Annotated in this window: 57 protein-coding genes (2 of these 57 cut by a window edge); 35 read left to right on the plus strand and 22 right to left on the minus strand. The window is 60.7% G+C overall.

The genetic code is table 11. The annotated features are described in order from the left end of the window. The 4 genes from CH292_RS21195 to CH292_RS21210 form a co-directional block, all read left to right on the plus strand. Positions 1-108: the 3' portion of an SDR family NAD(P)-dependent oxidoreductase gene (locus CH292_RS21195; protein WP_094655644.1), read on the plus strand. The gene continues 645 nt to the left of window position 1, outside the view; only the last 108 of its 753 coding nucleotides appear in the window; its start codon lies off the left edge, out of view; it ends in the stop codon at positions 106-108. A 227-nt stretch (positions 109-335) separates the two neighbouring features. Beyond that, a complete protein-coding gene (locus CH292_RS21200; RefSeq protein ID WP_306437487.1) occupies positions 336-1,037 on the plus strand; it encodes a 2-oxo acid dehydrogenase subunit E2 in 702 nt (233 codons plus the stop codon). A 78-nt stretch (positions 1,038-1,115) separates the two neighbouring features. Next, entirely contained in the window at positions 1,116-2,639 is a 1,524-nt protein-coding gene (locus CH292_RS21205) for a long-chain fatty acid--CoA ligase (protein ID WP_094655646.1), read from the plus strand. Next, positions 2,636-3,427 carry an SDR family NAD(P)-dependent oxidoreductase gene (locus tag CH292_RS21210; protein ID WP_094655647.1) on the plus strand — a complete coding sequence of 264 codons (792 nt, stop codon included), beginning with the start codon at positions 2,636-2,638 and terminating at the stop codon, positions 3,425-3,427. The genes CH292_RS21205 and CH292_RS21210 overlap by 4 nt, the downstream gene beginning before the upstream one ends. 135 nt (positions 3,428-3,562) lie before the next feature. Here CH292_RS21210 and CH292_RS21215 read toward each other — a convergent pair whose 3' ends face one another. Then, on the minus strand, positions 3,563-4,723 hold the full coding sequence (locus CH292_RS21215) for an acyl-CoA dehydrogenase family protein (RefSeq protein ID WP_094655648.1): 1,161 nt from the start codon (positions 4,721-4,723) through the stop codon (positions 3,563-3,565). Positions 4,724-4,860: 137 nt separating this feature from the next. Between CH292_RS21215 and CH292_RS21220 the strand changes: the two genes are divergently transcribed. The 11 genes from CH292_RS21220 (at position 4,861) to CH292_RS21270 (ending at position 15,516) form a co-directional block, all read left to right on the plus strand. Next, complete coding sequence (locus tag CH292_RS21220) at positions 4,861-6,882, plus strand: pyruvate dehydrogenase complex E1 component subunit beta (RefSeq protein WP_094655649.1); 2,022 nt, start codon at positions 4,861-4,863, stop codon at positions 6,880-6,882. 166 nt (positions 6,883-7,048) lie between these two features. Beyond that, the gene (locus CH292_RS21225; protein ID WP_094655650.1) at positions 7,049-8,689 is read left to right on the plus strand and encodes an NAD(P)/FAD-dependent oxidoreductase; all 1,641 of its coding nucleotides are present in this window, start codon (positions 7,049-7,051) and stop codon (positions 8,687-8,689) included. Positions 8,690-8,841: 152 nt separating this feature from the next. Then, entirely contained in the window at positions 8,842-9,894 is a 1,053-nt protein-coding gene (locus tag CH292_RS21230) for a cyclase family protein (protein WP_094655764.1), read from the plus strand. Positions 9,895-9,896: 2 nt separating this feature from the next. Beyond that, positions 9,897-10,817: an SDR family NAD(P)-dependent oxidoreductase gene (locus tag CH292_RS21235; protein WP_094655651.1), complete on the plus strand. Its 921-nt coding sequence runs from the start codon at positions 9,897-9,899 to the stop codon at positions 10,815-10,817. Between the two features lie 80 nt (positions 10,818-10,897). After that, the gene (locus CH292_RS21240; protein WP_094655652.1) at positions 10,898-11,296 is read left to right on the plus strand and encodes a nuclear transport factor 2 family protein; all 399 of its coding nucleotides are present in this window, start codon (positions 10,898-10,900) and stop codon (positions 11,294-11,296) included. Positions 11,297-11,368: 72 nt separating this feature from the next. Further along, positions 11,369-11,773 carry a nuclear transport factor 2 family protein gene (locus CH292_RS21245; RefSeq protein WP_094655653.1) on the plus strand — a complete coding sequence of 135 codons (405 nt, stop codon included), beginning with the start codon at positions 11,369-11,371 and terminating at the stop codon, positions 11,771-11,773. A 176-nt stretch (positions 11,774-11,949) separates the two neighbouring features. Then, entirely contained in the window at positions 11,950-12,348 is a 399-nt protein-coding gene (locus CH292_RS21250; protein ID WP_094655654.1) for a carboxymuconolactone decarboxylase family protein, read from the plus strand. 33 nt (positions 12,349-12,381) lie between these two features. Continuing rightward, on the plus strand, positions 12,382-13,122 hold the full coding sequence (locus CH292_RS21255; protein WP_094655655.1) for a 3-oxoacyl-ACP reductase family protein: 741 nt from the start codon (positions 12,382-12,384) through the stop codon (positions 13,120-13,122). 88 nt (positions 13,123-13,210) lie between these two features. Continuing rightward, on the plus strand, positions 13,211-14,398 hold the full coding sequence (locus tag CH292_RS21260; protein WP_094655656.1) for an NAD(P)/FAD-dependent oxidoreductase: 1,188 nt from the start codon (positions 13,211-13,213) through the stop codon (positions 14,396-14,398). A 21-nt stretch (positions 14,399-14,419) separates the two neighbouring features. Beyond that, positions 14,420-14,614, plus strand: a complete 195-nt coding sequence (locus tag CH292_RS21265; protein WP_094655657.1) for a ferredoxin — start codon at positions 14,420-14,422, stop codon at positions 14,612-14,614. 332 nt (positions 14,615-14,946) lie between these two features. Next, positions 14,947-15,516, plus strand: a complete 570-nt coding sequence (locus CH292_RS21270) for a hypothetical protein (RefSeq protein WP_143545786.1) — start codon at positions 14,947-14,949, stop codon at positions 15,514-15,516. On the opposite strand, the gene CH292_RS21275 is transcribed toward CH292_RS21270, so the two are convergent. Together CH292_RS21275 and CH292_RS21280 are read right to left on the minus strand one after the other, a co-directional pair. After that, positions 15,507-16,166, minus strand: coding sequence for a response regulator transcription factor (locus tag CH292_RS21275; RefSeq protein WP_094655659.1), 660 nt, complete (start codon positions 16,164-16,166; stop codon positions 15,507-15,509). The genes CH292_RS21270 and CH292_RS21275 overlap by 10 nt on opposite strands. After that, positions 16,163-17,347, minus strand: a complete 1,185-nt coding sequence (locus CH292_RS21280) for a sensor histidine kinase (RefSeq protein WP_143545787.1) — start codon at positions 17,345-17,347, stop codon at positions 16,163-16,165. Before CH292_RS21280 ends, CH292_RS21275 begins: the two co-directional genes overlap by 4 nt. A gap of 431 nt (positions 17,348-17,778) precedes the next feature. On the opposite strand from CH292_RS21280, the gene CH292_RS29435 reads away from it, so the two are divergent. The 3 genes from CH292_RS29435 (at position 17,779) to CH292_RS21295 (ending at position 19,453) form a co-directional block, all read left to right on the plus strand. Further along, positions 17,779-17,907, plus strand: a complete 129-nt coding sequence (locus tag CH292_RS29435; RefSeq protein WP_256978397.1) for a hypothetical protein — start codon at positions 17,779-17,781, stop codon at positions 17,905-17,907. A gap of 167 nt (positions 17,908-18,074) precedes the next feature. Further along, positions 18,075-18,557, plus strand: a complete 483-nt coding sequence (locus tag CH292_RS21290; RefSeq protein WP_256978400.1) for a VOC family protein — start codon at positions 18,075-18,077, stop codon at positions 18,555-18,557. A 47-nt stretch (positions 18,558-18,604) separates the two neighbouring features. After that, positions 18,605-19,453: a mycofactocin-coupled SDR family oxidoreductase gene (locus tag CH292_RS21295; RefSeq protein WP_094655662.1), complete on the plus strand. Its 849-nt coding sequence runs from the start codon at positions 18,605-18,607 to the stop codon at positions 19,451-19,453. Positions 19,454-19,548: 95 nt separating this feature from the next. Here CH292_RS21295 and CH292_RS21300 read toward each other — a convergent pair whose 3' ends face one another. Next, the gene (locus CH292_RS21300) at positions 19,549-20,343 is read right to left on the minus strand and encodes a FadR/GntR family transcriptional regulator (protein WP_094655663.1); all 795 of its coding nucleotides are present in this window, start codon (positions 20,341-20,343) and stop codon (positions 19,549-19,551) included. A 262-nt stretch (positions 20,344-20,605) separates the two neighbouring features. On the opposite strand from CH292_RS21300, the gene CH292_RS21305 reads away from it, so the two are divergent. Genes CH292_RS21305 through CH292_RS21320 form a run of 4 tightly spaced genes read left to right on the plus strand, consistent with a single transcriptional unit; the run spans position 20,606 to position 25,551 of the window. Beyond that, positions 20,606-21,604: a nitronate monooxygenase family protein gene (locus CH292_RS21305; RefSeq protein WP_179278037.1), complete on the plus strand. Its 999-nt coding sequence runs from the start codon at positions 20,606-20,608 to the stop codon at positions 21,602-21,604. A gap of 4 nt (positions 21,605-21,608) precedes the next feature. Further along, positions 21,609-22,397 carry an enoyl-CoA hydratase-related protein gene (locus CH292_RS21310; protein WP_094655767.1) on the plus strand — a complete coding sequence of 263 codons (789 nt, stop codon included), beginning with the start codon at positions 21,609-21,611 and terminating at the stop codon, positions 22,395-22,397. A 49-nt stretch (positions 22,398-22,446) separates the two neighbouring features. Further along, a complete protein-coding gene (locus CH292_RS21315) occupies positions 22,447-24,720 on the plus strand; it encodes an acyl-CoA dehydrogenase family protein (RefSeq protein WP_094655768.1) in 2,274 nt (757 codons plus the stop codon). A 51-nt stretch (positions 24,721-24,771) separates the two neighbouring features. Next, complete coding sequence (locus tag CH292_RS21320) at positions 24,772-25,551, plus strand: SDR family NAD(P)-dependent oxidoreductase (protein ID WP_094655664.1); 780 nt, start codon at positions 24,772-24,774, stop codon at positions 25,549-25,551. Positions 25,552-25,607: 56 nt separating this feature from the next. Here CH292_RS21320 and CH292_RS21325 read toward each other — a convergent pair whose 3' ends face one another. The 11 genes from CH292_RS21325 to CH292_RS21375 form a co-directional block, all read right to left on the minus strand. Then, entirely contained in the window at positions 25,608-26,582 is a 975-nt protein-coding gene (locus tag CH292_RS21325; RefSeq protein ID WP_094655665.1) for an NADPH:quinone oxidoreductase family protein, read from the minus strand. Between the two features lie 24 nt (positions 26,583-26,606). Beyond that, positions 26,607-27,338 (minus strand): tyrosine-protein phosphatase, encoded by a 732-nt coding sequence (locus tag CH292_RS21330; protein ID WP_094655666.1) that lies wholly within the window; start codon positions 27,336-27,338, stop codon positions 26,607-26,609. 31 nt (positions 27,339-27,369) lie between these two features. Then, positions 27,370-28,113 carry an SDR family NAD(P)-dependent oxidoreductase gene (locus CH292_RS21335; protein WP_094655667.1) on the minus strand — a complete coding sequence of 248 codons (744 nt, stop codon included), beginning with the start codon at positions 28,111-28,113 and terminating at the stop codon, positions 27,370-27,372. Further along, positions 28,110-29,414, minus strand: a complete 1,305-nt coding sequence (locus CH292_RS21340; RefSeq protein ID WP_094655668.1) for an acyl-CoA dehydrogenase family protein — start codon at positions 29,412-29,414, stop codon at positions 28,110-28,112. The genes CH292_RS21335 and CH292_RS21340 overlap by 4 nt, the downstream gene beginning before the upstream one ends. 53 nt (positions 29,415-29,467) lie before the next feature. After that, positions 29,468-30,124 carry a TetR/AcrR family transcriptional regulator gene (locus tag CH292_RS21345; protein ID WP_143545788.1) on the minus strand — a complete coding sequence of 219 codons (657 nt, stop codon included), beginning with the start codon at positions 30,122-30,124 and terminating at the stop codon, positions 29,468-29,470. 4 nt (positions 30,125-30,128) lie between these two features. Next, positions 30,129-30,650, minus strand: coding sequence for a DoxX family protein (locus tag CH292_RS21350; RefSeq protein WP_094655670.1), 522 nt, complete (start codon positions 30,648-30,650; stop codon positions 30,129-30,131). Between the two features lie 67 nt (positions 30,651-30,717). Continuing rightward, positions 30,718-31,761: a phosphotransferase family protein gene (locus tag CH292_RS21355; protein WP_094655671.1), complete on the minus strand. Its 1,044-nt coding sequence runs from the start codon at positions 31,759-31,761 to the stop codon at positions 30,718-30,720. A 152-nt stretch (positions 31,762-31,913) separates the two neighbouring features. Then, on the minus strand, positions 31,914-32,798 hold the full coding sequence (locus CH292_RS21360; protein ID WP_373454695.1) for an ABC transporter permease: 885 nt from the start codon (positions 32,796-32,798) through the stop codon (positions 31,914-31,916). 126 nt (positions 32,799-32,924) lie between these two features. Beyond that, positions 32,925-33,866: an ABC transporter permease gene (locus CH292_RS21365; protein ID WP_094655673.1), complete on the minus strand. Its 942-nt coding sequence runs from the start codon at positions 33,864-33,866 to the stop codon at positions 32,925-32,927. Then, on the minus strand, positions 33,863-34,714 hold the full coding sequence (locus CH292_RS21370; protein WP_094655674.1) for an ATP-binding cassette domain-containing protein: 852 nt from the start codon (positions 34,712-34,714) through the stop codon (positions 33,863-33,865). The genes CH292_RS21365 and CH292_RS21370 overlap by 4 nt, the downstream gene beginning before the upstream one ends. Then, the gene (locus tag CH292_RS21375; protein ID WP_094655675.1) at positions 34,711-35,742 is read right to left on the minus strand and encodes an ABC transporter ATP-binding protein; all 1,032 of its coding nucleotides are present in this window, start codon (positions 35,740-35,742) and stop codon (positions 34,711-34,713) included. Before CH292_RS21375 ends, CH292_RS21370 begins: the two co-directional genes overlap by 4 nt. A gap of 349 nt (positions 35,743-36,091) precedes the next feature. Here CH292_RS21375 and CH292_RS21380 point away from each other — a divergent pair, with 349 nt between their 5' ends. Together CH292_RS21380 and CH292_RS21385 are read left to right on the plus strand one after the other, a co-directional pair. Next, positions 36,092-37,672 (plus strand): ABC transporter substrate-binding protein, encoded by a 1,581-nt coding sequence (locus tag CH292_RS21380; protein ID WP_094655676.1) that lies wholly within the window; start codon positions 36,092-36,094, stop codon positions 37,670-37,672. 25 nt (positions 37,673-37,697) lie between these two features. Next, positions 37,698-38,486, plus strand: a complete 789-nt coding sequence (locus CH292_RS21385) for a sugar phosphate isomerase/epimerase (protein WP_179278038.1) — start codon at positions 37,698-37,700, stop codon at positions 38,484-38,486. Positions 38,487-38,561: 75 nt separating this feature from the next. Here CH292_RS21385 and CH292_RS21390 read toward each other — a convergent pair whose 3' ends face one another. From CH292_RS21390 to CH292_RS21420, 7 genes are read right to left on the minus strand one after another with little or no spacing between them, the layout of a single operon-like run. Continuing rightward, a complete protein-coding gene (locus CH292_RS21390) occupies positions 38,562-39,791 on the minus strand; it encodes a cytochrome P450 (protein WP_094655678.1) in 1,230 nt (409 codons plus the stop codon). 50 nt (positions 39,792-39,841) lie between these two features. Then, on the minus strand, positions 39,842-41,161 hold the full coding sequence (locus CH292_RS21395) for an FAD-dependent oxidoreductase (RefSeq protein ID WP_094655679.1): 1,320 nt from the start codon (positions 41,159-41,161) through the stop codon (positions 39,842-39,844). Between the two features lie 39 nt (positions 41,162-41,200). After that, complete coding sequence (locus CH292_RS21400; RefSeq protein ID WP_094655680.1) at positions 41,201-41,389, minus strand: ferredoxin; 189 nt, start codon at positions 41,387-41,389, stop codon at positions 41,201-41,203. Between the two features lie 58 nt (positions 41,390-41,447). Further along, complete coding sequence (locus CH292_RS21405) at positions 41,448-42,281, minus strand: NAD(P)-dependent oxidoreductase (RefSeq protein WP_256978412.1); 834 nt, start codon at positions 42,279-42,281, stop codon at positions 41,448-41,450. Beyond that, positions 42,278-42,568 (minus strand): ferredoxin, encoded by a 291-nt coding sequence (gene fdxA / locus CH292_RS21410; RefSeq protein ID WP_094655681.1) that lies wholly within the window; start codon positions 42,566-42,568, stop codon positions 42,278-42,280. Before fdxA ends, CH292_RS21405 begins: the two co-directional genes overlap by 4 nt. Before the next feature lie 53 nt (positions 42,569-42,621). Next, entirely contained in the window at positions 42,622-44,091 is a 1,470-nt protein-coding gene (locus CH292_RS21415; protein WP_094655682.1) for an aldehyde dehydrogenase family protein, read from the minus strand. 56 nt (positions 44,092-44,147) lie between these two features. Continuing rightward, the gene (locus CH292_RS21420; RefSeq protein ID WP_094655769.1) at positions 44,148-45,008 is read right to left on the minus strand and encodes a mycofactocin-coupled SDR family oxidoreductase; all 861 of its coding nucleotides are present in this window, start codon (positions 45,006-45,008) and stop codon (positions 44,148-44,150) included. A gap of 346 nt (positions 45,009-45,354) precedes the next feature. Between CH292_RS21420 and CH292_RS21425 the strand changes: the two genes are divergently transcribed. The 11 genes from CH292_RS21425 to CH292_RS21475 form a co-directional block, all read left to right on the plus strand. After that, the gene (locus CH292_RS21425) at positions 45,355-46,137 is read left to right on the plus strand and encodes a FadR/GntR family transcriptional regulator (RefSeq protein ID WP_256978449.1); all 783 of its coding nucleotides are present in this window, start codon (positions 45,355-45,357) and stop codon (positions 46,135-46,137) included. A gap of 168 nt (positions 46,138-46,305) precedes the next feature. After that, a complete protein-coding gene (locus CH292_RS21430; protein WP_094655684.1) occupies positions 46,306-47,490 on the plus strand; it encodes an amidohydrolase family protein in 1,185 nt (394 codons plus the stop codon). Between the two features lie 46 nt (positions 47,491-47,536). Next, positions 47,537-47,785: a hypothetical protein gene (locus CH292_RS21435; protein WP_094655770.1), complete on the plus strand. Its 249-nt coding sequence runs from the start codon at positions 47,537-47,539 to the stop codon at positions 47,783-47,785. A gap of 85 nt (positions 47,786-47,870) precedes the next feature. Beyond that, entirely contained in the window at positions 47,871-49,502 is a 1,632-nt protein-coding gene (locus CH292_RS21440; protein WP_094655771.1) for an OB-fold domain-containing protein, read from the plus strand. A 32-nt stretch (positions 49,503-49,534) separates the two neighbouring features. After that, positions 49,535-50,767 carry a CaiB/BaiF CoA-transferase family protein gene (locus CH292_RS21445; protein WP_094655685.1) on the plus strand — a complete coding sequence of 411 codons (1,233 nt, stop codon included), beginning with the start codon at positions 49,535-49,537 and terminating at the stop codon, positions 50,765-50,767. Between the two features lie 141 nt (positions 50,768-50,908). After that, positions 50,909-51,214 (plus strand): hypothetical protein, encoded by a 306-nt coding sequence (locus tag CH292_RS21450; RefSeq protein ID WP_218830196.1) that lies wholly within the window; start codon positions 50,909-50,911, stop codon positions 51,212-51,214. A 54-nt stretch (positions 51,215-51,268) separates the two neighbouring features. Continuing rightward, on the plus strand, positions 51,269-52,771 hold the full coding sequence (locus CH292_RS21455; RefSeq protein WP_094655687.1) for a class I adenylate-forming enzyme family protein: 1,503 nt from the start codon (positions 51,269-51,271) through the stop codon (positions 52,769-52,771). An 89-nt stretch (positions 52,772-52,860) separates the two neighbouring features. Beyond that, the gene (locus tag CH292_RS21460; protein WP_094655688.1) at positions 52,861-54,144 is read left to right on the plus strand and encodes a MaoC family dehydratase N-terminal domain-containing protein; all 1,284 of its coding nucleotides are present in this window, start codon (positions 52,861-52,863) and stop codon (positions 54,142-54,144) included. A gap of 47 nt (positions 54,145-54,191) precedes the next feature. Continuing rightward, positions 54,192-54,992, plus strand: a complete 801-nt coding sequence (locus CH292_RS21465) for an enoyl-CoA hydratase/isomerase family protein (protein ID WP_218830193.1) — start codon at positions 54,192-54,194, stop codon at positions 54,990-54,992. A 51-nt stretch (positions 54,993-55,043) separates the two neighbouring features. Further along, entirely contained in the window at positions 55,044-56,231 is a 1,188-nt protein-coding gene (locus CH292_RS21470; protein ID WP_094655689.1) for an acyl-CoA dehydrogenase family protein, read from the plus strand. 94 nt (positions 56,232-56,325) lie between these two features. Beyond that, positions 56,326-57,671, plus strand: the 5' portion of a protein-coding gene (locus tag CH292_RS21475; protein ID WP_094655690.1) for a class I adenylate-forming enzyme family protein. The gene runs 169 nt beyond the window's last position; 1,346 of the gene's 1,515 nt are visible here — the first part of the coding sequence; it begins with the start codon at positions 56,326-56,328; the stop codon falls past the right edge of the window.

A 57,671-nucleotide genomic window follows, 5' to 3' on the forward strand; every position in this document is an offset into this window, starting at 1 on the left:
GGAACACCGGACGACATTGCGGGTGCGATCGCGTACCTGGCAAGTGATGACTCCCGTTGGGTCACCGGTCATTCACTGGTCGTCGACGGCGGATATTCACTGCCGTGACGCCATCGCCTAGGGCTCTGGATCGAATATGGGCGACACCTGCTGCGCGCAGACGAGCTGCCGAAAAGGCTGTCGACCTGTCTATCATCAGTCCGCGCGGGGACGGCATCCGGCTACGCGATGTGCCTACCGCGACGCAGGGAGCACCTGCGGCTTCGACCATGCCGGCCACTTCCAGTGCCGCCGGCAATCCGACCGATGGCCGCACGGCGGGGTCCGTGCACAAAATGTCACGGATCCGCCGTCTCACCGCTGAAAGAACCGCCGCGTCGCTTCGTGAGTCGGCTCAGTTGACGCAGACCTTCGAAGTCGACATGACAGCTGTCGCGACCCTGCGTACCGAGGCGAAGGAGGTGTTCGCGCGGCGGTGGGGACTGAATCTGACATTTCTTCCGTTCGTAGCGAAAGCCGTAATCGACGCTCTTGCGTTGCACCCCAACATCAATGCAAGTATCGACGAAGCCGCACGGGCGATCACACATCACGCTCGTGTGTCACTCGGGATCGCCGTCGACACCCCGCGCGGACTATTTTCTCCGGTGATACCGCATGCCGACGCGCTCTCGCTCAGCGGGCTCGCACGGGAGATAGCCGCGCTTGCCGAGAGTGCACGGGCAGGCACCCTACCGGCCGACCGGTTGAGTGGTGGGACGTTCACGATCACCAATATCGGCAGTCAGGGCGCGCTGTTCGACACCCCGATCTTGATCAGCGGGCAAGCTGCGATGTTGGGTTTCGGTGCGATCGTGCGGCGGCCTGTCATCGTCACGAATCGGGACGGGCAGGAATCGATCGGAATCAGGTCGATGTGCTACCTGCCACTGACGTACGACCATCGACTCATCGACGGTGCCGACGCCGGACGCTTTCTGACTACTGTGAAAAAGCGTCTGGAGACAGGGCTCTTTCATGCTGATCTGGGTGTATGAAGATCCTGACATGCTTAGACTGATCGGTACATCAAACGAAATCAAGTCGAACATTCGCGAAGAAGGCGAGAAAACACGATGATCAATTTCGCGAGCGTGGTGGACAGAAACGCAGATCGATTTCCGGACGCTGTTGCGGTGTCCGAAACCGATCGCGAAGTCACCCACGCCGAACTTCGAACACGGGTCGACGCGCTATCGGTAGCTTTGCTCGAACTCGGGATCCAGCGTGGCGACATACTCGGTGTTCTTCTCTACAATCACATCGAGTTCATCGAAACAATGTTTGCAGCCAACAGAATCGGTGCTGCGGTAGTGCCGCTGAACTACCGGCTGTCCGACGCCGAGTGGTCGTTCATTCTCGATCACGCCAACGCAGTTGCGATCGTGACAGAGGCCGAGTTCGCGGACAAGATCGACGCCATTGCGCCCGGACTTCCGCTTCTGAAGCACAAGCTGACGCTCTCGGATACCCAAGACGACTCCTGGACGAAGTATTCCCATCTGGTCGACCGCCACCTCGGTGCACGTACCGAGTTGGTGGATGTGGAACCCTCGGACCTTCAGCGATTGATGTACACGTCGGGCACGACGGCGCGGCCCAAGGGCGTGATGATTTCTCACGAGAACCTGATCTACAAGAACCTGGCGCATATTCTCGAGTTCTCCTTGACCTCAGCGGATACCACCCTTGTGTGCGGTCCGCTCTATCACGTCGGCGGTATGGACCTTCCAGGCTTGGCCACCCTGCACGTCGGTGGACGGCTTCGGTTGCTGCGCAAGTTCGATCCGGTACTGGTCATCGACGCGATCGAAAATCTCAAGCCGACCAATATTTGGCTTGCGCCGTCGATGATGAACGCAATTCTCCAACTGCCCGACATTGCCGATCGAGACACCAGTTCCATTCGGTTCATCACCGGCGGCGGTGAGAAGATGCCGGTACCGCTACTCGACCGGATAGCAAGAACCTTCCCCGAGTCGTGGTTCGCCGACGCCTACGGACTCACCGAGACGGTCTCGGGTGACACGATCAACGACGCCGCACACATGCGATCCAAGGTGGGCTCGGTGGGAAGGCCGGTGGCGCACACTCAGATCGCGATTCTCGACGACTCCGGCAACTCCGTCTCCGCGGACACTCTGGGGGAGATCGCCGTGCGTGGACCCAAGGTGATGTCGGGGTATTGGCGCGACCCCGAGGCCACTGCAACCGCTCTGCGCGGAGGCTGGTTTCACACCGGTGACATCGGGAGACTCGACAGTGACGGCTTTTTGTACATCGAAGACCGCAAAAAGGACATGATTGTCTCCGGCGGCGAGAACATCGCGAGTCCCGAGGTCGAGAGGGTGCTCTACGAGAATCCAGATGTCATCGAGGCGGCAGTGATCGGCGTACCGGATGCCCGATGGGGTGAAGTTCCGAAGGCGTTCGTGGTGCTTCGCCCCGGAAGCACGATCGACGTCGAGGATCTCAAAGAGTTCTGTCGTGCACGTCTCGCCAAGTACAAGGTGCCGTCGAGCATCGTCTACATCGGCTCCCTTCCGCGCACACCCTCTGGAAAAGTGCTCAAACGTTCTCTGCGAGAGGTAACTCCATGACAGATGTCGCCGAAGAGATGCAAAAATCGATGTTCGACCTGACCGGAAAGGTGGCATGGGTCACCGGCGCGGGCAAGGGGCTCGGCTCGGCCATCGCGCAAGCCTTGTACGACGCAGGCGCCACCGTGGTGTTGACGTCGAAAACAGAGTCCGATCTCACACGAGTAGCGAAAGAACTGGATCCATCCGGCTCGACGGGCCGGACATCTGTGATCGCTGGCTCCGTGGATACACCGGGGTTCGCCGCAGATGCTGTGCGCCGGATCGTCGCCGATCACGGACAACTGAACGTACTTATCAACTGTGCCGGCATCAGTCCTAGCTTCACACGAAGTGAGCGAGTGACCGACGAGGGCTGGCAGCGAGTGATCAAGGTCAATCTCGACGGTGCATTCTTCTGTGCCCGTGAGGCCGGTGCCCAGATGCTCGCACAGGAGACGGGGAGCATCGTCAACATCACTTCGGTACACGCGGTCACCGGTTTCGAGAGGATCGCTGCATACGCAGCAAGCAAGGGCGGTCTCGATGCGCTGACCAAAACTCTCGCAGTCGAGTGGGCCCGCCGCGGCGTGCGCGTCAATTCCCTTGCTCCGGGTTACTTTCGAACCGATCTGTCATCGGGGCTGCTCGACAGCAAGTGGGGGGAAACCATCGTGGCTGCGACGCCGGTCGGTAGATTGGGAGTACCCTCCGAACTCGGCGGTGCCGCAGTTTTTCTGGCGAGTGACGCGAGTTCCTACGTCACCGGTACCACCGTCAACGTCGACGGTGGCTGGGTGGCCAGGTAGCGCGGACCGCTAGGTCTTCACAGCAACTCATCCCTCCATCAGATCGGTGATGGAGGGATGAGTGCTTTTACGGCGCAGGGAGCGCCGTGCGCCCGGTTAGAATCCGCGTGGGGATCCGAACCAGGCGTCGGGGGATCAGCGCCGTTTGGCGTTGATCACGTTTCGAGCGATGACGTTTCGCTGAATTTCATTGGTGCCCTCGCCGATCTCGAGGATTTTGGCGTCGGCGTAGAAGCGTGAGATCTTGGATTCGCGGATGTAGCCGTAGCCACCGTGAATTTGGAGGCTAGAGCTCGCGGCTCTGTTGGCAACTTCGGACGCGTAGACCTTGGCCATGGCGGCAGCTTGTCCGAACGGTTTCTTGTTGTCCGCCAACCATGCCGCTCGGTAGACCAAGCTCCGCGCAGCCTCGATCTCGGTCGCCATGTCGGCGATCTTGTGTTGCACAGCTTGGAACTTGGTGAGCGGGCTGCCGAACTGCTCACGATTGCGTGCATGATCGATCGCGAGTTCGAGAGCTGTTTGTGCGAGGGACAGCGCAAGTGCTGCGACGCTGATTCGGCCGCCGTCGAGGACGTCGAGGAACTGGCGTAGACCGTTGCCTTCTTCGCCGATGAGGTTCTCAGCAGGTATCCAGCAATTGTCGAACACGAGCTCTCGGGTGTCCATTGCGTGCCAGCCGAGCTTGTGGAGTGACTTACCTACGGTGTAACCCTCGGTTCCTGTTGGAACGAAGAAGGTGCCGTACCGCTTGCTTCCGTCGTCGTTCTTGCCTGTGACGGCCAGAATGGTCACACCGATGCTGATATCTGTGCCAGCGTTGGTGATGAACATTTTGCCGCCGTTGACAACCCATCCGCCACCATCTTCGCGTGCGGTTGTGCGAATGCCTGCGGCGTCGGAACCTGCGGTCGGCTCCGTCAATCCGAACGCGCCGATCTTGGCTCCCGTGGCAAGTGGGACCAGCCAGTCCTGCTTCTGCTTCTCGGTGCCGAAAGCCAGGAGGGGGAGCGAGCCGATTGTGGAGTGCGCATTCCATGCGGCTCCCAGCGACTGATCGGCACCGCCGATAGCCTCCATCGCCGCAACGTAGGACACGTAGCCCACGTCCATTCCGCCGTATTCCTCGGGAATCAGCAGGCCGTTGAGGTTCAGTTCGCCCATCTTGGTGAAGACCTCGGAGGGGAATCGCTCCTCTTCCGACCAGAAAGCCGCATGCGGCTCGATTTCCTTCTCCGCGAACGAACGGCACAACGCCTGAAGCTCGAGAGTCTCGGTAGGCAGCTCTAGATCCATGTCGAGTCCGTCCTTCGGCTAGGTCGTCCGGTGACGACTCTTGTTTTTTCGAACATACGGTATAATATTGATGGTCAGATGATCTTTAGTCAAGAGCGGGCCACGGCCTATGCGACAAATCGACTGACAGAGGGCTCATGACCACCATTGAAACCGCTCCGAAAACGACTCCGGCACTGGACGCACATGCGTTGGAACACCCGGACACGCTCGTTGAGCTCTACCGCCGCATGCGGCTCATTCGACAGTTCGAGGACCGCGCATCTCGGCTCTACAAGACGAACCAGATTCCAGGCTTTCTGCACTTGTCGATCGGTCAGGAAGCCTCGGCTGTAGGCGCGTGCTGGCCCCTCGACGACCGTGACGTAGTGACCTCGACGCACCGCGGGCACGGGCACTGCATTGCAAAGGGCCTCGACGTCGACGGCATGTTCGCCGAGCTCATGGGCAAAGAAACAGGCACATGCAAAGGCCGCGGGGGGTCCATGCATATCGCAGATCCCCGGAAAGGCATCTTCGGAGCCAACGGCATCGTCGGCGCCGGAATGCCGATCGCCGTCGGCGCGGGTACTGCCGCGCAGCTCAAAGCGGAGGGCGCAGTGGTCGTCGCCTTCTTCGGCGACGGTGCCGTCGCGCAGGGTGTCTTTCACGAATCCGTGAACCTGGCTGCCGTGTGGGATCTCCCGGTGATCTTCTTCTGCGAGAACAACGGCTATGCCGAATTCTCGTCGGCTGCCGATCAGCACCGGGCAACTCTGAAGGACCGAGCTGCCGGGTACGGGATCGAATTCCACAGTGTCGACGGAAACGACGTGACCGCCGTCGCGGCGCTACAGACCGAGCTGGTCGAACGCGTTCGCGCAGGTGCCGGACCGATGATCGTCGAAGCCGCCACCTACAGATGGCACGGCCACTACGAGGGTGATCCCCAGAGCTACCGGGTGGAAGACGAGCTGGCCGAATGGAAGCTACGCGATCCACTCGAGGTACTCGGCGCACGTATGCGCGCCGCCGGATTGGCCGAGCGCATCGAGGCAGTCCATGCCGATGTCGACGACACGATCGGTCAGGCCGTCCGATTGGCGAACGAGGCTGAGTACCCTGTTGCGGAGACGGCGGGGGACTACGTGATCTCCGAACGCACGTTCATCCCGGAACCACCGGTTCCCACCGAGGGCGTGTGGAAGACGATGCACTCCATCACCGCTGCATTGACCCGCGAACTGGATGACGATCCATCGGTCTTTCTCGCCGGAATCGACGTAGGCGAGGGTGGCAACGTTTTCGGCCTCACCCGAGGGCTGGCCGAGAAGTACCCAGGACGAGTAAGGGACACCCCGATCTCGGAGAGCGCGATCATGGGTACAGCGGTAGGGGCAGCGATGGCCGGGTACAAGCCGGTCGTCGAACTCATGTACTTCGATTTCATCGGCGTGTGCCTCGACCAGCTGATGAATCAGGCAGCCAAACTGCGCTTCATGACGGGCGGGGCGGCGTCGTTGCCGATGGTTGTCCGCACCCAGTTCGCGGCGGGGAAGTCCTCGGGAAGTCAGCATTCGCAGAGTCTCGAAGCCCTCCTGGCTCACATCCCCGGCCTCACCGTGGTGATGCCGTCGACGCCGTCCGACACGTATGGCCTCTTGCGCGCCGCAATTCAGGATCCGAACCCGGTTGTCTTCATCGAGAACCGTCTGCTGTACGGCATGAAGGGGCCCAAGCCGGCAGACGACCACATCGTTCCCATCGGAAAAGCGATCGTGAGGAGGCCAGGCGCGGACGTCACCGTCGTGTCGTACAGCGCAATGATGCAGGGATGTCTTGCCGTGGCCGATCGTCTGGCCGCCGAGGGGATCGATACCGAGGTGATCGATCTCCGTACCATCAGCCCGCTGGATTTCGACACGATCTTGACGTCGTTGAAAAAGACCAATCGCCTTGTGGTGGTGCACCAGGCGGTGGGTGAGTTCGGCGTCGGTGCCGAAATTGCGGCCAAGGCGGTACGCGAGGGATTCTGGTATCTCGATGCTCCGGTGGTCCGCGTCACCGCCGCACAATCCCCCGCACCGTATTCGCCGGTGCTGGAGAAGGTGTGGCTACCGGACGAGGAAGCAATCGAGGCCGCGATCCGCGAGGTTCTCGACCCAGACCCGTCGAAGTAGTTCGCAAAAACCATCCGCCGAGTCCGAATTGTCTTGGAAACGAGGGTGACTCGTTTCCGCTCCGGAAAGTTCCGTCGAGCAATTTTGTCGTTTCCGTATATTCGACTGATCGTTCGAAATATAGTGGTCGCACCGAGCAGGCGGCCGATCCGACAGTGGAGGAAAAGTGAGCGAAGCAGTGAGTGATCAAAGCGCGGTTGACGCCGATGTCGTGGTGATCGGAACAGGTGTCACCGGGATCTACCAGACGTACCGAGCCCTCGAAGAGGGGTTCACCGTAAAAGTTCTCGAAGCCGGAGCAGGTGTCGGTGGAACCTGGTTCTGGAACCGTTACCCGGAAGCCCGTTTCGACTCGGAGAGCTATACCTACGGCTACCTCTTTTCCAAGGACTTGTGGGACGAGTGGGAGTGGTCCGAGCGATTCGCCGGTCAGCCCGAGATCGAACGCTACTTCAACTACGTAGTCGACAAATTCGACCTCCGTCAGCACATTCGGTTCGATTCGAAGGTCGATTCGTCGACTTTCGACGAGGACTCGGGCGTGTGGACCACCACGACCGAAGATGGCTTCTCGGTTCGCAGTCGGTTCCTCGTAGCGGCCACCGGCGTGCTGTCGGTGCCCTTCTATCCGAACGTCGAGGGTCGCGAGGATTTCCAGGGCGAGAGCTACCACACCGGTCGGTGGCCGTCGACTCCCGTCGACTTCACAGGTAAGAAGGTAGCGGTGATCGGAACCGGATCGAGTGGTGTCCAGCTGATTCCCGTTGTGGCAAAGGAAGCGGCATCACTCACCGTGTATCAGCGCACCGCAAACTGGTGCACGCCACTGAACAACGCACCGATCTCGGCGGAGGAACAGGCCGACCTCAAAGCGAACTACGAGTCCATCAAGGAGACTCTCGACGCTTCCGTCAGTGGCTTCCTGCACAAGATGGACTACCGAAAATTCGAAGACGACGCAGAGGTCGACAGGCTGCCCTTCTACGAAAAGATGTGGAACAGTCCCGGTTTTGAGAAGCTGACCACTCACTACATCGACATGACCCTCAATCCGGTCGCGAACAAAGAGTGGTCCGATTTCGTTGCGAACAAGATCCGCGATGCAGTCGACGACCCGGAGACAGCCGAAAAACTCATTCCGAAAGATCACGGATACGGCGGCAAGCGTCCTCCGTTCGTGACGAACTACTTCCAGGTGTACAACCAGCCGAATGTGAAGTTGGTGTCACTCAAGGAAACGCCTATCCTGCGGGTCACGGCCGCTGGAATCGAAACCGTCGACGGCGTCGAAGAATTCGACATCATCGTTTGGTCGACGGGTTACGATTTTGGCACCGGCGCCCTCAACCGCCTCGGCATCCGCGGGCGCAACGGCCTGGAACTGAAAAATCACTGGGGCGACGGGCCACGAACATTTCTGGGGACCGTGGCCGCAGGTTTTCCCAATTTCTTCTTTCCGGGAGGTCCTCACGGCTCGACCGGAAACAATCCCCGCTACACGGGTGATCAGGTCGACTTCGTCATGGACGCGCTGATCTATGCCCGGGACAACGCAATCGACGTGATGGAAGCCAGCGCCGCAGCGGAAGAGGAGTGGACCGCAATGATGGACGCGAGCAGCGTCTACTCTTCGTTCACCGACAAGAGTTACTTCTACGGTGCGAATATTCCGGGAAAGCCCGTCAAACAACTCCTCAATCCCACGGGCCGTCCGACTCTGCAGCAGTTGATAGCGAAGACGGTCGAGGGCGGCTTCGGCGAGTTCGTATTGGTACGCCGAGACAAGGACGATCGCGTTACCGCTTGATCGGCCTTCCGTCAGAACCCGTTCGGCGCAATCGCTCTCAGCTTTGTTCAGGGTCACATACGATTGCGAATTGCATTGACCGACCAGTCTAAAAATGAGTAACATCACACCCAACAGTCAACGAAGACTGACACCGAATGAAGGAGTTTGCCGTGACGAAGCGGTGGAAGCAGCGGCCCCCAGGTTCCAACTGGGGCGATTTCGGCGCCGACGACGAGTTGGGCCGAATCAATCTACTCACTCCGGAAAAGGTCCTACAGGGCATCCGCGAAGTCCAGACTGGCGAGACCTTCAGTTTGAGCCTTCCCCTCGACTACCCCGGTGGCTCGGCGCTCAATCAGCGCCGGTACCCGCCGATTCTGCGGCCGACCGAAGATCTCATGCACAACCAGGACACGTTCTACAACGTCGTGGCCCGTGACAAGATCGCGCCGACCTTCATCGACGTGTGGGGCGATGACGTGGTCACGCTGTGGCTGCAGTACTCGACTCAATGGGACTCGCTCGCACACCAGGGTGCATTGTTCGATGCAGATGGAGATGGCGTCGAAGAAGCCGTGTACTACAACGGATTTCGGCCAGATGAGCACATCGTCGGGCCGAAGGACGACGCCAAGGGTGATGGCAGTGGCAGCCTGTCCTTCAACCGTAATCTCGGACTCGAACACATGGCGGAACACGGTGTCCAGGGGCGCGGGGTACTGATCGATATCGCTCATCACCTCGGTGACACCAAGAACGAGTGGCAGCCGATCAATTACGCGAAGCTCAAAGAGATCATGGACAAGGACGACGTCGTAGTCGAGTCGGGCGACATGGTCATCATCCACACCGGATTCGCCGATCAGATCCTACGGTGGGAGAAGAACCCCGATCCGACCAAGATTCAGGCCATGTACTCGTACCTCGATGCCGAGGATCCCGAGATCTTGCAGTGGATCACCGATTCTGGCATGGCTGCGTTGATCTCCGACAACTACGCCGTCGAGGGATTCGTCAATGGCGGCGAGACGCCGCACTCGTTGTTGCCTATCCACAACCTGTGTCTCTTCAAGCTCGGCATCCCGCTGGGCGAGTTGTGGAACACCCAGGCTCTGGCCGACTGGCTGCGAGAGCACAAGCGCAGCCGGTTCCTTCTCACCGCGCCACCGTTGAACTTGCCGGGCACCATGGGTAGCCCGCTGACTCCAGTTGCCACGGTCTGATCATGGCAGAACACAGGTTCGACGGACGTGTTGCTGTAGTGACCGGTGCGGGTCGCGGAATCGGTCGCGGATATGCCAAATTACTCGGGGCTCGCGGGGCGAGTGTTGTTGTCAACGATTTCGGAGGCTCCATCGAGGGCGACGGAACCGATGTCGGGCCTGCACATACCGTCGTAGGCGAGATCATCGCTGCAGGTGGCAAGGCAGTTGCCGACACCAACGATGTATCGTCCCCCGAGGGCGCCACAGCTATCATCGACTCTGCAATCGAGCAGTTCGGGCGTATCGACATCGTCGTGAACAATGCAGGTATCGTCCGCTACGCGGGTATGCCCGAGGTGACACTCGACAATGTGGAACGCCATATCGCCGTTCACCTACTCGGTGCGTTCAACACCAGTAAAGCGGCGTTCCCGCACATGATCGAGCAGGGATACGGCCGGATCGTTCACACGACGTCGACCGGGTTGCTTGGCCTTCCGAACAACTTGCCGTATGCGACGGCAAAGGCGGGCCTGGTCGGTATGACCCGCAGTATGAAGCTGGCGGGCGAGCCCCATGGCATTACGACCAATCTGATTGCGCCTGCGGCGATGACTCGGATGGCCGGAGCTGCAGAACCGCCGGACGACGCAGAGGCGGTGCCGGGTCAGCCCTACATGCCTTCCTCGGCAGTAGCACCCATGGTCGCGTACCTTGCGCATGAAACCTGCGCTGCCAACGGCGAAATCTACGTTGCTGGAGCGGGGCGGTTCGCACGGTTGTTCATCGGTTCCACCGAGGGGTACTACAAGCAGGACGGTGCCGCGACCATCGAGGACGTCGCAGACAACTGGGACCAGATCAACGACGAGACCGGGTATTTCGTGCCGAGCGACCTTATGGACTGGTCGGGCAAGTTCTTGAAGCATCAGTTTTCTTGAGTCACGTGCCGCGTCGGATCCCGACCTCGGTTCAATACTGTCCGGTGCTGCTGGCCGGCCATCGAAGATTTGGAGAGCACATGAGTGAATCGACCAATGTCGCGGTTGCGGCTGGTGTGCGCGCTGCAATAGGCGCTCATACACAGGCGCAGGATGCAGGACGCACCGAGGAGATCGTTGATCTGTACACCGTGGACGGCGTTCTCGACGTTCCGGGTTTCGGTGCCATCACCGGCCGGGATGCGCTTCGGGAGGCGTTCAAGGGGTGGGTTCCGGCTGCGCCGCAACGGCATCTCGTGGCGAACACGTTGATCACCGCCACGAGCGACGACGAGGCTACCGCTACAAGCGATGTCGCGTTCTTCCAGCGTAGCGACACCGGTTGGGCAGTTCAGGTTCTGGGCAAGTACGAGGACACTCTGCGGCTCCATGACGGCCGCTGGCTGTTCGTCAAGCGTGCAACCACGTACCAGGCATGAGCGAAAGCCCCGGCTGCAGAATGTAATCGGGGCAATCAGTACGATTTCCCACTCTTCCGAACTGGAGAATTCATGAGTACGAGCACTGCAACGGACGTGTCGGCTGTCGAAGGAGTCATGGGAGCGATCGCAACGTATGCGCATGCCCTCGACGAGGGTCGTACGTCGGATGTGGTGGCACTGTTCACCACCGATGGCGTTTCCGAAATCGCGGGCTACGGAACTTTCAGTGGCCCCGAGGAAATCGGAGGTGCGTACGGCAACCTTGTCCCGACAGTCCCGCAGCGACACATGACTGGTAACACGGTGGTGACGGTGGTTGGTGCACATGAGGCCACCGCTTCCAGCGATTTCGTATTTTTCACCAGGGGTGAGCTTGGATGGGGAGTGCAACTGGCCGGCCACTACGAGGACAGCCTGCGCTTCCAGGACGGAAAGTGGCTGTTCAGCAAGCGCTTGACCTCGTTCGATATGTAACAGTCTCTTACGCTTCGGGCCGGTTCGTTCCAGGAGAACGCACCGGCCTGAGGTGTTTACGCAGGACATTAGTAGTCGCCTCGAAAACAATCCTCGGACAGTATTGTTTGTACCGAACGGTTGAACTAATCTATTCGTGTGATCGCCAACACACCTCGTGACACCAGGAGTCCACTGTGACAACCGAAAATGTACTCGCGACCCAGGACGCCGATCTTCGCACAGCGGGTCTGCAGGCTCTGCGTGAAGCCCTCCCCGGTGTCATTCCCGAAGGAGACATAGACCTCCGTGACGGAAGGTTGGGCGAGGAATTGGTAGAGATCGGGCTGATCAGTGTGTGGGGGCAGATCTGGAACCGAGAAGGACTGTCCAAACGAGACCGCAGTCTGGTGACAATTTCGTTGCTGATCGCTCTCCGGGCAGACGCGGAACTGCGTACCCACGCACGCGTCGCGATCACCAACGGAGTGACCAAAGAAGAGATTGCCGAGGTTCTTTACCACGCTACGGGTTACACCGGATTCCCAGCGGCCGTTGCGGCACGCGAAGTAATCCGCGAGGCGCTCGATTCCTAGCATTTCGACCCGAACAACGATCAAGGAGTAGCAATGTCTTTGGAAGGCAAAGCAGCAGTCGTCACCGGCGGCGGACGGGGAATCGGAGCAGCGATCGCCCTCGAACTCGGCACACAGGGCGCGGCCGTGGCAGTGTGGGATCTCAATCTCGAAGGCGCAGAGAAGACTGTGGCGGCAATCGAGGAAGCCGGCGGCCGCGCGATCGCCATAGGCGGCGACGCGGCGGAGACCGTTTCTGTAGCCGACGCAGCAGCGCGCATCAAAGATGCGCTGGGGCCGGTTGGAATTTTGGTCAACAATGCCGGTGTCACGACGTATGCACTTTTCCCCAGTCTCTCCGAAGAAGAATGGGACCGGATGATCCGGATCAATCTCAAGGGTCCGTTTCTGGTGACCAAGGCATTCGTACCTGACATGCTCGACGCCGGCTGGGGACGCATCATCAACATCTCATCTTCATCCGCCCAGACCGGAGCACCTGCTTTGGCTCACTATGCGTCCTCGAAGGGCGGGGTCATCGGCCTCACCAAGGCTTTGGCAATGGAGTTTGCGGACAAGGGAATCACCGTGAACACCGTTCCTCCCGGATTCATCGATACTCCGCTGCTGCGCGAAGGTCTGCCGGACCCGTCGGCGGCTGCCGCCTCGATGCCGATGAAGCGTGCCGGTCAGCCCGAAGACATTGCGCACGCGGTGGCGTACCTGGCATCGGACGGCGCTGCATACGTAACCGGACAGACGCTGAGCGTCAACGGCGGTCGTTACCTCGGATGACGATAGCGACGGCACCGACGGTGACGAAGACACCGAGAAGAGTTTCGATGACGCTGCACGGCATCGTCTTCGGCGAAGTGGTAGCGGCATGACTGTTCCCGACAATGTCCTCGTAATCGGGGCATCGGCGGCTGGACTCACCACTGCCGAAGCGCTCCGGCGCAAGAATTACGCTGGCGAGATCACCGTGTTGGGCGATGAAGTGCACCCGCCCTATGATCGACCTCCGCTGTCCAAGCAAGTTCTTTCCGGTGCGTGGGATCCCGAACGCGCCGCTCTGCGAACGGACGAGTTGCTCGCAGGTCTCGATGCGACGTTCGTTCTCGGCGAAACGGCAGTGTCTCTTGATGTTTCGACAAAGACTGTCCGTACTGCCAGCGGCCGCGAACTGAGCGCCGATGCGCTGGTGATTGCTACCGGAGTTCGGGCGCGGTCATTGGCCGATCAGACGGACTACAGCGGAGTGCATGTCCTTCGCACCATGGACGATTCGATACGCCTGCGCCGCGATCTGTTGGCAGCAACTCGGCTCGTAGTAGTCGGCGAGGGCGTGCTGGGTTCTGAAATCGCCGCGACAGCAAGATCTCTTGGCCTCGATGTGACAATCGCTGGACCCCAGTCGGCGCCCATGGCAGCTCAGGTCGGCCCACTCGTCTCCGGGTTGCTTCGCGACCTGCACACCGAGAATGGCGTTCACCTGAGGCTCGGCACCGGAGTGGTCGGTCTGACGGGCCACGACGGTCGCGTCAGCGGTGTCGAACTCGAAGGCGGCGAAGTTCTGCCTGCTGATGTCGTAGTCGTGGCGATCGGCGCCATTCCATGCACACAATGGCTCGTCGACAGCGGTCTGCAGTTGGACAACGGCGTGGTGTGCGATTCGCACTGCCGAGCTGCGGACGACATCTATGCCGTGGGCGACGTTGCTCGCTGGTATCACGAGCATGTCGGTGCCCTGCTGCGGCTGGAGAACCGTACCAACGTCACAGAGCAAGCCGCGGCCGTTGCAAGCGTCATCGTGGGTGACGGCGGCCCGTATGCACCGATTCCGTACTTCTGGACAGATCAGTACGACGCCAAACTTCAGGTACACGGCCTGCTTCCCGCTGGTGCGGCCGTCGACATCGTCGAGGGCGACGTGGCGGCTCGTCGCTTTGTCGCGCGGTTCAGAAGTAACGGCGTAGTCACCGGAATACTTGGGTGGAACATGCCCAAACAGTCCCGGATGCGTCGACAGGAGATCGTCGACGCACTCACCGATCTCAGCCCGAGTCGGTGAACCGCAGATAAGGAGCAGTTCATGAAGGTTGTCGTCGACCAGGACAAGTGTGTTGCGGCCGGACAATGCGTAGCAGCGTCGATGGAGGTGTTCGATCAACGCGACGAGGATGGAATCGTGGTGTTGCTCGACGAATCGCCTGCGGCCGAATTCGCGGAGGATGTTCGTCAGGCTGCGGCGGTCTGTCCTGCATTGGCAATCCACATCGAAGAATAGCGACGCAGGCGTCGGCAGCCCCGGCATCAGCCTCGGATGTGTCCTGGGATGTCCACTGTGCGAGCAGGCCGCGACCGGATGGTCGCGGCCTGCTCGCAGGCTGGCATCATGGTCCAAAGAGAATGTCGATCAGGGCATCGGACGGCAACCAATGGAGCGTCATGAGTAACGCAGATCGTGGCGGGCGTTATCTCACGCGAACGCCTGTACGTCGCGCTGTCAGGGCACACGGTGCATTACACCTCCGCCGATTGTCGGTCGACACCCTTCGCCGGGGACGACTGGAACGCGCGATCTATTTTGCTCGGCTCTCGGTTCCCGTCGATGTCACGATGGCTTCGTGGAAGGTACTGCTCGCTGTCCAGGCGACCTCGTTCGTGCTCTTGGTCTACGGAGCCTTCAGTATCGGTATCGCCACGTCCAAGATTCTCGCGGTCCGGCATCACGACCGGACCGGCACCGCCGTCATCGACGCCGCCGCTCCTGATTCGTCCGAAGCAGTAGAGAAGACATTTCGCCGGATCGGCGCAGTGGTCATCGGGCTGTCCGCGATCTTCGTGGCCACGAGCGTGTCGAATTTCTTTCTTCCGGGTGCAGCGCAGCGGTACGACAAGTGGGTCGCCGTCGCAATTGCGACCGTTGCATTCATCGAGATCATCGGATCGGTCATGGGCGCGCACTCGGCGCGGAAGAACAATGAGCCGGTGATGGAGGCTCTCAAACTCGTCAACCTCGCGGGATGCTGCGCTCTGCTGGTGATGACGCAGACGGCGTTGCTCTCCTTCGCCTATGACGGCGACGCGTCCAGGTACAACGCAATCGCGGGGATGGTATTCGGTTGTGTCGCGATCATTCTCGGTCTGAGGGTCTACACCAGGCGGGCCCCGCAGCGTCAGGGTTGAATGCCTGCCTGCACGGCCAAGGACACCAGCTGTGCTCGGTCGTGAGCCCCTACCTTCATCATCGCCCTGTTCGCATGGGTCTTGACGGTGTAGGGCGAGAGGAACATCTCGGTGGCGATGTCGGCATTGCTCGATCCGCGAACGATTGCTTCGACAACCTCGAGCTCTCTGGGAGTCAGTGCGGAGAACAGCGCGGCAACTGCGGGATCAGCCGGTCGATTCATGCCATCGGTGACGTGATCGACCAGGGCGTGCACGGCGTTGGCGGATAGTGCATGTTCACCGAGGGCCACCCGAAGGATGCCGGTGGTGAGTTCGGCGGGACCGGCGCCTTTACTGAGGAATCCGTCCGCGCCTGCTCGGAGGGCCGCCAATACGTTCTCGTCTTGATCGAAGGTGGTGAGCACGAGAATTCGTAGTTGTGCGGGCGTCCGCGTAGCGCGTATTCGTTTGGTCGTTTCGACGCCGTCGATACCCGGCATTCTGATGTCCATCAAGACCACGTCGACTTCGGTGGTCTCGAGCAACGAGGTGGCGGCGTATCCGTCGGCAGCTTCAGCGACGACGGTGAGTTCGTCGTGGGAATCGACGATGGTATGCAGGCCGGTTCGGATGAGTTCTTGATCGTCGACCAGCATCACTCTGATCATCGTGCGGGCCTGCCGTCCAGCGGCAAAGTGGCTCTGACCCAAAACAGTTCGCCCTCGGCCTTTGCGTCCAGCGTGCCCCCGATCGACGTTGCGCGTTCTCTCATGCCAACCAGACCTCTCCCTCCGCCGGTGGTACCGCTGGATCCGTTGCGGCTACGCACGTTCACTATCTCGATCACGACTTCTCCTTCGTCGGGGACGGTGATTGTCAATGACACTGCACCGGCTCCATGGCGATGCGCATTGGTCAAGGACTCCTGCACGATTCTGAACGCTGCTGCGCTTGCGCTCGGGGACATCTCACGATCCTCCTCCGGCACTGAGGACTCGATCTCCATGCCTGCGGCACGATAGGTGGCCACCAACTCGGTTATACGGTGATGGTCTGCTGTCGGCGCGCTGGAGTCGGATTCACCATCCACGCGCAACACCGTCAGGATCTGCTGCGTCTCCCGAAGCACGGCCTGCACACCGGCTCGAGCCTTGTCCAGGTCGATCCGGGCCGCATCGGCGCCGCTGGGTAGATGGACTTCGGCGGAGCCGAGATGCATGCTGACGACGGCGATGTGGTGGCCGACGCTGTCGTGGAGGTCGCGTGCGATGTTCACGCGTTCCTCGGCAATGGCACGGTCGACAGCGGCCGCTCGCGTCGAGACGGCGTCATGAGTCCGACGTTCGAGCTCGAACCAATATTTCCGATGGGCGCGAATAGAGCTTCCCGCGGTAGTGGTCACCAGCGCAGCAAAAGCGCCGATGGACGCGCCTGGGTTGACCGACGGCACGATCGACCCGCCCGCCACACCGGAAGCCGTGAGCACGGCGACAGAGACAACCACTCCGGTCAGGACGGCAGGCAACCCACGCAGGGCCAGGATCAGTGCGGCAAAGCAGGCGACACTCCAGGTCGTGATGGGATCCCAGCCGAGGAGTGCGCCCGCGATCGGACCTGCGGAGATGCAGACGAGCGCGAACGGCGGGAACGTACGAATCGATGCGACACCGGCGGCGCTGAGCAGTAGGGATACCCAGCCGCCGGCAGGGTTTCCGTCGCTGACTACCCGGATGAACTCGACCGACAGCGCAAGGATCATGATGACGAAGAGCGTGTTCTCCAGAACGCGAGGTCCCACGGTCCACATCGGAGTGCCCATCCGCATGGACGAGCGAAAAGGTGATCTCACACTTCGATCATCTCATCAGAGCAGGAAGTTGACGTACTACGAACGCAGTAGCCGAACCTGCTCCATCGGAACGATTCGGACGTCGGCAAATTCGGTCAAAATGGACTCATCACCACAGCGCGAGCAGCGATGAAAAGTTTCCAACAGGAAAGTGGGTCCACATCATGAGCGAAACGGCCACGGCCGGCCCACCGGGTTGTGCAACATACGAGTATTCGACGGTGCGTATCGAGTGCGATGTCGAATCGCTGTACCGAGACGCATACCGCAGCTTCGGCTGGACGCTCGAAGACACGAAAGATGGCTCGCCCGAAACGGGCATAGTGACGATCCGTATGCGGCGCGACCCTCGTATGAAAAATCGATCGATAATCGTCGAACTGCAACGGCGCTGTGAAGATGCGTTGGAGGACATTTCGAGGATGAAGCGCGTGACTCCCGTTGCCAAGCTCTTGCCGGTCCTGATGCTGCGGCGAACAGGATCCCTACACCGAGAGTTGGCAGCGCGGTACGAACTCGTGCGCGGAACGAGCGAGCAGGCCCGCAAACTCCTGAAGTAAACAGGGTGGGTCCCGTAACCGCTGACATTCGTGACGGCGACGTGATCTACTGGGTTAACCAGGTGAGTCGTGTGGGCGATCCCGTGCCCGGATCGAAGTATCGGGTGTGTCTGGTCGATGGGACTTTCTCCCTCACGCGACTTTCTTCTTCCCAGAAGGGCATTACATTGAGCGGATCCACTGCAGTACCGCTGGACGCAAGCGACCTTTTTCACATCGGGATCGTCGTGGACGATCCGCACAAGGCAATGTCCGAGTTATCGGCATTGTTGGGGCACGAGTGGGGTGAGATGATGGGAGGCGAACTGCCCGTGAGCCTTCCGGATGGCGACGTGGTCATAGACCTACGAGCCTGGTATTCACTCACCGCTCCCCGTATCGAGATCGTCCAGTCGGTGCCCGAGACCATCTGGCAGCCGACGCCGGATTCGGGTATTCATCACCTGGGATACTGGGCCGACGATGTAGTGGCCGGATCAGCGGCACTGGAAGAGCGTGGATTCTCCACCGAGGCGATCGGCAAGCTCCCCGACGGAAAACCGTATTGGGCCTACCATTGCAGCGCCACCGGACCGCGCATCGAATTGGTCTCCCGCGCACTACTTCCCACTATGACTCGATACTTCGAGACTGGAAAGCTCACCGTGTAGTCGACACGCATCGTCGAGCTCACATATTAATCGACAAAGGAGTCCTCATGGCAATCGAAATTCCCGAAGCCCCTGTACCGGACGCGCCGAACGGCCGCCGTTACGAGGGCAAAGTCGTATTCATCACCGGCGCTGCACGCGGTCAAGGCCGCGCAGAGGCTGTTCGCTTTGCAGCCGAAGGTGCGGACATCATTGCGCTGGACATTTGTGCGGACCTACCCACCGCGGGGTACCCCGGCGCCACAGTCGAGGATCTGGCAGAGACGGCACGGCTCGTCGAGGCTATGGATCGCCGGATCGTGACCAGTGTGACCGATACCAAGGACTTCGATGCCCTGAAGGCGGCGCTCGAGCTCGGTGTCAATGAGCTGGGGCGGCTCGATGTGGTTGTGGCGAATGCTGGGATGACGACAGCGGCGTTGACATGGGAAATTGACCTGGAGCATTGGCACGCAACGATCGACAACAATCTTCACGGTGCGTTCTACACCGTCAAAGCCGCGGTTCCCATCATGATCGAGCAGGGAACCGGGGGTGCGATCGTGTTCACAAGTTCGGTGGCCGGGTTGAAAGGTCTGCCGTTCCTTGCGGACTACGTTGCCGCGAAACACGGCGTAACCGGGTTGGCCAAAACCCTTGCCAACGAACTTGCGATTCACCGAATCCGGGTGAATTCGGTGCATCCGCACGGTGTTCAGACCGGGCTGACGGTGCCTGAACTTCACGAGGCCATGGAGCCCCGCCCCGATCTGGGACTGCTCTTCTTGGGTAGCCTTCCGGATCAGATGAGCCAGGCCGAGGACATCGCCGCAGCCGTCGCGTGGATTGCATCGAACGAAGCGCGACATGTCACCGGTATCCAGCTGCCCGTCGATCTCGGCCGTACCAACCGCTGAGCAAGATGCGCACGCACTGTGCCCGCCGCCGACATCTCTCGGAGGCGGGCACAGTGGGTAGGACGGAGCGACAGTTTCGAATCGGCGAAAGAAATTCAGTCGAGGATGTCGCGGACCTTGACGTCCAGGTGACCCTCCAGCATTGAGCGCGCGACGACCATGTGCTTCCTCCAGTGGGCGATTGCGCCGTCGCTGTCTCGTGCCCTGAGCAGCTTGATCAGACGTCGCTGAGAACGCACGAAGAGCTTGTAATTCGCCTGAGCCGCTTCCACGTCGGTGCGCGTCGATTCTCGCGTCACCGAAGTGGTGTGGCGCTCGAAGATCTCGTGCAGCATGCCCGCCATGAGCGCCAGCGTCGCGTTCCCAGAAAGTTGAACCATCCGGAGGTGGAAACGGGCCGCGGCGCTCCCGAATTCGTCGGTGGCAAGTGCGGCGGGTATTTCTTCGTCGACGAATCGCTCCAGCTCGTCGAATGCAGCTTCTGTTCCCTCCAATGCGAGAATTCCCGCCGCGGCCGGCTCGAGGGACTCGCGCGCGATCAGCACGTCTGCCACCGTCGCGCCGGACAGCTCCAGCAGCAAGGATGCGGGGCGTGCCACTACTTCCGCTCCCGGCACGCACACACGGGCGCCGGTCCTCGATCCACGGCGAACTTCGACGAGTCGTTCTGCCTCCAGAATTCGTACGGCCTCCCGCAAGGTGGGGCGTGAGACCGAGAAGTGCTCCATCAGTTCGGCCTCGTGAGGCAGGTGATCTCCATCGACGAGCTGTCCGTCGACGATCATGCGTCGAAGCTTTGCAGCGACCAGTTCGGCTGTTTTGGGAGTTCGAACCGGACGGCCGGTGGCGTTGAGGAGGTTGAAGACAGGGGCCTCCGATATTTCGGTCACGTGTTCAACCTACCTTTCGGTCCAGTGCGACTTCGAATACCTAGTAAAGCATCCGCAGGCTCCCGGTGGTCGTCTGTGCCGCTCAGTGGACGTGTCTTCGTGCACTTCGGCCTGCCTTTGCGCTGCATGCGATGCGATGTTCGTCGATCCTTGCCATGCCCAACATAGACAACTATGTTATCTAAGTAGATCGAGCGTGAACGTTCGAGATCTGTCACACAACGGATGCCGCCTGAGCGCAGCGGCTCCTCGAGGAGCGATCATGCTGAAAACGCGATTCACCGAGACATTCGGTGTAGAGCACCCGATTGTCCAGGGTGGAATGATGTTCGTGGGGCGCGCGGAACTGGCTGCAGCAGTGTCCAACGGCGGCGGACTTGGAATCATCACCGCATTGACGCAACCGACTCCGAAAGATCTGGCGGAAGAGATCAGCCGGTGCCAAGCGCTGACCGACAAGCCGTTTGCGGTCAACTTGACTTTGACGTTGTCCATAAACCCGCCTCCGTTTGCCGAGTTTCGGCAAGTGATCATCGACTCGGGTGTCGGCATCGTGGAAACGGCCGGATCGGATCCGACTGTTCACGTGGAGCATTTCAAGCAGCACGGCCTCAAGGTGATTCACAAGTGCACCAGCGTGTGGCACGCGTTGAAGGCAGAGAAAGTCGGCGTCGACGCTGTCAGCATCGACGGTTTCGAGTGTGCAGGGCACCCAGGTGAAGACGATGTGCCGGGATTGGTGCTCATCCCAGCGGCTGCGGACGCCCTCAAAATACCCTTCGTCGCCTCGGGTGGATTTGCCGACGGACGCGGACTGGCTGCGGCACTTGCGCTCGGCGCAGACGGAATCAACATGGGTACCAGATTCATGTGCACGCAAGAAAGCCCCATCCACGACAACATCAAGAATCTGATCGTCGAGTCCACCGAGCGGGACACTCGGCTGATCATGCGTCAGCTGCGAAACTCGATGCGCGTGTCGAAGAACACCGTCAGCGACGAAGTGATCGAGATTCTGAGCAAGGGCGGCAGATTCAAGGACATCAAGGATCTTGTGGCCGGCGTCCGTGGACGAACCGTGTTTCAGAACGGCGATCCTGAGCTAGGGGTCTGGACTGTCGGTCTGGTGCAGGGGCTCATTCATGATGTTCCTGCGGCAGGTGAACTGGTGCAACAGATTTCCTCTGATGCGCAGGATCTGCTGCTCGGGTTGGCGCGCACAGTCGTCGTCGATCGTGTTGCTGCGGCTGGGCGGGTCTGAATCGATGACGACAGACAATGGCGTCGCTGTATCCGAGCATGCCGACGGGCAACCGCTGCTCGTCACCAAAGACGGCCATGTGGCAGTGCTGACGCTCAATCGACCGGACCGCCGAAATGCGATCAACCGAGCGATGCGCAAAGCCATCAAGAAGGAGTTGTGGCGTGCGGACGCAGACGATGATGTGCGCGTCATCGTGATCACGGGTGCGGGCTCGTCATTCTCGGCAGGCGTGGACTTGCCTGAGGCGCTTGCCGGCCCACCGCCGCGAACGGAGGGAACCACGCCCACACAGGTCATGCGGGCGGTATCCAAGCCGATCATCGCTGCGGTCAATGGGCCCTGTTACACCGGCGGTTTCGAGTTCGCAGTCAACTGCTCGTTCATCATCGCCTCTGATCGAGCCGAATTCGTGGACACCCACGCGCAGATCGGATTGCTCAACGGGTGGGGAGGAAGCGCCATGCTTCCGCGCACGGTCGGGCTCCCTGCCGCACTACAGATCGTCCTGAGTGGTCAACCTGTCGACGCGGCCACCGCCGAGAGAATCGGCCTCGCGAACGAAGTTGTGCCGCACGAAAAGCTGATGGTTCGAACAATGGAGGTCGCGCATGCAATCGCAGGCGGTCATCCCGGAGCAGTGCAGCGCATGCTGCGTCTGTTGAAAGACGGCGCAGGAACCTCCGTTGCGCACGCACTCGGCCTGGAAGTCGAAGCAGGGGCAACCTTCCGACGTGACAACGCCGATGTGGGTGCTCGATTCGGACGCCAGCGCGCCGCAAAGATCGACTGAACGTGTGATTCTTCAGAAAGGTGGCCCGGTGGAATCGGTGTCCGACTCGATGCCCGATACACAGTCGAGTGATTGGCGGGAGAGGCTGACCGCCAAACTCGACGACTATCGGCAACGCCCACGACCGTCGACGTCGAGAGAACGATTCGCAGCTGCTGTTGCGTGGCAATCGGAGCTCGTCGACGCGGGTTTGGCAGCGCCGGGTTGGCCCGCAGCAGTCGGCGGAATGGAACTGGAGCTCGAGGACCAGCTCGACTACTACCGAGAAGTGACGGCAGCAGGGGCACCGAAACATCCGTGTACGTTGTCGTTCATCGTCGCACCGACGCTGATCGTGCATGGAACAGCTGAGCAGAAGGCCCGCTACCTCCCTCCGCTCCTCCGAGCCGACGAGTTCTGGTGCCAGGGCTTTTCCGAGCCCGGTGCCGGAAGTGACCTCGCGTCGTTGTCTACTCGCGCTGTCCGTGACGGTGACGTGTACCGGGTGACCGGACAGAAGATCTGGACAACCATGGCCGACAAGGCGGATTGGATCTTTGCTCTCGTCCGCACGGGCCCACCCGGGCGCGGAACAGCAGGGATCACGTACCTGTTGATCTCGATGAAATCGGCGGGAGTCGAGGTGCGCCCACTCCGTGAGGCCGCGGGCGGGCACCACTTCGCTGAGGTCTTCTTCGACGACGTCGAAGTTCCGGTGAGCAATCGGGTCGGCGAGGAGGGTGAGGGTTGGTCCATCATGCGCACCTCGCTCGGACACGAGCGTGCCACCGCATTTCTCGCCGACGAGTTCAGGTACCGCGGAACCGTCGACAAGGTGTTCTCTCTCGCGATCGAACAGGGTTACGCGCAAGATTCTTTGGTGAGGCAGGAACTCGCTGCGATCGAAACTGGTGTGCGGACCATCGCAACAAACAGCGCGCGGGCACTCGATGCGGTACTCCGCAAGGAAGATCCCGGCGCCGTCGCGTCGATCAATCGGCTCGTGAAGTCAGAATTCGAGCAGCGACTCCACAGACTTGCTCTCCGCCTCAGCGGTACCGGGGCAGTGCTGGGAAATCGATCCGACGGCGCAGTCGAGAAGGGACGATGGAGTTACGGATATCTGATGTCGCGCGCAACCACTATCGGTGCCGGAACTTCGGAGATTCAGAGAAACACCATCGCAGAATCGGTGCTGGGATTGCCGTCTCACCGCGGCGAGGGGCGCCGTGCGCGCGCGGTAGTTCCCGGGCGACCTCTCGCTGCACCGGAGGAGGACGAAGCGGCGCTGCGGCAGGTTCTCCGTGCGGCGATCGGTGCTCGCGTGGACACCCCGTCATTGCTCGCCCGTGCGGGACAACCTGCCGCGATGAACACCGAAGTGTGGCAAGAACTGGTGCAGTTCGGACTTCCGGGATTGGCGGCGCCCGAGGCTCTCGGTGGAGGCGGTGCCTCCGCGAGGTTGTTGCTGGCCGCGATCGAGGAAGCGGCCTATCTCCTTTCTCCGGTGCCGCTCGTGCCCACGGTGATCGCACTCGAAGTTCTGCTCGCCGTGCACGCGGACAACACTGCGCGCAGAGTCATCGGCGGAATCCCGGCCGCCTTCGTGATTCCTATCGACGACGGCGGCTGGGTTACCGATGCGGGAATGCCCACGTGGAAGGACGGCTCGCTCACCGGCTCGGTGTCGCGTGTCGCAGGCGCGCCTGTTGCCGAGGTGCTCGTTGTCCTCGCCGTCGACGCCGACACTGGTGAACGAATACTCACGACGGTTGAACCTGCTGATGTCGAACGTTCGGGTCAAGAATCGATCGACATCACCGCGACGGTGGGAACGGTGACGTTCACCGGCTCGCCAGGGGACAACATTGCGCGGGGGCCGGAAGTGGACACGGCGCTGCGGCGAGCTCGTCTCAGAGCGCAGGCCGCTGTGGCAGCGGACTCGGTCGGCATCGCCAATCGAGCCCTCGCGATGGCTGTGGATTGGGCTGGTCAGAGGGAGCAGTTCGGTCGGCTCATCGGGTCGTTCCAGGCTGTGTCACATCGATGCGCCGACATGCTGGTCGACGCAGAAGGCGCCAGAAACCAGGTGTTGTCCAGCGCGGATCTGCCAATCGACGACTCGGACACCGCGATCGCCTCGGATCTCGCCGCTGCATCGGCGTCGCTCGCCGCAGTCGCGGTGACCGAGGCATGCATTCAGGTGCACGGCGGTATCGGGTTCACCTGGGAGCATCCGGCCCATCTGTTGCTGCGCCGGGCTACCGCAAACCAAGCGTGGATGGGCAGACCGGAAGTTTTGCGTGATCGCGCTGCGGGAGCCGTTCTCGACCGATTGTCCTGACCGCACAGTCATAGTTCGTGTTGGATCGAAAACCAGAAGGAGCTTTGAACGATGATCATCGAAGGCAGCGTAGCAATGGTTGTTGGGGGAGGCGGAGGGTTCGGCGGAGCCACCGCTCGCAGGCTGGCGAAGGCAGGCGCCACGATAGCGGTGTTGGATCTCGACGAGGAGAAGGGCGCCGCGTCGGCTGCAGAAATAGGTAACGGCGCGATCTATGTGAAAACCGATGTCACGTCGGAGGACAGCATTCTCGGCGCCATCGCCGAGGCGGAATCGTTGGGACCGGTTCGCATCGCTGTAGTCGCGCACGGCGGCGGTGGGGGAGACGGACGCGTCGTACATCGTGATGGTGCGCCACACAGCTTCGAGAAATTCAAGCGGGTCGTCGATGTATTTCTCAACGCCACATTCAACGTAACCCGTTTGGCCGCAGCAGCAATCGCCAAGACCGATCCACTCGAGGGCGGTGAGAGAGGCGTGATCATCAACACCGCGTCGATCGCGGCGTTCGACGGCAGTATCGGTCAATCTGCTTATGCAGCAGCCAAAGCAGGGATCGTAGGGATGACCCTTCCCGCTGCACGCGATCTCGGCCCGCTCGGAATCAGGGTCATGACCATCGCGCCCGGTGTGTTTCTGACCGGTGCGTACGGGGCGGTTGCGCCTGAGGATCTACACGCCCAGTGGAGCCCGTCCGTGCCGTTCCCGTCCAGGATGGGCGACCCTGACGAGTATGCGCTTCTCGCCCAGCAGATTTGCGAGAATCCATATCTCAACGGCGAAGTGATCCGTCTGGACGGCGCACTACGCTTCACCAAGAAGGGCAACTAGACCCTGATACGGATATGGCCGGCAGCGACGCTGCCGGCCATATCCGTATCTACAGTTCAGCGAGTCATATCGATGACAATCTTTCCGCTCGCCTTGCGTTCGGCCACTTTCGTCAGAGCACTGGGAACGTCGTCGAGAGAAAATGTCTCGGACACGTACGGCGTCATACCCTCTCCGACCAGTCTGCTGAGTTCTGCAGCACCTTCCTTCACCGCTTCCGGGGCGTGGGCGGCCAGCGTACGGATTTCGAAACCCCGAATGATTGCGCCTTTCAGCAGTACCAAATTGAGCGCAATCTTGGGAATCTCCCCCTGTGCGAAGCCGACGCAAACGTAGCGGCCGCCCCAGGTCAATGCGCGTATCGATTGCTCGGCGTACGGACCTCCGACCGGATCGATCACAACGTCCGCGCCGCCGCCGGTGATCTCCTTGATCCTGACCTTGAGATTCTCATGGTCGTACGCAATAGTCTCCACCGCTCCCAGTGGCCTACACAGGTCAGCTCGGTCCTTCGTCGATGCAACTGCAATGACGCGACCGCCCAGACGCGTCGCGACGTCGACGCACGCCGTTCCTACCCCGCCTGCGCTACCGAGCACGACTACCCAGTCGCCAGATTTCATGGCTCCGAAGGTCCGAAGCGAGTGATATGCAGTGCGGTAAGTGACGTTGAAAGCCGACGCATGAATCATGTCGAGGCCCGCGGGGATGGGGGTGAGCGAGGTCGATGCCACAGCTATCCGGTCGGCAAATGCCCCTCCCATGGCCGAGCCCATCACTGGGTCACCGACGGTGAGACCCTCAACCCCGGAACCGATCTGAGCCACTTTCCCAGCAAATTCGCTCCCTGTGGTGAACGGTGTCGGAAAGCTCACCTGGTATCGGTCCGCAGCGATGAGAACATCCGGGTAGTTGACTGCAGCCGCCTCTATTGCGACCACTACCTGTCCTGGACCGGCGACAGGGTCCGGTAGTTCGCGGATGACTATATTCTTCGGATCCCCGTGTACTTCGCATCGTGCTGCGCGCATTACTTCTGCTTTCCTGTCCGAAAACTACGAATATTTCTGTCCTGCAAGTCGTCGACGCCACGCATCGACGTCCGAACGTGATGCGCCGTGATCTGTGAGCCACGCAGTGGGACCACCGGGCCACGCCATGACGACATCGACCACCCCGCTGATCGCTTCCGGCGAGACGGCAAACAAACCCCTCGCAACCGGGGCGCGCTCTGTAGTTCGGGTAGGGGGTTGCGGCAACGAGTCCATTTTCGATCGCAGACGCGCTCGAATCGACGGCAGATTCGACTCGGTCGCCAAGTAATCGTCGCTCACAGCCCACGGTTCGACTCCGCCGGCCAACAGAAGGACGGCTACGACCACACCTGTGCGATCCTTGCCGACCGCGCAATGCACGAAGACGGGCCCGTCTACACCCGCAGCGAGCGCGAGCACCTCGGCAATTCGGTGACCTCGCTCGTTCACCATCTCCGCGTAGATCTCCCGCAATGTGTTGGGGATTTGACGCTCCGGTGCTGCCGCATCATGGACGGGGTGGTGATGAACGACCGGCCCGGGCGGCCACTGATACCCGACCTGATCTATCTCGTGCCGCGAACGAAGGTCGATGACAGCTGCTGGTGGCCATATGTCGACCTGGACCGGATCCGGGTCGCCAGGGTAGGGAGCGTCGCCGCGATACAGCACTCCTGGTCGGGTCGTACCCCCTCCCACCATCGGTAGCCCGCCGAGATCGCGGAGGTTCACCAGCCCGGTATCGGCCTTCATCAATGTGCCTTCACAGTCGTGATCTTCGAACTCAGTACAGTCCGCCGTCGACGCGGATCAGCGACGAGGTGGTGTAACTGGATGCCGAACTAGCGAGATACAGCGCAGTCGTGATGATTTCCTCGGGTCTTCCCGGCCGTCCGACTGCGCTGCGGGTGGTGTGCCGTTTCTCCTCGTCCCAGTGTTTCGAGATGTCGGTCAGAAACGGGCCTGCAGAGAGAGTGTTGACCCGGACATTGGGTCCGTACTCGCGTGCAAACACGCCGGTGAGGGTGTTGAGTGCAGCTTTGGCGCCCGCGTACGGCCCGAATCGGGGTTGAGGAAACAATGCACCGGAAGAGGAGATGTTGATGATGGAACCACCGTCGCCTGCGGCCATGCGCTCTCCGACGAGGGAGCTGAGATGGAAGGGACCCTTGAAGTTGATCGCGACGACCTTGTCGAACAGCTCTTCGCTCGTCTCGGCCGAAGACGGTGCAACGGGGGACATTCCGGCGTTGTTCACCAGGACATCCACCTTGCCGAACACGTCATAGGCCCGCTCGACCAGCGCGTCGATCTCGTTCCAATGACCTACGTGGCAGCTGACGGGGAGCGCTTTGCGGCCTAGTGCCTCCACCTCGCGTGCGAGTGCTTCACACGCGTCGAGTTTGCGGCTGGTGATGACGACGTCGGCCCCCGCGGCTGCGAATGCCAGCACCATCTCTCGTCCTAGTCCTCGGCTTCCGCCGGTGACGAGGGCAACTTTTCCTTCGAGTGAGAAGTGGTCCGTCATGAGAGTGCGAACTCCTCGAGAATGTCGGCATGCTTGAGCTGTGCGGCTGCCAGTCGGGTGGGGATGTGATTGGAAGGGAACAATCCATCGGTGGGTTCGTAATTCGCCAGAACTCCTCTGGCGACGGCAACCTTGTGTACCTCTGTCGGCCCGTCGGCAAGGCCCAGTGACACCACGCCGGTCCACCAGATATGCAGCGGCGTTTCGGTGGTGACTCCCAGTGAGCCGTGAATTTGGATCGCCCGGTAGATGATGTCGTGGTAGACCTTCGCCATGGCGACCTTGCACATCGCGATGTAAGTTCGAGCCGCTCCGTGCGGCTTGTTGTCGATGATCCACGCCGTCTTCAGCACGAGCAGTCGGTACTGCTCGAGCTCTATCGCGGAGTCCGCGATGAATTGCTGCACGAGCTGCTTTTTTGCCAGCACTTCGCCTTGAGTGCGGCGAGAAAGAGCTCGCTCGGCCATCATGTCCAGCGCACGTTGGCATTTGCCCACGGTGCGCATCGCGTGGTGCACACGTCCGCCGCCGAGGCGTGCCTGGGCTACCTCGAAGCCCTGGCCCGATCCACCGAGTATCGCGTCAGCAGGCAGGCGGACGTCGTTGTAACGGATGTATGCGTGGGTGCCCTCGTCGAGCTCCTCGCGGTCACCCATCACCGTGACGTTCCTGATGATCTCGATCCCCGGGGTCTCGGTGGGCACGATGAACATCGACATCCGGCGGTACGGTGATGCCTCTGGATCTGTCACTGCCATGACGATCAGGAACGCCGCGTAGCGAGCATTCGACGAGAACCATTTGTCGCCGTTGATCACCCATTCGTCGCCATCTTTGCGGGCCGAGCACACGAATTCCTTGGGATCCGATCCGGCTTGTGGCTCGGTCATCGAGAAGCACGACACGATGTCACCGTCGAGCAGGGGTTGCAAGTAACGCGACTTCTGCTCGTCCGTCCCGAACATGGCAAGAATTTCGGCGTTTCCAGTGTCAGGAGCGGCCGTGCCGAAAACTGTGGGTGCCCACATAGATCGGCCGAGAATCTCGTTCAGCAGGCCCAATTTGAGCTGTCCAAACCCCTGGCCTCCCAGCTCGGGTCCGAGGTGGCAAGCCCACAGTCCCTGTTCCTTCACTCGGTCTCTCAGCGGCGCAAGAATTGCCCGCGCGGCCTTGTTGTCGGTGTTGTAGGGCTGACCGAGATGTTGAAACAACACATCCAGCGGCTCGCATTCCTCGGTAACGAACTTGTCGACCCAGTCGAGTTTGGTTTGAAAGTCGGAGTCGGTAGCAAATTCCCACATGATTGTTCCTTCTTCGGTGTCGATAGATCCAGGTCGATGCGCAGAGTGCGACGTCAGATGCGCGTAATTCCATCCAGGCAGAATTGCGATAGGTGTTCACGATCCTCGGGTGTCGGGCGATCTCCCGATTCGAGGTACGTGGTGGTCATTCCCATGACGAGGGTATGCACGAATTGCGCGGTGCGATCGGCGTTCACCACTTCGGCTTCGGTCAGAACCGTGGTCAGAAGGTCGAGAATCCGTGCGCGTCCAACAGGTTTGATGTCGCTGTTGTTTCGTGCGATCTGCCCGAGATTCCACATGATGGTCGTGCTCAGTTCGGACAGTGTCGCATCCTCGATCTGGGCGAGCACTCCGTCGATCCAGGCCCGTATTCGTTGGTCCAACCCGTTCGCGCCGAGCACTTTTCGCTCGAGGTAAGAGTGAATGGTGAGCAGACCCTGTTCGTACGTCGCCACGATGACGTCGTCGCGACTGCGAAAGTGACGGTAGAAGGCTTGATTCGACATCCCGGCCTCACGCACGATATCGGCGACCCGAGGTTGCTCGGTGCGCCCGATGCGCAGCATGACTGTTTGCGTAGCAACGATGAGCTGACGTACCTCGTCGTCGTACGACGCCTGGCGTCCGGGCTTCGCCACCCTCCGCAGGCGGCTACCCCCGGAGATCACCGGCGCGGCGAGTACAGGCTCTTCGATGGGATGCGGCACGCGTTCAGCTCGACGCCGGGCGGTGAAAGAGTGCGAGCTGAGCTGCTGCGGCACCGACTCCAAGCGCAGAGACGAAAGCGACCGCACGGTCACCGCGCACTGCGCCGTCCCAGCCGAGTGCCCGGTCGAGGCTGAGGCGGCCGGGCCCCAACGCGGCAAGCGCGGTCGCTGCGACCGCAAGATTGGCGACGTACTCCCATCCCTCGGAGGTAATGAAGAAGCCGTTCTCCACATGTACCGACTTGGCTGCGACGGCCATTGTTGCGACCACGGCGGCAGCTGCGACGGGTGTACCGAGTCCCACGACGAGGGCAGCGCCCGCGGCCGTTTCGACCACTGCGCTTGCCTGTGCCTGGAGGCGAGGTTGGCGGAAGCCGATCGATCCGAACCACCCTGCAGTGCCGTCGATACTTCGTCCGTGTTTGACGCCGTGAGCGATCATGGTGGCGCCGATCAGCGACCGCAACATCAGTGGAGCGACGACGTCGCGGCTCGTCGGTCTCTGGCGAAGCTTCGAAAATGCCATCGAACATACTTCCCTTCGTATACAGAATCTCAGTGGTCGAGCGAAACACGAACTACCCGAACAGGTCTCAGTATCCGATCAGAGCGCGAGCGTCCGATAGGAGTGTTGGCATTTTCGGTTCCATCCGAACGAAGGACGGGTTGGACTCGACGGTCATGGTGCCCGCGCGCCTGGCACGTTTGATCAACAGGCCCGTCGCCGCAGCTTCCTTGTATCTCGTCAGTGCGTTGAACCAAGCGATATCGGCCACCGATCTACCGAGAGTGTCCTCGTACGTGCGGACGACATCGTGCACGGTTGGGGTTCCCGCAGGCCCGATCGGCGGCGCAGCCGGATGCTTTGCCTCATCGGTGAAGTAGGTGAGCCAGGTGAGATCGACGCGAGGATCTCCCACCGACCAGATCTCCCAGTCGATGATGGCAGTTACTCGATGCCCGTCGCACAAAGTATTGCCGAGTCGGAAATCGCCGTGATTGACCACCGGTGGTAGTGCTTTCGGAATCGTGGCATGCAACGCTTTCGCGCACGACAGATACTCGCCCGCAAGGTCGGCCGGTACCGTTTCGAATGCTCTGGTCCAACGGTCGATCTCCTCCGAGAGTGGAACCGCCGGTTCGTCACCGAGGCCGATGGAGGACGGGTCGAGCCGGTGTAAGTTCGCCAGCATCCGGGTGGCGTCGAGGTACCGAGCATGCGTCTGTTCGCGACAATCGGCATCGCGGGTCCGGGTCGTGTCGAGTAGGGGTTCGACACATTCGCCTGCCACCATCTGCATTGCCACGAACGGAGGCACATCGGGCGGTGATCCTGCGTCCTCGAAATACACCGCCGGTGCCGCAACGCCGGGTGCGCCTTGCAGCGCAGCCATGACTCGCCCTTGACGAAGTACGTCACGGTTGCGGATCGGGGCCAGTCCGGGCGGGGCGACCTTGAGGACGACGGGTTCGGAACCTGTGGAGGAGATGGTGTGGGCTACGAAGGTGAGTGAAGACGATCCGCCGGTCAGAGATGCGATGTCGGTGATTTCGACGTCGTTCCGCCAGTTCCGGGCGGACTGAAACGCTCGAGCTGTCAAATCTTCGAGCAGGTCGTTGTTGTCGACGTGCGGCATCGGTCGGAGCCCTTCGGCAGAGAGGTGATTGAGAACGGGATTCTGAGAACACTGTTCTGCCTTTGTCGAACACGGTCAAGATCTCGTTCCGGTGAGTGGACCTAAAGGGGCCTTGTCTATTGACGTTCGCGCTTGCTGACGGCCGCGGTTCGTCAGGACTTGCCGGACGCCTTGCCTGACCCTTCCAACGCGTCCCGCAGTCCGTCACCGAGTGTCGAGAACGCCAGAACGGTGAGCACGATCATCAGTGCCGGTGCCACTATGGTTCCCGGTGCGCTGTAGACGTTGTCGAATGCTTCTCGAACCATCGAACCCCACGAAGTCTGGGGTGGTTGTACACCGAGTCCGAGGAAGCTCAAACTTGCCTCGGCGACAATGGCGACTCCTGCGGAGAAGGACAATTGCACCAGTAGCGGTGAGGACGCGTTCGGCAGGACGTGACTCCACAGCATCCGGCCCTTACCGCAGCCGAGTGCGCGGGCCGCTTCGATGTATGTCTCCGTGGCGATGGACTCGGCGGCACCGCGTGCAAGGCGGAACAACGAGGGCGCCATGACCAGACCGATAGCGACCATGGCGTTGGTGAGGCCTGGTCCGAAAATGCCAATGATCGCGATCGCCAGAATCAACGGCGGAAGGGCCTGCAGCGCATCGGAGAACCGACTGAACAGTCCACCGATCCAACCACCGGTCAGACCCGCGAACAATCCGATAGGGATTCCGATCAGCGCGGCAACACCGACAGCCTGCACAACCGCGAGCATCGTGACGCTGGCGGAGGACAGTAGCCGGCTGTACTCGTCGCGGCCGTATATGTCGGTGCCCAGCCAATTTTGACCCGTGGGACCGGAAAGACTGTTGCTCAGGTTCTGAGCATTGGGGTCGAATGGTGCAATCATGTCGCCGAAGACCGCGAGGAATACAACGAACAGGAGAAATACGAGCGCGATCATCGCTGGAATATTGCGCCGAAGTATCCGAAGGGGTCGCGAGGTGCGCAGTGAGTGCGCGAATCTGCGGCGGGGGTGCCCCGGCACATCAGCGGACGGGTGGGGGGTATCGAGGGGAACAATTGTCTCGGTCATTCGGCGCCTTTCGACAAGGTGGAAGTCCCCGGATGGAACTGCGGCCCGATTTCACCGGGGAGGGTAGGAGAGGGCACGTCAGACCCGGACTCGTGGATTGAAGTATGCGTTCGCCATGTCGACGATCAGGTTGATGACAACTATCGCGACTGCCATGATCATGACGATGCCGAGGATGACCGGAATATCGCGTGTGAAAACGGAATTGACCGCGAGCGTTCCGAGTCCGGGGAGGGCGAAAACGAACTCGACGGTCACAGCACCCGCAAGCACCCGACTGACTTGGAGGCCGAGCACCGTGACGATGGGAACTCCAGCGACCTTCAACGCATGTTTGCCCACTATCTGCCGAGTACGAAGGCCCTTCGCTCGCGCGGTACGGATGAAGTCCTTCCCGAGAGTGTCGACCACTGCAGCTCTGGTCTGACGAGCGACCTCAGCGATCGAAATTGCTGCGATTGCGATGGCGGGCAGCAGCAGGTGTTGGAGCCAGGGCACGATTCCGTCGCCGATAGGCGTGTAGCCGGTAGCTGGAAATATCGGTGCGGAGATTGCGAGCGTGATGACCAACGCGAGTCCTATTATGAACGGAGGTACTGCCATTGCGATGCTGGCGAATGCCGTCAGTGCTCGGTCGGCAAGAGAGTTGGCGCGCATGGCGGCGAATATTCCTAGCGGGAGTCCTATGACGACCACCAGGACCATGGTCACCACCGCCAACGAGAGCGTGACCGGTATCCGTTCCATGAGTATCTGTGTCACCGACTGCGAGCTGTACAACGATGTACCGAAGTCACCGGTGAATATGTTTCCGAGCCAATCCAAGTACCGCACGATCAGGGACTTGTCCAAACCCAACTGTGAGCGAAGAGCCTCGATGTCGGCGGGTGAGGCGCTGTCGCCTGCCAGATTGGTGGCCGCGTCGCCGGGCATCAGATCCACCAGTAGATATACGAAAAAGCTCAGGAACAACAGAAGTGGAATGGCCGAGAGCAATCTTTTGGCCAGCAGTGTGGTCATCGTGCCTCCGCAGGATTACGTGCCGTATCGATACGTGCGGTGCTGGTGGTCCGACGCCTCGTTCGTGGATCGGGCACCGCTTCGACCAGGGACTTGGTGTACGGATGTTGCGGGCGCTCGAAAAGTTCCTCGGCCGTTCCCGTCTCGACAACCTCACCGCGGTACATCACGACCACTCTGTGCGCGAGGAAGCGGACCAGCGAAAGATCGTGTGAAATGAAGATGTACGCCAACCCACGCTCCTTCTGAAGGTCGAGTAGGAGGTTGAGAACCTGCGCTTGGATCGAAACATCGAGTGCAGCAACGGGTTCGTCGCAGACGATGAAATCCGGATCGAGTGTGAGTGCACGAGCGATGGCGATGCGTTGTAGCTGACCACCGGAAAATTCACGGGGATACTTGTCGAGCTGGTCTGCGCGCATACCGACGCGCTCGAGAATGTCCACGACTCGTCGATCCCGCTCGTCACCTTTGATTCCGTAGTGGATTGTCAGTGGTTCACCCACCGCATTCCGAATAGTCATATGCGGGTCCAATGAACTGAACGGATCCTGGAAGATCATCTGTGCTCGGCGGCGGAAGGCGAGCAGATCCTTGCCGCCGAGGTCTCGCACGTTCTTGCCGTCGAATCGAACGACTCCGGAGTCGGGTTCGATCAACCTGAGCACCTGGCGGCCGACTGTCGACTTTCCCGCACCGGACTCGCCGACAATTCCCAGTGTTTCACCGGTAGCGACGGTGAACGATACATCCTTGGTCACAACCGTGCGTTCGGTGACTCGGCCGAAAATATTGCGGGCAGTGGGAAAGCTTTTGTGAAGTCCTTCGACTTCGAGCAGCGGACTCATACGCCGAACCCCTTCAAGGTCAGTTCTTCGTGCCGGACGCATCGAACCGCGCGTCCGCCTGTGACGTCTTGCAGCGCAATAGGCTCGGAGTTGCAAGTCCCCGCTCGGGCGTATGGGCACCTGGAGTGGAAGCGGCAACTGCTCGGCCAGTCCCACGGGGCGGGTACAGCACCCGGGATGGCTGACAACCTGGTCCCTTGCTTATGGGCACTCGGAATCGCGGCGAGCAAGCCCTCCGTGTACGGGTGCCGCGGGTCGTCGAACAAACCATCGATGTCGGTGGACTCGACCACCTGCCCGGCGTACATGACGTTGACGCGGTCACACATTTCGGAGACGACGCCGAGATCATGAGTGATGAACAGAATCGACACGTCGTACTCGTGCTGCAACTGCTTCATCAAGCGGAGCATCTCTCGCTGGACCGTGACGTCGAGTGCCGTTGTCGGCTCGTCGGCGATCAGTAGTTTGGGGCGGCACACCATTGCGATGGCGAGCATCACTCGTTGACACATGCCGCCGGAAAATTCGTGTGGATACAGCTTGGAACGCTTCTGAGCGTCCGCGATTCCGACCGAGTCCAACATCTCTATCGCTCGAACGACGGATTGCTTCTTGCCGACTCCCTCATGGCGACGGACGACTTCTGCAACCTGATCGCCCACGGTGAAGGCAGGGCTGAGGCTCCGGCGAGGCTCTTGAAAGACCATCGACACGTCGGTGCCGCGTATATCCGACATCTCCTTCTCCGGCAGTCCAACGATTTCGCGGCCGGCCATGCGAATCGAACCGGTGACCCGTGCACCGCGCCGGGGAAGCAGTCCCATCGCGGCAAGGGAGGTGACGGTCTTCCCGGACCCCGACTCGCCGACCAGGCCGACGGTAGTTCCGGTTGGGACGGTCATCGATACCTCGTCGACCACCCGGGTCCACCCATGTTCGGTGGCGAATTCGACGCTCAGTGAGTCGATTTCGAGAACGTCGGTAGTCGCGGTGGCAGGTGGTGACAGGGCTGTGTCTGTGGCCATGACGGGTTCTCCTCGGTCGAAGCTTCGGGCCTGGTGATGACGACTAGCGACGACGTGTGTAGCTACAAGATGATGTGCATCACACTAACCCAATATTGCCCGACATACCTAACTTCGATAGATAAGAGAGGTGGATGGGTTCCGGGCCAGAAAAGCGCGTTGTAATGCTGATCGGCAGAGAACGAGCTGCCTGATGCGTGGTTGAAACGACCAAAACGGCCAATTCCTTTACAGTGACCCATCGCACAAGGTAGTACTAGTGCGACTGATAGCCGAAATTGCAGTTCGAGAATGCAGAGTGCGTCGCACGTTCGGTCTCCTCACTCCAAGGACAAGGAAACGCATCAGCATGGCAAGAAGAGCATTCCGACGGTGGTCGGCCGTCGCTGTAGTGGCAACATTGAGTGTGGCCCTCGCCGCATGTGGAGGTGGAGGCGCGTCATCGTCGGCGTCGTCGGACGATCTGGTCGCGGACCCGAACGGTGCTCTCCGCGTCGGATTCGTCATTCCACCCGCGCCCCTCAATCCGCACAAGGTGGCATCGGACATCGGCGCGTATGCGTACCTCGCGCCCGTATACGATCGGCTGACACAGATGGTTTCGGGGGACAACGGTGCCGAGCTGGCGCCGATGGTTGCCACCGAATGGGTGTTCGCCCCAGACGGTTTGTCTGCGACCTTCACTCTTCGAGACGATGTCACGTTCTCCGACGGCGCACAGCTTGATGCTGCTGCCGTCAAAGCAAACATCGATCATGCCCTGCAGACTCCGGATTCGACAGCCAAGACCTACCTTTCGGTGATCTCCGGAGCCGAGGTGGTGGACCCGACTCACGTCAAGATCACTACCACCAGGCCTGCCTCGGACCTTCCCTACGTGCTTTCCGGCGCATCGGGATCGTTGATCAGCCCGGCCGCGATGGACAACCCGGATCTCGATGTCAATCCGGTCGGCTCCGGACCTTACGTTGCGACGTCGGTCAAAATTGGCGACTCCGTGACGTACGAACGTCGAGACGGGTACTGGGATCCCGCTGCGCAACAGGCCAAATCGATCACGATCACTGGAATCGTGGATGACAACGCGCGTTTGAACGCGCTCCGCTCAGGGCAGATCGACATTGCGTATTCCCCGGTGACGAGTTACAAGCAGAGCAGTGCGTTGGGCTCGGGATTCGACTTCTTCAGCTACCCCGAAGCGAACGTGTATTCACTTCAGCTCAACACAGGTAAGCCGAACGTCGACAACGTGAAGTTTCGTCAAGCCCTGAACTATGCCGTCGATCGGGAAGGTATCAGCACATCGTTGACCTCGGACCAGTGCGTACCCAATGGCCAGCCTCTTGCACCCAAGCGCATCGGGCACCTCGACTCTCCTCCGGTCGACTACTCGTACGATCCACAGAAGGCTCGGGATCTACTGAAGGAAGCAGGCATCGAGAACGCGAGCCTCAACGTCGTCATTCCTTCCGGACTGTCGCTCCAGGAAGGCCTCGCATCTGCGCTGCAAGCGCAGTTCCGTGAAGTCGGAATCGACATGCAGATCCAGCAGGGCGACGCAGCCACCTCCAGCGCCGACTATGCCAAGGGAGCCTATGACGGTTACGTCCAGTCGCGTACACCGCTGCCCGCGTCGAACCAGTCGCTGGCCCGTTTCTACTTGAATGCGAGAGGATTCCCAGGGCCAGTACCGGTCGGAGTCCAGGATGCGGTCCTCGCGTCCTATGATCCCAATATCGACGATGCGGCACGCGATTCGGACATCGAACAAGCAGCCTCCGTCGCAACCGAGGATGCGCTCGACGTCTTCATCTGTGCAGTTCCGACTCAGTTCGCATACACCGACAAAGTCATCGACATCGACTCGATGGGTGTGTCGAACTTCCAGGGGATCTTCGATCTCCGCTACGTCGGAATTGCCGGCAAATGACGGGAATTCGCCGCGGAGCAGTGGCGTGAACTCGCGGATATCGGTCAGTGGCCTGTGCTTTCCGAGTCTCGACCTGGTTTCCACCGTAGACACGCTGCAGGAGATCGGAGCGGGACGCACTACCCTGCAGGCTCGTAAGTTTCGGAGCATCGGCTGGGGCGCCGGTATCGAGACTGTCCGACAGTCCGGCATCGAGGTGGCAGGGCTCGTCGCGAGTTACCCGGAGACGCTGGCGGATCGGGCAACCTGGGATGCGATTCGTGCAGACCTGACCGATACGGTCGATGCAGCGGTCGCCCTAGGCTCGCCGATGATCTACAACGTCACAGGTCCACTGCTCGATGGAGGGCGGAGAGTCTCCCTCGAGGCGTATGCCGAGCTGATCGAGCCCGTTGTGTCGTACGCGTCCGATGGTGGCGTGGCGATGGCGGTGGAACCGACCCTGTCCTCCTTTGCCTGGGTGTCCTTCGTACACTCGCTCGCCGAAGTGCAGGAACTGGACTCGCGGACCGGACTGGGGGTCTGTTTGGACCTCCGTCACGTGTGGGACGACCCCGGATTTCAGGACTACCTGAACAGTGCAATCGGTCGCGTCGCTCTGGTCCAGGTAGGGGACACCGTCGACGGAGCGGACGGCCCTGAACCTGCCGTGCCCGGCGACGGAGTGATCCCTCTCGCAGAGCGTATCGATCGAATCGAGAAAGCCGGGTACGACGGCATCTACGATCTCGAACTGGTAGGCCCTCGAATCGACATCGTCGGCCACGTGGAATCGGTCCGTCGAGGTGTCGCTCTGCTCGAAAGCATCTTGTAAGCAGATCGATACGAACGGACAACTGCCACCCCGGAAAATCCGGGGTGGCAGTTCGTGTTTTCGGCTCCAGAGGTTTTACAGGTCCCACTCCAGGATGACGTTTCCGCTGGGGCCCAGCTGAGCTCCAGCTTCGTTCGGTGCTGATCCTTCTGCCAGGCGGTAGTTCGGAATGACCCTGTGCCACTCTTCCATAGCGATCTTCAGTTCGCGGCGCGCGAGGTGTGAGCCTAGGCAGCGGTGCGGTCCAGCGCCGAAACCGATGTGGTTGTTCGGACTACGGTCGATCTTTACTTCTTTGGCATCCGGGTACACCGTGTTGTCGCGTGTGGCCAGATTCAGCGGTAAGGAAATCATTTCGCCCTTGGCGATGGGGCAACCTGCGATCTCGGTGTCCTTGGTGGCCTTCCGTGATGGGATGACGATCGCATATGCGCGAACAAATTCCTCGATCGCGGTGGGGATCAGGTCAGGGTCGTCGACGATGCGCTGCCGATCTTCCTGGTTTTGCGCGAGGTGGTAGTAGATCGTCCCCAGTGTTGCCGATACGGTGTCGAGCCCGGCCATGAACATCAACAGGCAGAAAGCGCCGAGATCCTCGTCGTTGACCGGTTTTCCATCGATCTCGAACGACAGCGCCTTGGTCACGAGGTCGTCCTTGGGCTCGATGCGACGCTGCTCGATGACTTTGGCAAAGTACGCGTTGACACCCTTCGTCGCATCACCGCGTCGCTCGGCGGTCTCCTCGGCGGTCGCGCCGGAGAAGTGAAGGATGTCGTGCTCCCACTTCATGAACTGGTCGAGGTCTTCGAACGGCAACCCCATCAGCTCGAGGAAGATGAACGACGGGTACTGGAACGCGAAATCTTCCATGAAGTCACAACGTCCCCGCTTGGCGATGTCGTGGATGAGCTCCACGGCACGGTGACGAACTTTTTCTTCAAGACGCGCAATTGCTTTGGGTGAGAAGTGCGGACCCAGCTGCCTGCGCCACTGCAGGTGCTCGTCGCCGTCGAGCATCTCCGGGATCCATCGGTATGTCGGGTTCGGATTGAACACGGTGACGGCTTGGTTCGAGAACGTCTCGGGCTCTTGGTATACCGAGAGAATATCGTCGTACCGGGTGACGATGTAGTGCCCGTTTGCGAACTCGTTGCGGAAGACCGGGGCCTCGTCGCGGAGCTTGTCGTAGTAGTCGATCTTCTCGCCGAACGGCATTTCCTGGTAGTGGTTGAAGTTCAGGACGGGGCAACCCCCGCCCGTGCTTCCGGTCTTTTCCGTGGTGCCGGTCGATTCGGTTGTGCTCATGGGTTCTCCTTGCGATCTTCTCTGGCGTTTCTGGCTCGACGTGGAGTAGTTCAACTGGCGGTAACGGGCGGTGATCCGGCGGCGACGAGTTCCTCCCAGTGTCGAATTTTCACTCGAGCGCGTCCGTCCAGGGAGCCGAGCTCCTTTTCTTTGGCCGCGATGGCATCCCATGCGCCGTTGTCCAGGAACCTGGTTCCACGTCCTTCGAGGAGCTCTCGACCCGTTCCGGTCGGTTCGGTTCGCGCAAACAGGTTTTCGCGGTCTGCGAGAACTGCGGCTGCAGTGGCCTCGGCATCGGATCTGTTGGTGCCCAGAATGCCGCTCGGCCCTCGCTTCGCCCACCCGACGGCATACTCGCCCGGTTGGGCAACGCCGTCCCGGACGACTCGGTGATCGCGGTGCGGAATGGTGAAGGTTTCCTCGTGGAAGGGAACTCCTGCTATCGGCCGAGATCGGTACCCGACTGCGCGAAGTACCAGATCGACCGCCAACTCGTGCACGCTGTCGCCGTGCTCGATGCTGACTGCGCGGACCGCATGGACTCCGACGAGGTCGACCGGACGCGTCGAGAAGTGGAAGTGAATTCGTCGTGGCGCGTCCGACAGTGCCTGAGTGGACCACTTCCGTAGGACAGCAAGATTGCGCTTGGACACGGTTCCGAGGCCATCGATGCCGTCGGGAGGAAGCTGTGCCGGATCTACCACGACATCGACCCCGGCCAGTTCGCCGAGTTCACGCAATTCCTTGGTGGTGAATTTCGCGAATTCGGCTCCTCGTCTGACGAGGACGTGAACGTCGGTCACTGCGCTGGCGTCGAGGCGCGCGAGGGTGTCGGAATCTATGTCGGTGTGCCGCAATTCGTCGACGCTCTTGACGAGAAGTCGTGTGACGTCGAGGGCTACGTTGCCCGCACCGACCACCGCGACGGAAGCCGTGGTGGACAGGTCGAAGCGATCCGCTTCCGGGTGGCCGTTGTACCACTTGACGAACGCCGTGGCCGACGCGCTGCCCGGGAGATTCTCACCGGGGATACCGAGCGTGTTGTCGGTATCGGCGCCGGTGGCGTACACGATGGAGTCGTAATGCTCTCGCAACGCTTCCACGTCGACGTCCCGGCCGATTTCGACGTTGCAAAAGAGTTGGACGTTCGGCCTGTCCAGCACTTCCTGCAGAGAATCGGCCGCGAGCTTGATGTTGAGGTGGTCCGGGGCAACGCCGTAACGCAGCAGCCCGAACGGTACTGGCAGACGTTCCAGAACGTCTACGTGCACCATGACATCGGAGGCGAAGGTGAGCGCGTCGGCGGTGTACAAGCCGGCAGGTCCGCCGCCGACGACCGCAACCCGCAGTGGGCGCTCGGCGGGCGTCATAGCTGAATCGAAATCATTGCGGTGTCACTCTTTCCGGCGTCAGTGAAGGCTGATGGCGCGTTCGGGGCACGACGCAACAGCGTCGATCGCCTTGTGCTCGTCGGCCGGATCGATGTCGACCTCGGCGTTGAGCGCGTAACCGCTGTCGTCGATGTCGAACAGATCCGGATCGATCTGGTAGCAGCGGGCGTGACCAGAGCACAGGTTCAAGTCGATTCTGGCTTTCATTTCCGGCCTACTTTCAGGGGCTGGGTGAGGGCAATGGGATGAAATCAGTGGGATTGAATCAAGGAGCGGTGAGAACCTCGCCGCGCTCGCTCAAGTCCATCGGACCAAGCTGTGCCGCAGCTAATAGCGGACTGATGTCCGCTCCGAGTTCGGACGCCACCGTCCGAATCGACCCGAGATCTTTGATCAGGTATCTCGGGAGATTTTCGCTGTACGTACGGGCATCTTTCCCCGAGGCCGCGATGTACCGCGCTGCGGTACTGCCACCACTACTGACGGCGAGTACCTCCAGCAATGTTTCTTCACCGATCCCCAGGGTCTGTGCGGCCTCGATCGCGGAGAGCGTGAGTTGCGTACAGACTGCGAAGAGTGCGTTGTTGAGCAGCTTCGCCGGTAGTGCAGTCCCCAGTGCGCCTGTTCGAATGACATTGGCAGCGTAGGACTTCACAATGGACGTGACCTTCTCGACGGCGGCGTCGTCTCCCGCGAGCATCACCGTCAGCTTGCCTGCGCGCACGGCGTCCGGTGTTCCGCTGAACGGTGCTTCGACGATCGACACTCCGCTCGCGGTGGCAAGCGTGTCGAGTGTGCGGAGCGAGGTCGGGCTCCCCGTCGTATGCGAAACGAAGATGGAGCCCGTCTTCATGCACTCGATAATCGGGGGGCACACCTCGAGGACCTGCGCATCGGTGAAAAGGCACGACACCACAACATCGCACTCGCCGAGAGCGTGCGGCGTGTCCACAAGATGGGCGCCCGCGGCCGCCACGCGTTGCCGAACCTCTTCCTTGCGCGCATATACCGAGGTGGGAATGCCCGTGACCAGCAGACGCTCGACCATCGGCTCACCGATGTTGCCGGTTCCGATGAACCCGACCCGAGGCGCGTTCATACCTGAGCCACGGGAAGTTTGCCGTACTTGCGGGCGCCGCCGAGCTTGCCGAGCGTGAGAAATACCGTGGCTTGACGTTCGGTCGTGTGGCCCTGATCGTCAGGTAGGTCGGCTTCGTGATAGATGGCTTCGTGGGGGCACGCCGGTTCGCACGCTCCGCAGTCGATGCACTCGTTGGGATTGACGAACAGTTGGTGTTCGCCCTCGTAGATACAGTCGACCGGGCACTCTTTCACACAAGCGCGATCCATCAGATCGATACAGGCTTCGGTGATCACGTACGTCATTACGGTACTTTCTTTTATTGCGGTTTCGATAAGATGCGTTCGCGTGCCGGCATTTACCCGGATGCGACCGGCCAGGTGATTGTTTTGGTCTGCAGGAACTCGTCGAGGCCTGCGTCCCCGCGTTCGCGGCCGAGTCCGCTCTGCTTGTAGCCACCGAAGGATCCGTGCGGGCTCATGCCGCCGCCCCCTCCGTTGACGGTCACGGTTCCGGTGCGGATTCGTTTGGCAATGTCGTACGCGCGCACCGGATCTTTCGACCACACTCCACCTGCAAGTCCGAAGTCGCTGTCATTTGCGATACGGACTGCTTCGTCTTCGTCATCGAAGGGGATGACCACACCGACCGGCCCGAAGAATTCCTGCTGCGCAATGGCCATCGAATTCTCCACGTCGACGAAGAGCGTCGGCTCGATGAAGAACCCCTTGTCGAGGCCGTGGGGTCGTCCGCCTCCGACGGCAAGCGTCGCCCCCTCGTCGATTCCGGTCTGAATCAGTTTCTCGACTCTTGCGCGCTGTGCCGCACTTCCCACCGGTCCCATCACCGTGTCTGGTAAAGCTGGATCGCCGACTTTGACTTTCTTCAATGCTTCGGTGACCAGTTCGATCAGTTCGTCGTGCCGCGACCGGTGCACGACCGTTCTGGTGAGAAAGGCGCAACCTTGACCTGCGTGCAGCACGATGTCGCGGACCACCGATCCGACTACCTTGCCGAGGTCCGCGTCCTCGCAGATGATGTTGGCCGATTTGCCGCCGAGTTCGAGGATGACCTTCTTTACGGTGGGCGCAGCTTGCTCGAACACTTTGCGCCCCACTGTGTCCGATCCGGTGAAACTGACGATGTCTACCATCGGGTTGGTTGTCAGTTCCAATCCTGCGTCTGTATCGCCCGCGACGATGTTGAGCACGCCGGCTGGGAGTCCGGCCTCCTCGGCGATCTCTCCGAGGATGAATGCCTCCAGCGGGGTTGTCGGTGCAGGTTTGAGAATCGTGGTGCAGCCCGCAGCCAAAGCGGGTCCGAGCTTCATCATGTTGAGGAAGAAGGGAAAGTTGTACGCCGAGATCAACGACGCGACTCCCCACGGCTCGCGCCGAATCACACCCTGGCCGAGCGTGCCACCGACATGTGGGGGCATGGCTCGCTCGACCGGGAACTGAATCATCACCCGCTCCGCCAGGTCACGAAAGTGCGTGAGAGGAAACCCGATCTGGAACGACTCGGCGCCGATCCTGGTGCCGCCGGATTCTGCGATGTTGAGCTGGACCAGCTCCTCGAACCGCTTCTCCATGACATCCGCCATACGAAGCAGCACGACCGAACGTTCCTTCATCGTCATCTGCGGCCACGGCCCGTCGTCGAACGCGGTGCGGGCGGCGGTGATTGCTTTCGCCACGTCGGCGCGTGACGCGACGGGAGCCACACCGATGGTCTCCTCGGTGGCGGGGTTGATCACCGGTTCGGTGCGGCCGGTTTCACCTGCTACCCAGGCTCCCCCGATGAACAGGTTCGGATGTTCCTTGTACATGATGATCCTTCTGGTGCGGTTCCCGTGCCTGGAGGAGAAGAACAGTGCGGCGCCGATCAGGCGAGGGCGTACGCCTTCGTGTGCGGGATGGCTGTGCCTGCGTCCACCTTCATCTGCAGCCCGGTCACGAACTTTGCTTCGTCCGAGGCGAGGAAGGCGACCGCGTTGCTGATGTCCACCGGCTCGACCCAGGGGACAGGCATCGGCTGGTTGTAGTAGAACGCGCCCTCGGCGTCTTCTCTGGTCGGGGTCTCGAGATCGGGACGGAATACCTTGTACATGCCTTCGCTGTGCAGCATGTCGGTGTTGCAGTTGGTGGGATGGACTGCGTTGACTCGGATGGATTCCGGTGCCAATGCGAGAGCGAGTGCGTGTACGAACTCGGCGACACCCCTCTTTGCGTGGCTGTAGCCTGCGCCGCCCGCACCGAGGGCCGGGTTGTCCGTGCCGCCCTTCATCAGTGCGGCTACCGATCCGGTTGCAATGATCGATGCACCCGAACTCAGGTGCGGGTAGGCCGCGCTGACGGTGTTGATGACGCCGACGAGGTCCACATCGACAGCGTCGAGGAATGCTTTCCGGGGGACATCGCCCAGTGGGCAGATTCCTGCATTTGCGACGACGATATGAAGGCCGCCGAGTTCGGCAACTCCGGCCGCGATGGCGTCACGGAGCTGGGAAGGCTCGCGCACGTCGGCGATCGACGTGATGCAGCGGCGGTCCTCCTTCTCCACGAGTCGCTGGGTTTCGGCCAGATCCTCTTCGGTGGCGAGCGAGTAGCTGTTCGTGTCGATGTCGCGACAGATATCGAGAGCGATGATGTCGGCGCCGTGAGCTGCCAGTGTTATTGCGTGACTGCGGCCTTGTCCGCGCGCAGCACCGGTGATCAGAGCGATCTTGCCGTCTAGCTTCCCCATTTGAGGTTCTCCCGTCGATCGGTGGCCGGTCGTCCACTGCTGCGCGGTCGGAAGGGCGAGGTCCGGCCACGCGACATATTCCTTCACGCCCATACAGACACGTGTTCAAAGTGTTTAACTAGTCATACCTTGTGGCATGCATCACTGTAAAGCAAGTGCGCAGATCGGGGGCATCAACCCGTGATCCGTGATGGATCTGCAATCGTGGAACGAACGGTCCAACTTTCACGTCCACAGAGTGCCACGGTTACGACCCGAGCCACCGGGACTTACGGAAACTCGCTGCGCTACGGCTAGAGTCGGTTCGATGGAGACCGAGCAACGTGCACTGTGGCGAACGGACGGTATGCCCGCCGAGGCTAAAGTCCGCGTGCCCAAAGCTTCTGAGCAGATTGCGAATCGGTTGAGGGGCCAGATTGTCCGCGGCGAGATAGAGCCTGGTCAGATGCTCCCTCCAGAGAAAACCCTGATGGTTCAACTCGGAGTGTCCCGGCCGACGCTTCGCGAGGCTTTCCGCATCCTGGAAAGCGAAGGTCTCATCACCGTGGTCACGGGATCTCGCGGGGGGCCACGCGCCAGGCTTCCCGATCTAGGCGTTGCGTCCAGGCATATAGGCCTCTACCTGCAGATTCAGGGAACGACACTCGAGGACGTACTCGAAGCTCGCACCGAATTCGAATCGGCGTGCGTTCGGTTGCTGGCGAAGAGATGTCCGCCCGAGGGACTCGCATCGCTGCAGGAGTGCGTGGACAACCATCGGAAGCGGTTGGCCGATGGGCTCGACAGCCCGGAGGCCTTTGTTCGTTGGGTGGGGCTGACTGCCGAATTTCACGAACTGATTTCCCTGTACTGCGGGAACAAGACGCTCAACGCCCAGGTCAGCGCACTCCGAGACGTGCTGGATGCGCATCGCATGATGGGTATCCGGCAACGCGTCGACGATGCCGATGCTCCTGAGCGGACCGCCTATGTTCCGTCTGTCGTCGATGACTACCAGAGATTGGTCGATTTGGTGAGTGCTCGTGATGTTGTGCGCGCCGAGAAGCATTGGCGTGGCCACCTCGAGCATGCGACCGAGATCATCTACCGAAACCGCGACCGGACGGCAACGATCAGCCTCTTCGACTGACCGTCCTGCTCCACCTTCTCGACCAGCCCTCGCCGGCCTCGACCGGCGAGGGTTTTTTCGTCGAATTCGCCAACCCTTGGTGACGTACGTAACATCCTCTGCTAGCGTCTAGAAAGTTAAACAAGTAACCCCCTTCCGATCCGTTCGGGGTGTTGTCCAGGAGGATTCATGCCACTGCAGAGCCATATGCAACTCATCTCGACCGACGACCATCTGATCGAGCACCCGGGGCTCTGGTCCGACCGGCTGCCGAAGAAGTTCGTGGATGCCGGCCCCCGCATCATCGAGAAAGAGATGCCGAAGTCCATCCATGCAGGTGATGGTGGGCGCAAGGACGGTGGCACCAAACTTGCCGAGGTGTGGGAGTACGAGGGCCGCATCTACCCGTACATAGGTCTCAATGCTGTTGCCGGAAAAAAGCCGGAGGAGTACGGCGCCGAGCCGACCCGGTACGAGGACATGATCCCAGGTTGCTACGAGCCGAAAGCCCGTATCGCAGACATGGACATCGACGGGGTGCAGGCGACGTTGTCTTTCCCGTCCTTCCCGAGATTTGCCGGCACGGTATTCCTCGAAGGTAAGGATAAAGAGCTGGCACTGCTCTCTGTCCAGGCGTGGAACGACTACGTCCTCGACGAATGGTGCCCCACTGCCCCCGATCGGTTGATTCCGCTGGTCATTCTCCCGCTCTGGTCGGTCGAGGATGCAGTGCGTGAGGTCTACCGAACTGCAGCCAAGGGTGCCCGCGCAATCTCGTTCCCGGAAAATCCATCGCCACTCGGACTTCCGTCTTTCCACACCAACCACTGGGATCCGGTGTTCACCGCCGTAGTCGAAACCGGCCTACCGTTGTGCGTGCATTTCGGCACCTCGGGAAAGGCGCCGATCACGGCGCCCGAAGCTCCCATGGCGGTCATGACGTCACTGTTCGGCTGCAACTCGATGTACGCGACTGCGGACCTTCTTTTCTCGCCGGTCTTCCATAATCATCCCGGACTGAAGTTCATGTTGTCCGAGGGTGGCATCGGTTGGGTGCCCTACATGCTCGAGCGCATGGACGCCGTCTGGACCAAACACCGTTACTACCAGAACATCAACCAGTCGGCCCGGCCGTCCGAGTTGTTCGCCAAGCACATCTACGGTTGCTTCATCGAGGACGAGTTCGGTCTTGCGAATCGCCACCTGGTCGGAATCGACAACATCACGTGGGAAGGCGACTACCCCCACTCCGATTCGAATTGGCCGAACAGCCGCAAGCTCGTTCACGATTCGATGATCGACGTCCCGGACGAGGATGTTCACAAGATCGTCGAGCTCAACGCGCGCAAACTCCTCAATTTCCCACGGATCTGACTCGCGCTCACCATCCACTACTGCGATTGCGAAGGAAATGTTTCTCATGGACGAACTAGTCGAACAGTTCCCCGAGGCCGATTGGGTCGATCAAGATCTGCTCACGCGCGACTTGGCGGGGTCGCTGCTCGCGGAGGAGATCGCAGCCGAGCGCGGTCGCCTCGACCGGTTGAGTCGTGGCGAGGGTGGTGACGACATCGTCATGAGCAAAGCCGACATGGAGCGCCGATTGGCAGCGATGATCGCTGTGCGGGACAACGTCGGTCAGAACACATCCGGTCGACGAACTTTCTGACGCGTCGTTTGTTCATGACGAGATATCCGATTCATCTGGAGGGCATGTGACCGAGTTGGTGGACACCGGTAGGCCCATTCCTCAAATGTCACTGGGCCGCGCAGACTATTGGGCGTCCGGCGCAGACGGAGTACTTCGAATTGCGCAGTGCCACAGTTGTTTGCGGTTCATGCACACGCAGAATGTGCTGTGTCCCCAATGTCACGGCCGCGACATCGGCTACGAGCCGGTGTCCGGAAATGGCACGATCGTCGGGTTCACTGTCAACCACCAACAGTGGCTACCGCACCTTCCGCCTCCGTACGTGGTCGCAATCGTGGCGCTGTCCGAGGACTCGCGCATCAGACTGACGACCAACATCGTCGGGTGCCCACCAGAGGATCTGTCGGTGGGTATGGCCGTCCGCGTCCTCTTCGAGCAGGTGTCCGACGACGTGTGGTTGCCGTTGTTCGAACCGAATCCGGACGCGTCAGCACTACCCGAGCCGATTCCCGAGCCCGCGGATTACCGGTCGAACCTGCGTCCGCCGGTCACGGCAACCAGATTCGAGCACGCAGTCGCCATCACGGGCGTCGGCCAGTCGAAGATCGGTCGCAGACTCATGGTCGAGCCACTGTCGTTGACCGTCGATGCATGTCTCGCGGCAATCGCAGACGCAGGCCTGACCTCGAGCGACATCGACGGCTTGTCCACGTATCCGGGTAGCGGCGGGGGAGGGGGCATGTCCGAGGGCGGCATCATGGCCGTCGAACAGGTTCTGAAAGTGCGGCCGACGTGGGTCAATGGTGGAAACGAACTGCCCGGGCAGAACGGGTCGATCATCGCCGCGATGTTGGCGGTGTCCTCGGGGCTGTGCAAACACGTGCTTTGCTTCCGAACGGTTTGGGAGTCAACGCATTCGGAACTCGTCCGGTCCGGACGTCTCACGGTCCCCAGCGCTAGGCCGACAGGCATGTTCGAACACCGTGCGCCTTTCGGTGCGATGTCGGCAGCCAACTGGATTGCCTGTCAAGCATCGAATTATTTCCACAGGTACGGCGGCGACCGTCGAACCCTCGGCGCAATTGCGGTCAATGCACGATCGAATGCGTCGGCCAATCCAGAGGCGGTCTACCGCGATCCGATCACCATGGACGACTACCTTTCGGCGCGCATGGTTTCTACCCCGTTCGGGTTGTACGACTGTGACGTTCCTATCGACGGCGCGGTAGCAGTCATCGTCTCCGCCGCGGAGACCGCGATGGATCGCCCGAACTCGCCGGTGTTCGTCGAAGCAGTCGGAACACAGATCATGGAAGACCTGTCCTGGGATCAAGGCACGCTGACGCACACGCCGCAATCGCTGGGTCCGGCGGCGCACCTGTGGACCCGAACCGATTTCGGCCCCGAAGACGTCGACGTGGCATTGCTGTACGACGGGTTCACGTTCAACGCTCTGTCATGGCTCGAGGGACTCGGGTTCTGTGAACCGGGTGGGGCAGCGGACTTCATCGACGAAGGTCGCGGAATTTCCATCGATGGGCGACTTCCGTTGAATCCCCACGGCGGCCAACTCTCGGCCGGCCGGACCCACGGGTACGGCTTCTTTCGGGAAGCGGTTCTTCAACTCCGCGGACAGGCACCCGGTAGGCAAGTGAAGGATCCGAAGGTTGCCGTCGTCACCGCCGGTGGTGGGGTGCCGTCCGGGGCCGTCCTTCTTCGCACAGACAAATCCTGAAAAAGAAAAACAATCACGTACGAGGAGTCGTCATGCATCGTCCCCTGGAAGGCTTTCGCATCCTGGAGGTCGCCCAGTTCACTTACGTCCCCGCTGCGGGCGCGGTATTAGCGGACTGGGGTGCCGACATCGTCAAGGTCGAGCATGCGGAGACCGGCGACCCGCAGCGCGGGCTTGTTCGCGTACTTGGGCACAAAGCAGGAAAGGAAGGGTCGTCGTTCGCGCCGATCATGGAAGGTCCGAACCGCAGTAAGCGCAGTATCGGTATCGACTTGGCGAACCCCGCGGCGCGACCTGTGCTCGAAGAGTTGATTCGACGCAGCGACGTTTTTTTGACCAACTATCTGCCGGGGGTGCGCACCAAGCTGTCGATCACGGTCGAGGATGTCCGCGCAATCAACCCGAACATCATTTATGTGACCGGTAGCGGCTTCGGCAGCCAGGGGCCGGATTCGGACAAGGGCGCATACGACGCGACTGGATTCTGGGCTCGCGGTGGCAGCGCGGACGGAGTCATGCCGGAAGGCGCAGATTCGATGGCATTCATGCCTGCGGGCGCCTACGGCGACAACATCGGCGGCATGACGATTGCGGGCGGAATCGCCGCAGCACTGCTCGGCCGTGAACGCACAGGAGAGCCGTCGGAGGTCGATGTGTCGCTGCTGGGTGTTGCCGCATGGGCCACTCAGTTCACCGTCAATCTAGCGTTGAGCTCCGGCGGTCCGCTGCCGAAGGTGAAGCGCAAGAAGACGGCCGCAGCGGGCAATCCGCTGACAGGTTCCTACCGAACCTCGGACGGACGTTGGCTGCAGTTCTCGATGTTGCAGCCCACCCGGTTCTGGAACGAATTCGTCACGGCGATCGGCCTGACACACCTGGTGGACGATCCGCGTTTCACGACGATGGATGGGATATTCGAGAGCGCTGAGGAAATTGGTGACTGGTTCGCCGATGCCTTTGCCGCCCGTTCGTATGACGAATGGTTGGTGCAGCTGGCGAGCCTCAGCGGCCCGTGGGCACCCGTACAGAACAGCTGGGACGTCGGCAACGACGCTGCGTTGATCGCCAACGGCCGGATTACCGACGTTGTCGACGCCGACGGTGTCACCCAGAAGCTTGTTGCCAACCCGGTCAAGTTCGACGATCAGCCTGTGCAGATGAAGCGCGCTCCACAGTTTGCGGAGCACACCGACGACATCCTGCGCGAGCTGGGCCTCGACGACGAGCAACTCATCGAGCTCAAGATTGCAGGCGCAGTCACGTAGTGACCGCTGAACGGAACTCGTGCAACAGTGCGCTAGTTCACTTGTAGTACTTTGTTAGATAAGTGACGGCCGGTCACTCGAATATATTTCGAGACACTGTCTTTCACACACCTGGTTCAGCTCGAATGGAGGAAGATAGTGATTCTCAAAGTCGGTCAATCGTTGGCCAGTTCTGTCGACACAACTGCCGTGATCGTGGTGCGTGCACCATCGGACGAAATCTCGCTGACGTGCGGTGGCGCGGAAATGGTGGTCGGGGGAAAGCCCACGGGTGATGGTTCGCAGATTGATCCATCCCTTGTCGGCGGTGCATTACTCGGAAAGAGATACGTCGACGATGCCGCAGGTTTGGAAGTGTTGTGCACCAAGCCCGGTCAGGGTCTGCTCGCAGTCGACGGTACCGCTCTGCCGATCAAAGCGGCCAAGCCGCTTCCCTCCTCGGACTGAACCCGGCCGACATGGCTTGCACACAATCGAACTCGAACCCGAAGTGAGTGTCGGATGAATATCACGTTGCTGTTGGACATGGCGGTGGACGGCTTCGGCGACCGTGTCGTCGTGGGTACCCGTACGGGCGGACTCTCCGCCAGGGAGTTGCAACGTCTCGCTACGGCGGGTGCCGCCGAGATAAAGAAATCCGGCGCAGACGCGCTGGTGTATCTGGCTGTCAACGGCCCGGCGTTCCCTGTCGCCATGTTCGCCGCGGCACGTGCCGGAGTTCCCTTGGTGCCGGTGAACTACCGGCTGGGTCGTGAGCAGCTCGATTCTCTTCTGGCCAACCACCCACACGCACTCGGTATTGCTGGAGCCGAACAGTCCGAAGCGCTCGTGCGTGCTGGCTTGAGGGTCAGGACACCGGAGGAGTGGTTGGCGGAATTGGCCTTTGCTGCCGAAGAATTCGACGATCTCGACGGGAACGACGACGCAGCACCTGCTGTCGTGATCTACACATCCGGTACCACTTCGGCCCCAAAAGGAGTCCTGCTGCGGCACGAGAACCTGTCCTCCTACGTCCTCGGGTCGGTGGAGTTCGCGTCGGCCGAGGAAACGGACTGCGCTCTGGTGAGCGTTCCGCCGTACCACATTGCCGCGGTGGCGAACGTCATCACCAACCTGTACGCTGGCCGACGCACCGTCGTGCTCGAGCAGTTCAGCCCGGCGCAGTGGCTCGATACCGCCAGAACCGAGGGCGTCACCAACGCACTTGTCGTTCCGACGATGTTGTCGAGAGTCGTGGAGGCCGATGTCGACAAGTCGGTGCCGACATTGCGGGGTCTTGCGTACGGCGGTGCACCGATGCCGGCTCGTGTGATCGAGCAGGCGCTGGCGATGTGGCCCGAAGTCGGGTTCGTCAATGCCTACGGTCTGACCGAAACCAGCTCCACCATTGCGGTTCTCGGGCCGGATGATCATCGAGATGCACTGCGGAGCGACGACGATGTCGTCCGCGCACGACTTGGTTCGGTAGGTCGCATAGTTCCCGGCATAGAACTCGAGATTCGGGATGCGGACGACGAGGTCGTGGGCGCCGGGGTCATGGGGCGCATCTGTGTGCGAGGTGATCAGGTATCTGCCGAGTATGCAGGCATAGGCCGAGTGGTAGACGAACGCGGCTTCTTCGATACTCGCGACAAGGGTTTCCTCGATGACGAGGGCTTTCTTTACGTAGGTGGGCGAGTCGACGACACGATCATTCGCGGTGCGGAGAATATCGCGCCTGCAGAGATCGAAGACGTGATGTTCAGACACCCAGCTGTCCTCGACGTTGCCGTCGTCGGTATGCCAGATCCGGAATGGGGTCAGCGGATCGAGGCGGCAGTTGTGCTTCGCCCCGGGGTTGCGCTCGACACCGGTGATCTTCGCGATTTCGTACGTGCGTCGTTGCGAAGCAGCAGAACACCGGAGCACATCGTCTACTGGGACGAGCTTCCGCGAACCGAGACCGGCAAATTGGTCCGCAGACACGTGGTCGAGCGGCTGACCGAGCAGGCCACCGGAGTGTGACCTGCGCAGTCCTATTTACATTTCCTTTCAAGAATTCAGTCTTGGCCGGTTCCTCCTCGAAGGCACCGCATCGATCACGGAGGTAATTCATGAGCACGGAGACGACAGAGCGAGCGGATACGGCGGAAGAGAAGTTCAGCTTCCTGGAATCCGACATACAGCGTGCGCGCGATTTGGTCGGGGTCTATCACGCTGTCACACAGCGTGATCAATTTTCCCGGGCAACTCCTGATGTGATGCGTGCCTTTGCTCGCAGCTACGGCGACGACAATCCACTGTTCGTGGACGAGGAGTACGGTCTGGACACTCGCTGGGGAGGCCAGATCGCACCGCCGATGATCAACATCGCGGTAACGAAAGATCTTCTGGCAGATCGAGTACCCAAAGAACAGCGGCGCCCTCCGTTTCGCGGAATCCACGTATTCGTGTCTGGTTCGACGACCGAGTGGTACAAGCCGGTCTACGACGGTGACGCGGTGTATTCGTTCCAGGGATTCGACAACGTCGAACTCAAGGAATCGGAATTCGCGGGGCGTTCGCTCGTTGTCACGAGGATCCACGTCCAGTTCAATCAGCGCGCGGAAATCGTACAGATTCAACGAGTTCTCACCATTCACACCGAGCGTCACGAATCGAAGAAGCGTAAGAAGTACGACACCATCGAGCCAGCCTCGTACACGCCGGAGGAGATCGCCGAGATCGATGCGATCTACGAAGCAGAGGTGCGTCGGGGGGCCGAGACCCGCTACTGGGAAGACGTTGTGGTCGGAGAGCCTCTCGGCCTCATGGCCAAGGGACCGTTGACGACCACCGACATGGTGGTATTCCACTCCGGTGGTTACGGTTTCGCTCCGTATACCCCGTGCACCGGCCGGTTGGCGTACAAGAACCGTCAGCGCATCGGAGCCTTCTATATTCCCAACGAACAGGGCATACCCGACGTCGCGCAACGTATCCACTGGGACGCCGAATACGCACGGTCCATCGGCCTACCGACGTCGTACGACTATGGGATGCTCCGCGATTGCTGGCTGACGCATTTCCTCACCGACTGGATCGGTGACGAGGGTTGGATCGAGACGATGTCCAGCCAGATGCGCAAGTTCAACTATCTGGGAGACACCCACCGATTCACGGGTGAGGTCGTCGGCAAACGACAAGAAGGTGACCGGTACCTGGTCGACCTCGAATTTCGAGGGACCAGTCAACGCGGTGAGGTGACCTGCCCCGCGACGGCGACAGTCTCATTGCCGAGCCGTGAGACCGGGTTGGCAGGACTGCGTACACCGCCCACGGAACTCAGTGCAATCGCGGCGCAGATGCTTGCTCGGCACGGCCAGTTGCGCGCGGAGAAGCGTCGACCTTCGGCCTGAGTACGGGGCTATGTTCGTTCTACAGCTATCAGAGGAGAGAGAGACCCGTGAGTCTGACCAGCGTAAAAGAACTGAAATCTCTGACCACCGTGATTGCGGAGCTGGCGGACCACGTTCTGACGATCACGTTGAATCGACCGGATCGAATGAATTCCTTCACCAACACGATGCGGGACGAGTTTCGTGATTTGTGGAGTTTCGCCGATCTGACCGATGACGTGCATGTGATCGTGCTTCGCGCGAACGGCGACCGTGCCTTCAGTACAGGCATGGACGTGAAGGAAGGTACGTATCTCGCGGACAATCCCTTCAGTAAGCGTGATCCGGGTGTCGATCTGTCGCCCAAACACAACGGATGTTGGAAGCCGCTGATCTGCGCAGTCCATGGTCTGGCTGCTGGTGGAGCCTTGTACTGGCTCAACGAGGCAGATCTGATCATTGCCAGTGACGATGCGCAGTTCTTCGATCCGCATGTGTCGTACGGTCTGGTCGCGGCACTGGAACCGATCGGTCTTGCGCATCGCATTCCCCTGGGAGAGGTGCTGCGAATGGCCCTTCTAGGACTCGATGAGCGAATGTCGGCCGAGCGCGCCCTCCAGATCGGCTTCGTCAGCGAGGTCGTTTCTCGCGACCAGCTATGGGATCGTGCAGCACTCCTCGCCGAGAAGATCGCGGCGAAGCCTCCAGCCGCGATCCAGGGAACCGTCCGAGCAATCTGGGAGTCCAAGGACGTTGGGCGCACCCACGCCCTTGCCACCGCGCTGCCGTACACGATGATCGGTAATCCGATCGGCAAAGCGCAGATCGACCGTTCCCAGGTTCCGACGCGCTCCTACGAGGTTCGGTGACTGGCATGAGAAAGAGGCTTTTCTTCCCGAGCTACGACAAAGAGGCGTGACATGGATTATGGAATGACACCTGACCTCGAAAAGTTCCGGCTCGAGGTTCGGGAGTTCGTTGCCGCGAACGCCCCTGATATCGCCCCGAAGGCAGGTGTTCGAAGTGCCGAGACCGCCGAGGAATTGGGCTTGTTGAAGGAATGGACTGGAAAGTTGTATGCGGCCGGCTACTTCGGTGGCGACTGGCCTACGAATTTCGGAGGACAAGGTGGTGACCACTCGGCAGAGCGAAGCGTAGTGGTAGGCGAGGAAATCGCCAGGGCAAGATCTTCTGTGTTACCGGGCGCAAGCAACTTGATTGCCCACGCGCTCTTCGACTTCGGAACCGACGAGCAGAGAAATAAGTATCTGCCGGGTATCAGGGCTGGGTCGGAGGTCTGGTGTCAGCTGTTCAGTGAACCCGGCTCCGGTAGCGATCTCGCCTCGCTGCGCACCAAGGCGGTACGAACCGACGACGGTGGGTTCCGGGTCACCGGGCAGAAGGTGTGGACTACCAACGGTCACTGGTCGGACTACGGCTACATGCTCGCGCGTACCGATCCGGACGCTCCGAAACACAAGGGGATCAGTGCGTTCATCGTCGACATGACCTTGCCGGGTGTCGACATCAGACCGTTGCGTGAGATGACCGGTACCTCGGATTTCAACGAGGTGTTCCTCGATGATGTGGTCTTGGCTCCTGACGCCGTGGTGGGGCAACTGAATCAGGGTTGGTCCGTTGCGAATTCGAGCCTGTCGCATGAGCGTTCGGGTGTGGCGGCCAACGCGGTGCGATTACGCCAGAGTGTCGATGCGCTCGAGGATCTTGCTCGCCGGGTGGAGCGCTACGGCAGGCCTGCGATCGAGGACGGGTACGTCCAGGACAGGCTCGGGCAACTGAAGGCATCGGTTGCCGCGCTCTCTGCGTTGGTATACGCCAACATCAGCCGTTGGTCACGAAAATCGGAGCGAGTGTACGACGCTCCGATGGCCAAACTTTCCTTCAGTGAAATCGGTGTCGAGGTGCAGCGGTTCGCCCTCGAATTGAGTGGCGAATCAGGCATCCTCGTCGAGAGCGATCCGGCGGTACTCGACGGGGGCCGGTGGCAGGACGAGTTCTTGTATGCGCGTGCCTTCACCATCGCGGGCGGAAGTTCGGAGATCATGCGCAACATCATCGCGGAACGTGGTTTGGGCATGCCGCGTTGATTGACCTAGTTAACCACGTCATCTATCTTGGAGATGCGTCTTCAACGACGTGAAGGGCGCACGTGTGTGCCGTCGTGCGAGGAGAGGCAATGTCATGACGAGTATCAGAGAAGCGTTGGGCTTGCTGTGGTCGGCGCCTGACGACGCACGAATGATCCAGCAGGACAAGCAGTGGTACACCTGGGGCCAGGTACGGCAGCTGGCGGAACGGATCGATGCGGAGCTGACCGAGATCGGTTGCTCTGAGGGTTCGCGGGTCGGCGTAGTGGTGTCCAACCGCGTAGAGACAGTCGCCGCGCTGGTTGCGATCCTGAGTAAGGGACGCACCGTCGTCACTCTCAATCCAATGCAGCCCACGGCACGAATCGCTGCGGACGTGGTGGCTTCCCGGCCTCCTGTCGTGTTGGCGCCACAGAGCAGTTGGGAAGCTCCCGAATTCGTCGCTGCGGCAGCAGAAGCCGACATCGTTGGATATGCCGTGGACGGGCAGGACGTTACCCGAATTGCCAGTCTGGCCACCGTGCTCGATGCGTCGGTTGCGGCAGTCGGTGACCCGGTAGCGGTCGAGATGTTCACGTCGGGGACCACGGGCACCCCCAAACGAATTCCGTTGACCTGGCGTCAACTCGAGTCGGCAATGGCTGCGGTCCACAAGCACACCGGCGCGGGCGGCAAAGTTCGCGAACCTCTCACCGGCAAAGCCGCGTTGGTCACCCTTGCGATAGTGCACATCGGCGGAATGTGGAGCGTGATTCAGTCGTTGACCGAGGCCCGACCGTTCGTGTTGTTGCCGCGATTCACGGTCGACGGTTGGGTCGATGCCGTCTTCGAACACAAGCTGGCCATCGCAAGCCTGCCGCCCGCTGCGATGCGAGCGGTCCTCGGCGGCGATGTTCCCAAAGAGAAACTGTCCAGTCTGCGAGCGGTCACGGCGGGAACAACGTTCGTCAGTCCCGACCTGGCCGACGAATTCACCGACAAGTACGACATACCCGTCATGATCGTGTACGGCGCTACCGAATTCGGGGGAGCCGTTGCCGGATGGACGAGACCCTTGATCGAGCAATGCTGGAAGGCCAAACGGGGGAGTGTGGGCAAGCCGTTCCCCGGTGTCAGCATGCGCACGGTGACGCCGGAGGGAGTTGTCCTACCAGTGGGCGAGACCGGCATGCTGGAGGTATCTGCAAAGCAGGTCGGCGCAGGTGAGGGTAGTTGGCTCAGGACCAGCGATCTCGCGCACCTCGACGACGACGGATTTCTGTACATCGACGGGCGGGCCGACGACGCCATCGTGCGCGGCGGGTTCAAGATTCAGCCCGAGACCGTGTGCAACGCCTTACGCGCACATCCGTCCGTGCACGACGCCACGGTCTACGGCAAAGACGACGAACGACTGGGGCAGGTTCCGATCGCCGTCGTCGAACTGACGTCGTCGGCATC

The organism is Rhodococcus sp. 14-2470-1a, assembly GCF_002259425.1.
GTDB classification, from domain to species: Bacteria; Actinomycetota; Actinomycetes; order Mycobacteriales; family Mycobacteriaceae; genus Rhodococcoides; species Rhodococcoides fascians_E.

Bases quoted from the DNA above. Each gene is read 5' to 3' on its own strand.
- CH292_RS21200 (WP_306437487.1), top strand. From the start codon at position 336: ATGTCACGGATCCGCCGTCTCACCGCTGAAAGAACCGCCGCGTCGCTT.
- CH292_RS21205 (WP_094655646.1), top strand. From the start codon at position 1,116: ATGATCAATTTCGCGAGCGTGGTGGACAGAAACGCAGATCGATTTCCG.
- CH292_RS21210 (WP_094655647.1), top strand. From the start codon at position 2,636: ATGACAGATGTCGCCGAAGAGATGCAAAAATCGATGTTCGACCTGACC.
- CH292_RS21215 (WP_094655648.1), bottom strand. From the start codon at position 4,723: ATGGATCTAGAGCTGCCTACCGAGACTCTCGAGCTTCAGGCGTTGTGC.
- CH292_RS21220 (WP_094655649.1), top strand. From the start codon at position 4,861: ATGACCACCATTGAAACCGCTCCGAAAACGACTCCGGCACTGGACGCA.
- CH292_RS21235 (WP_094655651.1), top strand. From the start codon at position 9,897: ATGGCAGAACACAGGTTCGACGGACGTGTTGCTGTAGTGACCGGTGCG.
- CH292_RS21240 (WP_094655652.1), top strand. From the start codon at position 10,898: ATGAGTGAATCGACCAATGTCGCGGTTGCGGCTGGTGTGCGCGCTGCA.
- CH292_RS21245 (WP_094655653.1), top strand. From the start codon at position 11,369: ATGAGTACGAGCACTGCAACGGACGTGTCGGCTGTCGAAGGAGTCATG.
- CH292_RS21255 (WP_094655655.1), top strand. From the start codon at position 12,382: ATGTCTTTGGAAGGCAAAGCAGCAGTCGTCACCGGCGGCGGACGGGGA.
- CH292_RS21260 (WP_094655656.1), top strand. From the start codon at position 13,211: ATGACTGTTCCCGACAATGTCCTCGTAATCGGGGCATCGGCGGCTGGA.
- CH292_RS21265 (WP_094655657.1), top strand. From the start codon at position 14,420: ATGAAGGTTGTCGTCGACCAGGACAAGTGTGTTGCGGCCGGACAATGC.
- CH292_RS21270 (WP_143545786.1), top strand. From the start codon at position 14,947: ATGGCTTCGTGGAAGGTACTGCTCGCTGTCCAGGCGACCTCGTTCGTG.
- CH292_RS21275 (WP_094655659.1), bottom strand. From the start codon at position 16,166: ATGATCAGAGTGATGCTGGTCGACGATCAAGAACTCATCCGAACCGGC.
- CH292_RS21295 (WP_094655662.1), top strand. From the start codon at position 18,605: ATGGCAATCGAAATTCCCGAAGCCCCTGTACCGGACGCGCCGAACGGC.
- CH292_RS21305 (WP_179278037.1), top strand. From the start codon at position 20,606: ATGCTGAAAACGCGATTCACCGAGACATTCGGTGTAGAGCACCCGATT.
- CH292_RS21310 (WP_094655767.1), top strand. From the start codon at position 21,609: ATGACGACAGACAATGGCGTCGCTGTATCCGAGCATGCCGACGGGCAA.
- CH292_RS21315 (WP_094655768.1), top strand. From the start codon at position 22,447: ATGCCCGATACACAGTCGAGTGATTGGCGGGAGAGGCTGACCGCCAAA.
- CH292_RS21320 (WP_094655664.1), top strand. From the start codon at position 24,772: ATGATCATCGAAGGCAGCGTAGCAATGGTTGTTGGGGGAGGCGGAGGG.
- CH292_RS21325 (WP_094655665.1), bottom strand. From the start codon at position 26,582: ATGCGCGCAGCACGATGCGAAGTACACGGGGATCCGAAGAATATAGTC.
- CH292_RS21330 (WP_094655666.1), bottom strand. From the start codon at position 27,338: ATGAAGGCCGATACCGGGCTGGTGAACCTCCGCGATCTCGGCGGGCTA.
- CH292_RS21335 (WP_094655667.1), bottom strand. From the start codon at position 28,113: ATGACGGACCACTTCTCACTCGAAGGAAAAGTTGCCCTCGTCACCGGC.
- CH292_RS21340 (WP_094655668.1), bottom strand. From the start codon at position 29,414: ATGTGGGAATTTGCTACCGACTCCGACTTTCAAACCAAACTCGACTGG.
- CH292_RS21350 (WP_094655670.1), bottom strand. From the start codon at position 30,650: ATGGCATTTTCGAAGCTTCGCCAGAGACCGACGAGCCGCGACGTCGTC.
- CH292_RS21355 (WP_094655671.1), bottom strand. From the start codon at position 31,761: ATGCCGCACGTCGACAACAACGACCTGCTCGAAGATTTGACAGCTCGA.
- CH292_RS21365 (WP_094655673.1), bottom strand. From the start codon at position 33,866: ATGACCACACTGCTGGCCAAAAGATTGCTCTCGGCCATTCCACTTCTG.
- CH292_RS21370 (WP_094655674.1), bottom strand. From the start codon at position 34,714: ATGAGTCCGCTGCTCGAAGTCGAAGGACTTCACAAAAGCTTTCCCACT.
- CH292_RS21375 (WP_094655675.1), bottom strand. From the start codon at position 35,742: ATGGCCACAGACACAGCCCTGTCACCACCTGCCACCGCGACTACCGAC.
- CH292_RS21380 (WP_094655676.1), top strand. From the start codon at position 36,092: ATGGCAAGAAGAGCATTCCGACGGTGGTCGGCCGTCGCTGTAGTGGCA.
- CH292_RS21390 (WP_094655678.1), bottom strand. From the start codon at position 39,791: ATGAGCACAACCGAATCGACCGGCACCACGGAAAAGACCGGAAGCACG.
- CH292_RS21395 (WP_094655679.1), bottom strand. From the start codon at position 41,161: ATGACGCCCGCCGAGCGCCCACTGCGGGTTGCGGTCGTCGGCGGCGGA.
- CH292_RS21400 (WP_094655680.1), bottom strand. From the start codon at position 41,389: ATGAAAGCCAGAATCGACTTGAACCTGTGCTCTGGTCACGCCCGCTGC.
- CH292_RS21405 (WP_256978412.1), bottom strand. From the start codon at position 42,281: ATGAACGCGCCTCGGGTCGGGTTCATCGGAACCGGCAACATCGGTGAG.
- fdxA (WP_094655681.1), bottom strand. From the start codon at position 42,568: ATGACGTACGTGATCACCGAAGCCTGTATCGATCTGATGGATCGCGCT.
- CH292_RS21415 (WP_094655682.1), bottom strand. From the start codon at position 44,091: ATGTACAAGGAACATCCGAACCTGTTCATCGGGGGAGCCTGGGTAGCA.
- CH292_RS21420 (WP_094655769.1), bottom strand. From the start codon at position 45,008: ATGGGGAAGCTAGACGGCAAGATCGCTCTGATCACCGGTGCTGCGCGC.
- CH292_RS21425 (WP_256978449.1), top strand. From the start codon at position 45,355: ATGCCCGCCGAGGCTAAAGTCCGCGTGCCCAAAGCTTCTGAGCAGATT.
- CH292_RS21430 (WP_094655684.1), top strand. From the start codon at position 46,306: ATGCCACTGCAGAGCCATATGCAACTCATCTCGACCGACGACCATCTG.
- CH292_RS21435 (WP_094655770.1), top strand. From the start codon at position 47,537: ATGGACGAACTAGTCGAACAGTTCCCCGAGGCCGATTGGGTCGATCAA.
- CH292_RS21440 (WP_094655771.1), top strand. From the start codon at position 47,871: ATGTCACTGGGCCGCGCAGACTATTGGGCGTCCGGCGCAGACGGAGTA.
- CH292_RS21445 (WP_094655685.1), top strand. From the start codon at position 49,535: ATGCATCGTCCCCTGGAAGGCTTTCGCATCCTGGAGGTCGCCCAGTTC.
- CH292_RS21455 (WP_094655687.1), top strand. From the start codon at position 51,269: ATGAATATCACGTTGCTGTTGGACATGGCGGTGGACGGCTTCGGCGAC.
- CH292_RS21460 (WP_094655688.1), top strand. From the start codon at position 52,861: ATGAGCACGGAGACGACAGAGCGAGCGGATACGGCGGAAGAGAAGTTC.
- CH292_RS21470 (WP_094655689.1), top strand. From the start codon at position 55,044: ATGGATTATGGAATGACACCTGACCTCGAAAAGTTCCGGCTCGAGGTT.